Source organism: Pseudomonas syringae CC1557 (assembly GCF_000452705.1).
Taxonomy (GTDB): Bacteria; Pseudomonadota; Gammaproteobacteria; order Pseudomonadales; family Pseudomonadaceae; genus Aquipseudomonas; species Aquipseudomonas syringae_F.
Map to the genome: position 1 here is coordinate 4520244 of NZ_CP007014.1, position 57671 is coordinate 4577914.

A 57671-nucleotide genomic window follows, 5' to 3' on the forward strand; every position below is an offset into this window, starting at 1 on the left:
CCATGCTGCTGGGCGGCCTGTGGCACGGTGCCAACGTCACCTACATCATCTGGGGTGCCTGGCACGGCATGTGGCTGGCGATCGAAAAAGCGGTCGGCATCAATACCAAACCTTACAGCTTCAATGTGATTCGCTGGGCACTGACGTTCCTGCTGGTAGTCATAGGCTGGGTCATCTTCCGTTCCGAGAACCTGCACGTTGCCGGTCGTATGTACGGTGCCATGTTCAGCTTCGGCGAATGGCAATTGTCCGAACTCAACCGCGCCAGCCTGACCGGTCTGCAAGTCGCAACGCTGGTGGTGGCTTATCTGACGCTGGCGTTCTTCGGTCTGCGTGACTTCTACCAGAACCGTGAAAAAGACACTGGCAAGAGCGCCAAGGCTGACGGTCCTGCAACGGCTCAACCGGGGACCATCAAGGCGGTTCCTGGCGACGCGCCCGGCAGCCTGCACATGCCTGGCTACACCGTGGGCAGCGAAGCCCAGGTGCAACCGGCCTATTGGGAAGCCGACTGGCCACGCTACGCCATGCGCGCACTGATTCTGCTGTTGTTCGTGGCTTCGATTCTCAAACTCTCGGCGCAAAGCTTCTCGCCGTTCCTTTACTTCCAGTTCTGAGGGGCCTGACATGACACGTTCATTACGAATCCTCTATATAGCCATCTTTCTGGGCATTCTGGTGGCCCTCGGGATCTGGTCGCTGCGCAGTTTCAGCACCTTCTCGACGTCGGCAGAAACCACTGTGCTCAACGGCAAGTGGACCAAGGCAGCGGAAACTCATTACGACGACGAGTTCCCGATCAAACGTCTGGGCACCAACCTCTGGGCGGCGCTGGATTTCAAACTCTTCAACGAAGGCCGTCCCGGCGTGGTACTGGGCAAGGACCAGTGGTTGTACACCGACGAAGAGTTCGATGCCGTCGCCAATGGCGAACAGAACGAAGCCGACAACCTGGCACTGATTCAGGGTGTTCGCGACGCACTGGAAAAACAGGGCAGCAAGCTGGTTCTGGCCATCGTTCCAGCAAAAACCCGTCTGTACCCTGAACATGTCGGTGACACCAAGCCAGCCAGCCTGCACGTCGATCTGTATCAGCAGTTCCACGAGCAGGTAGCCAAGGCCGGTATCTTCGCCCCGGACCTGCTGGCGCCGCTGCAAGCCGCCAAGCAACAGGGCCAGGTGTTCCTGCGTACCGACACGCACTGGACCCCGATGGGTGCCGAAGTCGCCGCGCAGCAACTGAGCGCAGCGATTGCCCAGAAGACCCCGCTGCAAGGCGAACCTGAGCAGTTCGTCACACAAGCCAAGGGAACTGAACCGTACAAAGGTGACCTGACTACATTCCTGCCACTCGATCCGCTGTTCAGCAACTTGCTGCCCAAGCCGGACGATTTGCAAAAACGCAGCACTGATCCGGTAGAAGGCGCAGCCGCAGGCGATGACGCCCTGTTCGCCGACAGCGAAATCCCGGTGGGTCTGGTGGGCACCAGCTACAGCGCCAACCCTAACTGGAACTTCGTCGGCGCCTTGAAACAGGCACTGCGCAGTGACGTCGTCAATTACGCCGAAGACGGCCATGGCCCGATTCTGCCGATGCTCAAGTACTTGCAGACCGACGCGTTCAAGAACAATCCGCCGCAAGTGGTGATCTGGGAATTCCCGGAGCGTTATCTGCCGGCACACAACGACCTTGGCGAGTTTGATCCCAAGTGGATCGCCGAGCTGAAGAAATCGCGTGACACCCAAGAAAACGTGGCGCTCAACGCCAAACAATCCGAGTCGCCCAACCGGGCGCAAAACTGAGAGGACTGACTCATGACTTTTACCACTACTGCTAACCGTTCGGCCGCAAAACGCCTTTTCAAAACCTGCGCAATGGCCGCCGGTCTGGGCCTGATGTCCCTGCAAGCGTTCGCCGGTGACTCCGCCCTGTACGGCCCGGCTGCCCCGAAAGGCTCGACGTTCGTGCGTGTCTACAACGCCAGCAGCGCAGAAATCAGCGCCAGCGTCGGCAACACCAACCTCAACGAAGTGGCGCCACTGGGCAGCACCGCGTTCAGCTTCATGCCACAGGGCGACTACACCGCCAAGCTGGGCAGCCAGAGCCTGCCGGTGAAACTGGCCGGTGATCACTATTACACCCTGGTCAACAACGCCAGCGGCAAGCCACAACTGGTTGAAGAACCACCGTTCAAAAACAAGCAGAAATCCCTGGTTCGCGTTCAGAACCTGAGCGACAAGTCCCTGACTCTGAAAACCGCTGACGGCAAGACCGATGTGGTCAAGGCTGTAGCGGCCAAAGGCACCGGCGAGCGTGAAATCAACCCGGTCAAGGTCAGCCTGGCGCTGTACGACGGCGACAAGAAAGTCACCGATGTGAAACCCGTGGCGCTGGAGCGTGGCGAAGCCGCCGTGCTCTACATCACCGGCAGTGGCAGCAGCCTCTCGCCAGTGTGGGTCAAGCCACCGGTCGCAACCCGCTAATACGGATTATGTCGGCCGGTTCAGGGCATCAGCGTTGAACCGGCCCACGCGGAACAAGAACAAGACTGAAACGACAGACACCTCGTACGGCCCTAATTGAATGCTTTTGGAGAAACAAAATGATTCCAGTTATCTTGTCAGGCGGTAGTGGTTCACGACTCTGGCCGCTTTCGCGTAAACAATTCCCTAAACAGTTCCTGGCACTGACCGGCGAGCACACGCTGTTCCAGCAAACCCTGGAGCGTCTGCTGTTCGAAGGCATGCAGGAGCCTATCGTGGTCTGCAACAAGGACCACCGTTTCATCGTCAACGAGCAACTCGCTGCACTGAACCTGGAAACCCAGGCCATTCTGATGGAACCGTTTGGTCGCAACACCGCGCCAGCCGTTGCCCTGACCGCCATGAAGCTGGTCAACGAAGGCAACGATGGCCTGATGCTGGTGCTGCCTGCCGACCACGTCATCGAAGATCAGAAAGCCCTGCAACGCGCGCTGGCTCTGGCCACTGTCGCTGCAGAACGTGGCGAAATGGTGCTGTTCGGTGTGCCTGCCAACAAGCCGGAAACCGGCTATGGCTACATCAAGTCAACCGCCGACGCCCTGCTGCCGGAAGGCGTGAGCCGCGTGTCGCAATTCGTCGAGAAGCCTGACGAAAAACGCGCCAAGGAATTCGTCGAAGCCGGTGGCTACTACTGGAACAGCGGCATGTTCCTGTTCCGCGCCAGCCGCTTCCTGGAAGAACTGAAAAAGCACGATCCGGACATCTACGACACCTGCCTGCTGACCCTCGAGCGCAGCGTTCAGGACGGCGACGCCCTTGAAATCGACGCCTCCACATTCGCCTGCTGCCCGGACAACTCCATCGACTACGCGGTCATGGAAAAAACCCAGCGCGCCTGCGTTGTGCCGCTGTCGGCTGGCTGGAGCGATGTCGGCTGCTGGTCGTCGCTGTGGGAAGTCAACGCTAAAGATGCCAACGGCAATGTCACCAAAGGCGATGTCGTCATTCAGGACAGCCGCAACTGCATGATCCACGGCAACGGCAAACTGGTGTCGGTCATCGGTCTGGACAACATCGTCGTTGTCGAAACCAAAGACGCCATGATGATCGCCCACAAAGACAAGGTTCAGGGCGTCAAGCAGATGGTCGCCACCCTGAACGAGCGTGGCCGCAGCGAAACGCAGAACCACCTCGAAGTGTACCGTCCGTGGGGTTCTTACGATTCGGTCGACATGGGCGGCCGCTTCCAGGTCAAGCGCATCTCGGTCAAACCGGGCGCCTGCCTGTCGCTGCAAATGCACCACCACCGTGCCGAGCACTGGATCGTGGTATCCGGGACTGCGCAGGTGACCTGCGACGAAAACGTGTTCCTGCTCACCGAGAACCAGTCCACCTACATCCCGATCGCCTCGGTGCATCGCCTGAAAAACCCGGGCAAGATCCCGTTGGAAATCATCGAAGTGCAATCGGGTAGCTACCTGGGCGAAGACGATATCGAGCGTTTCGAAGATATCTACGGTCGTTCGAATGCGCTGGAAGCTGGCGTGAAGACGCAGACTATCGCTCGTTGATAGGGTTTTAGCTGCAAGCTGCAAGTGAAGCAGCCCTCAGCAACCCTTTGCGTATTTTTATACGCAGAGGGTTGCTGGGGGCTTTTCATTTGCGCGACTTATTCCTTCCCGGTTCTGTAGGATGTCCAGCACTGCCCCCGGCTGGAGACCCGCTGCATGTTTATCGGCATTTTGTTAATTCTGACCTGGCTGATCCTGTTGCTGCGCTATCCGGCCAAGGCCTTGCCGGTGTCGCTCGCAGCGGCTGCGGGGCTGGGGATCGTGGCGGCGATTGTGATCTGGCAGGACAGTCGGGAAACGCGCCAGCTGGAACGTCTGGACATCCAGCTTGGTTACGACCCGCAAGGCTGCCCGGCAGACCGGCCGCTGCGCGTTTCGATCACCAACGACAATCAGGCGGCGCTGCTGGAGCTGCACTGGCGAATCGCGGCCTACGCGCCGGGTGATACCGTGAATCTGGTGGACAACACCTACACCTCCGCACGCTATCGCGGCCCCGGCCAGCTTCAGGCAAAGGCGGCGTGGCAGGATTGTGTGCCATTACCTGCGCTGCGTAACGGTTATCGCCCGCAAACCCTGGAGTTTCGCGCAGAACATCTGCAAGGCAGTTTCTCGGACTGACCACAAGGATCGTCAATATGCCTATTGCTCTTATAACCGGCTGCTCCAGCGGAATAGGCCGTGCCCTGGCCGATGCATTCAAGGCCGCTGGGTATGAAGTCTGGGCTACCGCTCGCAAGGCGGAAGATGTCGCGGCACTCGGCGCTGCCGGTTTTATTGCCGTGCGACTGGACGTCAACGATGGCGTGGCCCTGGCGCAACTGGCTGTCAGGCTGGAACACAGCGGCCTGGATGTGTTGATCAACAACGCAGGTTACGGCGCAATGGGCCCGCTGCTGGACGGTGGCGTGGAGGCGTTGCAGCGGCAGTTTGAAACCAACGTCTTCTCGATTGTCGGTGTGACTCGGGCCCTGTTTCCGGCACTGCGGCGCAACAAAGGGCTGGTGGTGAACATTGGTAGCGTGTCGGGCGTTTTGGTCACCCCGTTCGCGGGCGCTTATTGCGCGTCCAAGGCAGCTGTTCATGCCCTGAGTGATGCCCTGCGTCTGGAGCTGGCACCGTTTGGCGTGCAGGTGATGGAAGTGCAACCGGGCGCAATTGCATCCAGCTTCGCGAAAAACGCCAGCCACGAAGCCGAACAGTCAATCAGCGAACAGTCGCCCTGGTGGCCGATCCGCGAAGGTATCCGTGCGCGGGCCAGAGCCTCGCTGGACAACCCGACACCCGCCACCGCTCTGGCCCGAGAACTGCTCAAGGCCGTGCAACAGGCCAAGCCACCACGCCTGCTGCGCATAGGCAACGGCTCGCGCATCCTGCCGCTGCTGGCGTGGCTGTTGCCCAAGGGATTGCTGGATAAAGGCTTGAGAAAGCGCTTTGGTCTGGATACTGATTTGTAGTGGTTGGCGTGACGCAGAGCGTCATGCCTCGCCCTTAGCGACTGCGCATAAAAGCGCTTTTTTATCGCGATGGCACTGGCATCGGGCTTACGTATAACGCTGAGCGCTGCAGCGTGAGGAGCGAGATTTCTGTAACTCTCGGGCCACGCCGTTCTGGACGCTATGCGTCCTTGATGATCAGCCCTCGACCGGCCTGACGATCACGGTGCAGGTCATCCCTGCGGCCAGCAACACGCCCTCTGGCACCTGATCCAGGTGAATGCGCACCGGAACACGCTGGGCCAGGCGTACCCAGTTGAAGGTCGGGTTCACGTCGGCGATCAGTTCGCGGCTTTGCGGGTTGTCGCGGTCGTAGATGCCTCGGGCGATGCTCTCGACGTGGCCCTTTAGCACTTCGCCGCTCATCAGTTGCAGGTCGGCCGGATCACCCACCTTGAGGTGCGGCAGTTTGGTTTCCTCGAAGAAGCCGTAGACCCAGAACGAGTTCATGTCGACCACTGCCATTTTTGCTTCGCCGATGCGCGCATAGTCTCCGCGATGCACGTTCAGATTGGTGACGTAACCGTCCACCGCGGCCAACACACGAGTACGTGCCAGGTTCAGCTCCGCCGCCTCCAGTTGCGCTTGCGCCAGTTGATAATCCGCCAGCGCCGAGGTGGCGACGTTGCTCGCGTCTTCACGATTTTCTGCCGAGATCACTAATTCATCCATGTCGGCGCGGCGCTTGGCGTTGAGCTTGCGCATCTCCCAGGTGGCCTTGCGCGACGCCAGCAGCGCCTGCGCCTGCCTGACGGCAATCCGGTAATGCTCGGGGTCGATCTGCATCAGCAAATCGCCGCGTTTGACCCACTGATTGTCGCGCACTGGCACCTCCACCACCGTGCCCGACACATCGGCGGCCACATTGATGATGTCTGCGCGCACCCGGCCGTCGCGGGTCCATGGCGTGTCCATGTAATCGACCCACAGCGCCCGGCCGATCCACAGCGCAAGGGCCAGCATCAGCAAGGTGGCGATCAGACTGAAAAACTTTTTCATCCAGATGATTCTCGAACAGATGTCAACGGTAAAGGGGCAGCGCCAGAGCGCCGAAGATGCAGACGAACAGGCTCAGGCGCAGCAACGCCGGGTGCCAGAAATGCCGATACAGGTCGAAATCGGCCAGCAGCCGATCCAGCGCCCAGGCCAGGGCCGCAGCTATAAGAAACATCAAGGTCAGGGTCGGCATGTATAGACCGTGGAAGGCTATTTCACGCGGCATGCGCTGATCCTGAAAATGCGTGCTCAAGGCCGTAGGCAGCCAGCGGTGACTGCGGGTCCAGCAGCGAGGTGCGGATGAAGTGCAGGTAGCTTTTCACCCGCCGCAGTACTGAAGTGTCGAAGTGCGAGGCAAACGGTTCATCGGCTTCCTGCACCCGCTGGATCGCCTGATCGACGGCCAACAGGCAACGTTGCAGGTTGACGGTATCGGGCTGGATGAACAGTCGGACCAACGCTCGGCCCATGATCCTCAACGTGATACGCCAGGGCTGGTATTCAGCGTAAGCGGGATGGATCGGTAGCACAGACTGCTCGCGGCGCAGTTCGATAATCGCGTGGCCGATTTCCAGTACCACGAACATCCAGCTCAGCAGCGCGCGTTGCACCAGTGGCTTGCTGACGGCCAGGCCGTAGGCCTGGTGCATCAGGTCGCGGGTCTGGCTTTCGAAGCTGGAACCGAGGCGATGCAGCGGCGCACTGATCGCGAACACCACCTGATTGCGCAGCGCCTGCTCCAACTGCTGCCACATCCAGCGGCTGTTGGGCGGCAGAATGATCGCGCCCGCCGCCGCACAGATCAGCATGCCGATGATCATCGCGATGTAATCGTTGATGAAGGTGTAAGGGTTGTAGACCGTCAGGTTGTCCGGCACCGATCCAAGGCTGAAAAAGATCAACAGCCCCAGGCCGTATCCCGTCCATTGCGGGCGCGAGCCGAGAAACGCGCCGAACATGAAGATCGGAGCGAGCAGCATGCACAACAGCGCAAAGCCGTCGATATGCGGGAACAGAAAGAAGGTTTCGATAAAGCCGAGCAGCGCCCCGAACAACGTGCCGCAGGCCATCTGAAAGGACATGCGTCTGGGGTTGTGGGTGGTCGATGACAGCGCAACCGTGGCGGCCGACGCCAGAATCATGCTGGCGCCGCTGGGCCAGGCAGTCAGCACCCACCAGGCACTCATCAGCCCGACCACACTGGTTGCGCGAACACCCGACGCCAGCGCGGTCAACCAATGAGTCCGCGATACGAACGATTCTTTCCACTGCTCTCGCACATGGGTGTGATCAGCCAGTGATGCGTGAGTCCGGGCGTAATCGAGCAGCTCACTGATCAGCCGGTACAACAGCTCGAACGCGGTGTGAAAGTCCAACCGCTCAGCTTCGCTCGGCGAGGTATTTTCAAGCGCGCTGCGCAAGCGTCTGACCCGGTCTGGCAACTGCGCCTTGCAGGTCTCCAGTCGACTGACCAACACGGCGGCGTCGTCGTTGGTCAGGGCGCGATCAGCAAACGCGTCGAGCAGGTCGGCCAGGGTTTCCAGGCCGGGATCGATATGCGTCAACACGGTCTCCGCGTGCTGTTTACGAAGTCGTTCGAGCAATTGGTGCAGCGCATTGAAGCGCGTGGTGACGGCCATGAACTCGCTGTTCAGGCGATTGAGCCGGCCGTTGCGGCGCCGCATGTGCGGGTCTTCGAAGACCGTGACGCTGCGCATACCCTCAAGGCCGATGGCCTCTGCAACAAAACGTACGTTGCCGGTTTCAAACGCCGCGCGTGAAATATCGCCGCGCAGGCCTTCGGCCACGAAGCGAGCGAATACCCCGAAGCGCAGGTACAGCGCGTTGCGCATGGCGGCGCTGGAGCTCTGCGGCAGAATCGCAGCACTGACGGCCGTTGAGCAGAGAATGCCCAGCGTGATTTCCAGCACGCGCCACACGGCGGCCATGAACGCACCTTGCGGATGAGCCAGTGCTGGCAGGCCGACCATCGCGGCGGTGTAACCGGCGAGCACAAACCCGTAAGCACGAAAGTTGCGATAACGCGCCGCGCCTGCCGAGCAGATTCCGACCCACAGCGCCAGACAGCCGAGGAAAGGCACCGGGTCTTGCGCAAACAGCGCCATCAGCACCACCATCAGCGCCGATCCGGCCAATGTGCCCAGCAGTCGATAAAAACTCTTGGCAAACACCTGCCCGCTCTGCGGCTGCATCACGATGAAGACCGTGATCAGCGCCGTGCGCGGCTGTGGCAACTCCAGGCGCAGGGCCAGCCAGTAAGTCAGAAAAGCGGCGGTCAACACCTTGAAGATGTAGATCCACGTCACCCCGTCACTGCGCGCCCAACTGTTGAACTCGCGCCGCCAGGGCAAGGCTGAGAGACGTTGCAGGCTGTTGGTCATCACCATGATCCGAGGTCGCTGCCTGCCGACAACCCTCCACCCAACGCCACTACCAACCCGGCATAGGCATTCAATCGTGCCGCCTCGACCTGCTGCTGGATTTGCTGTTGATGGAAGAGCTGCGTCCGGGCATTGAGTACGTTCAGGTAATTCGTCAGGCCGCGTTGCCAGGCAATCAGGGCGATGTCATAGGTTTTCTGCGCCGACGCCACCGACCGGGCGGCGAACACCTGCTGCTTGTCCATTGATGCGCGACGGATCAACTGATCGGAAATGCTCCGCAGCGCCATTAGCAGCGTCTGGTTGTAATGCGCCACCGCCAGGTCATAACCGGCCGACGCCTGCCCCAGTTGCGCACGTAATCGTCCACCGTCGAAGATCGGCAGGCTGATGGCCGGACCCACTTTGTAACCCAGCTTGCTGCCGCTCAGAAATTCCAGCATGCCACCGCCCGTGGCCATGTAGCTCAGGCTGCCGACCAGATCGATGTCCGGATAGAAGCCTGCACGGGCCACGTCGATACCGCGCGCCTGCGCCTCGACCTGCCAGCGAGCAGCCACCACATCAGGCCTCTGACCAAGCAGCTCGGCAGGCAGTGCCGAAGGCAGTTTCAATTCGCTGTGCAACGACAAGGCAGGCCGCTGCAAGTCAGCGCCCTGCCCCGGTCCCTTGCCGGCCAGCGCCGCCAGTTGATTGCGACTCAGCGCGATGGCCTCCTCCAGCGCATCGATCTGTCGATGAGCTTCGGGCAAGGGGGTCTCGGCCTGGCTGACATCGAAATGCGTACCGATGCCGCCTTGCAGGCGACGTTGTGCCAGCTCAAGTATCTGTTGCTGCTGGTCCAGCGCCGCCTCGGCGATGTCCAGGCGGGCATAATTCAGGGCCAGTTGAATGTAGGCGCGGACGATATTTTCCTGTAATTCGAGTTGTGCCTGACGCAACTCGGCAGCGCTCACGTGTGCAAGGTCGAGCGCCTGCTCGCTGGCATTACGCTCGCGGCCCCATAGATCCAACGAGTAACTCAGCCCCAGCGACGCATTGTTGTCCCAGGTGCGAGTATCGGCCAGTGCGCCTGGCCCATAAAACTGATCGTTCGGCCAGTCATGGCGTTGCAGACTGGCGCTGCTCTGGATCTGCAGCGATTCGTTGGACTCGGCAATGCCCGCCATCGCTTTCGCTTGTCGCACCCGTGCCACAGCGATGGCCAGGCTCGGGCTACCCAGCGTTGTAAGTTCGATCCAGCGATCCAGTTGCGCGTCACCATAAGCATGCCACCACTGCGCTTTCGGCCAACGGGCATCGTGCGCAGCGCTCTGGATGGCCTGATCGGTTGCCAGGCTGTCAGCGGGCAACAGGCTGCCGTTCGGTTGGATGCCATGGGTTCCGATACAACCGCTGATGACCAGCGTCAAAGCCAGAATACCGAGGGGCTTGAGCCCTCTGATGATGCGACGCGGCACAGCGGCGAGTTCCCGAACGGAGGTGATACACAGGCGATGGCGGCGATTCTAGGCGGCGCGTTGCACGGCGATAAGCGGGGCGTTGTGTGAATCTTTGTTACCGAAACGGCGATAATGCTTTGGTCTGGCTGACATGTGCCCGTTACTTCATGTCACAATTTGCCATCATCTCAGAGAAGTACTCATGGACACCCTGCAAAACATGCGTGCCTTCAGCTGTGTGGCGCAAGCGGGCAGCTTCACCGCTGCCGCTGCCGTGCTCGACACCACCACGGCCAACGTCTCGCGCGCTGTCTCCAACCTCGAGGCGCACCTGCAGACCCGCCTGCTCAACCGTACCACCCGGCGCATCGCGCTCACTGAGGCAGGCAAACGCTATTTACTGCGCTGCGAGCAGATTCTCGCCTCGGTGGAAGAAGCCGAGGCCGAAGCCAGCGACGCCCACGCGCGCCCGGCCGGGCAACTCAAGGTGCATTCGATGCCGGGTGTCGGCCAGCACTACGTGATCGATGCCATTGCCCGCTATCGCCGCAATCACCCTGACGTCGCATTCGACCTGACCATGACGCACCGCGTCCCGGACTTGCTCGAAGAAGGCTTTGACGTGTCGATCGTGCTGGCCAGCGAACTGGCAGACTCGGGCTTTGTGTCACAACGCCTGGGCATCACCTATAGCATCGTTTGCGCCTCACCCGAGTACGTCAGGACGTTCGGCATGGCACACAAACCCGCCGACCTGCTGAACCATGCATGCCTGCGTTTGGTGAGCCCGGTGTTCCCGCTGGAAAAGTGGCTGTTCGACGGCCCGGATGGTCAGGAAATGGTCACCATCAACAGCTCGCCCTTGCTGGTCAATTCGGCGGACGCGATGAAAACGGCTATCTCCAGCGGCATGGGCATCGGCATTCTGCCGATCTATTCGGCCATCGACGGTCTGCGCAACGGCACCCTGGTACGTGTGCTGTCCGATTACCGCTCGCAGGAGCTGAACCTGTACGCCATCTACCCGTCGCGTCAGTATCTGGATGCAAAGATCAGAACCTGGGTCGAATACCTGCGTGGCTCACTGCCGGAAATCCTCGCGGCCGACGAAGCCGATCTGCACGTGCAGGCACTCAAGGCCTCTTCCTGACATCGTACAACTGCAAAAAGCGGCTGCCAAAGGGCGGGCAGGAATGTTAGCGTGCTACTCATTCAACCGCTCAAGAGTGACTGCCCAATGAAAAAAACCGTACTCGCCTTCAGCCGTGTTTCTCCTGAAATGGCTGAGCGTCTGTCGCAAGACTTCAACGTGATCGTGCCCAACTCCAAAAAGGGTGACATCAATGCCCAGTTCGACGAAGCCCTGCCCGAGTCCCACGGGCTGATCGGCGCGGGTCGCAAGCTGGGTCGCGAACAGTTGGAACACGCTGCGAAACTGGAGGTGGTGTCGAGCATTTCGGTGGGCTACGACAACTACGATGTCGGTTACCTCAGCGAGCGCGGCATTCTGCTCACCAATACCCCGGACGTGTTGACCGAAACCACCGCGGACCTGGGTTTCACCCTGATCATGAGCAGCGCCCGCCGCGTCGCGGAACTGGACGCCTTCACCAAGGCCGGACAGTGGACCCGCAGCATCGAAGCGCCGCAGTTCGGCACCGACGTTTACGGCAAGACGCTGGGTATCGTCGGCATGGGCAATATCGGCGCGGCGATTGCGCGACGTGGTCGTCTGGGCTTCAACATGCCGATCCTGTACAGCGGCAACAGCCGCAAGACCGAACTTGAACAGGAACTGGGCGCGCAATTTCGCAGCCTGGATCAACTGCTCGCCGAGGCGGATTTCGTTTGCCTGGTCGTGCCGTTGAGCGAGAAGACCAAACACCTGATAGGCCGTCGCGAGTTGGGCCTGATGAAGCCCGGCGCGATTCTGATCAACATCGCCCGCGGCCCGATTGTCGACGAGCCGGCACTGATTGAAGCCTTGCAGAACGGCACCCTTCGCGGCGCCGGCCTGGACGTATACGAAAAAGAGCCGCTGAGCGAGTCGCCGCTGTTCCAGCTCAAGAACGCCGTCACCCTGCCCCACGTCGGCTCGGCAACCACCGAAACCCGCCAGGCTATGGCCGATCGCGCCTACCACAACCTGCGCAGTGCGCTACTGGGCGAGCGACCGCAGGATCTGGTCAACCCTCAAGTGTGGAAAGGCTGAGTGTCATACCGCTGTCGATCGTTCCTTGGGTAAAGAACGATCGACATTGACTCAGGCCAGCTTGCCGACGACTAAAACAGCGACTGGCCTGGCTTTTCTGAACACCAGCACGTTGCCGACCATCACCAGCACAAGCCCTAGCAAGGCAGGCAAGGTCCATTGATAACCTTCGACCCAGGTCGAGATGTTCAGCGCCACTATCGGGAACAACACCGTGCAGTACGCTGCGCGCTCCGGCCCCATTCGCCCGACCAGAGTCAGGTAAGCGGTGAAGGCAATCACCGAGCCGGGGATGACCAGATACAGCAGCGACCCGATATAGCGGGTGTTCCACTCGAACGTGAACGGCGTGCCGCTCAGCACGCAGTAGACAGCGAGGATGCTCGCTCCGTAGAACATCCCCCACGCGTTGGTGGTCAGCGGACGCAGACCGGCTTTCTGTTGCAGGCTCGACAGCATATTGCCCGCCGAGAAACACAACGTACCCAGCAACGCCAGGCCCAGACCGAGCAGGGTTTCGCGGCTGGCACTGTGCCCGGACAGCTCAGGCCAGAACAGACAGGCCAGCCCCAGCAGGCCCATCGCCCCACCGGCCAGTACATTGCCAGCGATTTTCTGACGAAAGAACACCCGTGCGTTCAGCGCATTCCATAAGGTCGACGTAGAGAACACCACGGCAATCAGGCCGCTGGGTATCCATTGACTGGCGGTGTAGAAGCACATGAAGTTGACGCAAAACAGGCACACGCCTTGCGCCAGACAGATCAACTGGCCGCGACGATTGACCGGTTGCAGGCGCTTGGTCAGCAGTAGAAACGCGAACAGCACCAAGGCCGCCAAGGCAAAGCGGTAGACGATGGAGACCGGGATGGCGACGTCGCCGAGTTGCAGTTTCAGGGCGATCCAGGTCGTACCCCAGATCAGCACGGTCAGCAGATAAAGCGAGAGGTTCATGGTGCAGGCTCCTTGATGAGCCATCAGTCTGCTGCGTGCCGGCCTGTCACCGCTTGCACAATCTTGCGCATTTGATTCAGGCGCTACTGGCAGCGGCGTCGCCAGCGAGTAGGATACAAATCCTAGAGGAATCGTCATGCCCGCCATTGAATCCATCCAGGTCTTTCAGGCCTTGAACAGTTCACCCAATGCCAATCTGGAGCAGAGCGCGCCGCTGGGCGACGGACTGGTGGCCGCGCAGTGGAACAACCGGCATGACTCACAGGAATATCACGCACCGACTCACCATACGCTGTCGTGCTACATCGCCGACGGCACCGGTACTTTTCGGCGCGGCCAGCCTGACCGGAAAGGCGCGCCGGGCAAGCTCTGCATATTGCCCGCAGGCCATGAGTCGGCCTGGGTGGTGAATGGCGAGATTCGTCTGGCGCACCTGTATTTCAGCCCGGAACACTTTGCGCTGGGCTGCGTCACGCTGCTGGATCGCGAGCCGCGCGAGATGCAGTTGCGTGAAAACACCTTTCTGGAAGACCCTGAACAAGCAACGCGCTTCCAGCAGTTGATCCGCCTGAACTGGGCCGAGCCCGGCGAACGTCTGCTGACCAGCAGTCTGGCCCACGAAATGGTCAGCCATGCGTTGCTCAGCCAGGCAGGAATGCGCGAAGGCTTGCGCCTGAAAGGCGGGTTGGCGCCGCATTTACGGCGTCAGTTGGTCGAGTTCATCGAAATGCACCTGGCTGACCCGCTGAGCCTCGGGCAACTGGCGGGACTGTGTGCGCTTTCGGAATACCACTTCGCCCGCATGTTCCGTGAAAGCTTCGGCTTGCCGCCCCATCAGTACCTGCTGGCCCGACGGATCGAGCAGGCTCGCCGGTTGCTGCGCCAGACCGCCACGCCCCTCGGTGAGATCGCGCTGGCCTGCGGTTTTGCCAGCGCCAGCCACTTCAGCAACCGGTTCCGTCAGGCCGTGGGCGCAACGCCCGGTGAATATAGACTGGCGTTGGGGTCAGTTCGGCCCTGACCGGAAAAATGCGACGCAATATGAATGATAAATATTCTCATACGCAAAAGAGTCTGCCAGAATCCACGCCATCATTGAATCCCGTGGATTGTTCTCCGAGATGCACACCGCCCATTCCGCTCTCAATCACACTGTCGAAGGCCTTTATGAGGCACACAACGCCTGGCTGACGACCTGGTTGCGGCGCAGGCTCGGCTGCCCTCACAACGCGGCGGATCTGGCGCAGGACACGTTCATAAAGGTGCTGGGCGCACGTGATACTGCGCAGATCATCGAACCCCGTGCATTCCTGACCACTATTGCCAAGCGCGTGTTGAGCAATCATTACCGGCGTCAGGATCTGGAACGCGCCTATTACCAGGCGCTGTCTGAACTGCCGGAAAGCGTGGCGCCCTCGGAAGAAGAACGGGCGATCATCCTCGAAACCCTGGTAGAGCTGGATCAGTTGCTGGACGGCCTGCCGGCGCTGGTCAAACGCGCCTTCCTGATGTCGCAGGTTGACGGCCTCAGCCACGGCCAGATAGCCGCCGAGCTGGGGATCTCCATCGCGACAGTCAAACGCCACCTGAGCAAGGCCGCGCTGCGCTGCTACTTCGCGTTATGAACCCGACCGGCGATTCTCTGAACAGATCCGATATCTCGCCTGCCGTGGCGCAGCAAGCGGTCAACTGGCTGCTGGAAATGCAGGAAGGCACGCTCGACTCTCGCCGACAGCACGCCTGGCAGCTGTGGCTCAACGGCAATTCCGAACATCAGCGGGCCTGGGCGCATATGCAGCGGGTCAATCAGCGCCTGAGCGGGCTGTCCTCGCCGTTGGCACACGCGGCCCTCAATGCGCCGAAATCCAACAGCCGTCGGCATGTCCTGAAACTGCTGTTGCTGCTGGGCGCGGGCTCGGCGGCAGGCTGGAGCCTGCGCGAGCAAATCGCCCTGCAACCGTTACTGGCCGACTACAACAGCGGCGTGGGCGAACAGCGCAAGGTGGCGCTGAGCGATGGCAGCCAGGTGCAATTGAATACAGCCAGCGCCGTGGATGTAGGCTTCGATACGCAGCAGCGTCCTATCCGGCTGCTGCAAGGCGAAATCCTCATGACCGCTTCGGCGGATCAGCGCCCGTTAAACCTGCTGAGCGCTGAAGGTACGGTGAGAGCCTCGACGGGAACCAGCCGCTTCAACCTGCGCCAGTTGCAGGGGCGCACGCAACTGGCGGTGTTCGCCGGGGCTATCGAAATAGCGCCCGCCAACAGAACCGGGCCGGGCCTGATGCTGCGGGCGAGCCAGCAAGTGACGTTCAGTCGTGATGCCTGGGACACCGTGCGCCCGCTGGATGCAGGCAGTGGTGCGTGGGCCGAAGGGATGCTGGTGGCATCGCGCATGAAGCTCTCGGACTTTCTGACCGAGCTGGGTCGCTACCGACGCGGCCGTTTGAACTGTGACGCAAAAGTGGCCAGCCTGTTGATCTCTGGCAGCTATCCATTGGCCGACAGCGAACGCATCCTCGACATGCTCGAACTCGCCCTCCCAGTACGCGTGCAGCGCTTTACCCGCTATTGGGTAAACGTGCAGGCGCGGGTCTGACAGTGATTGCTCATCCCCACGCCCAGCTTTTGATTTATCGTTCCCACTACGTGGTAATGCATTTCGTGACGCTCCGCGTCACACCGCGGGGCCTTGATGCGCACTTCAGGCCGAACGAGATGCAGGCTCCGTTGAAGCCATAACGTCGGTTCCGCTTGCTGTCTCACAAGAACTTAAGACTTGTGACGCAGAGCGTCACGAACTGCATGCCGACGCGGAGCATCGGCACGATAGTCAGTTGGACTTGCGTAGGTCGGCCAACATTTTTCAAAAACCGTGAGCCGTTTTTCAATCCTCGCGTGACAGACAGGGAAAGCATCTCTCAACCTTCCGGTCAAAGGACTCCTGCATGTCAGCCCGCCCTACTCAACTTTCGCCATTGGTGCGCACATTGCGTCACGTCATTTTCGGCGCCAGCCTCTCGGTCGGCAGCCTGTCGATGGCTTACGCTGCAGAGGTGACACCCAAGGTGTACCACATCGCACCCAGCGAGCTTGAAGCGGCACTGAGCCAGTTCGGGCGCGAGTCGGGGGTGCTGATTTCCTATGGCTCACAGATCACCAGCGGTTTGAAAAGCCGTGGGCTGGAAGGTCAATACACGCCTGAGCAAGGCCTGAATGCCTTGCTCGAAGGCACCGGTTTGCAAGCCATGGCTGACGGCAACAACGGCTTCACCCTGCAATCGGCCAGTGCGGCTGGTGCGCCCATCGAACTGGGCGTTTCAACAGTGGTCGGCGACTGGCTGGGCGAAGCGCAGCAGACCAACGTGTTCGAACACCCAGGCGCGCGCGACGTGATCCGTCGCGAGGAATTCGAGCGCGTGGGGGCGACGTCGGCGCGCGAGGTGCTCAATCGCATCCCCGGCGTCAATGCGCCGGACAACAACGGCACCGGCAGCCATGACATGGCGCTGAACTTCGGCATTCGCGGCCTCAACCCGCGTCTGGCGTCACGCTCCACCGTATTGATGGACGGCATCCCGGTGCCGTTTGCACCTTATGGTCAGCCACAACTGTCCTTCGCGCCGATCAGCATGGGCAACATGGACGCTGTGGACGTGGTACGCGGCGGCGGCGCAGTGCGTTACGGGCCGCAGAACGTGGGTGGCATCGTAAACTTCGTGACCCGCGCCATCCCCGATGCGCCGACGCTCAAAGGCGGCATACAGACCGAAACCAGTCCCTCGTCCAGCCAGGACGGCTTCAAGACCACCGGCAATCTGCTGGCCGGCGGCACCGCTGACAACGGCCTGGGCGGCGCGATTCTGTATTCCGGCGTGCGCGGCGGTGACTGGCGCGAGCACAGCGACACTGAAATCGATGACCTGATTCTCAAAGGCAAATACCAGATCGACGAGGCCAACAGCCTCAACGCCATGGCGCAGTACTACGATGGCGAAGCACAAATGCCCGGTGGGCTGAGCGTCAAGGATTACGATGCCGATCCGTATCAGTCGACACGGCTGAAGGACAAGTTCTGGGGCCGTCGCACGATGTTCAACTTCGGCTATCGCTACGAACAGGATGCGCGGGTATTCACGGCCAACACGTTCTTCACCAAGACCTTGCGCAGCGGTTATCTCGATCAGGGCAGCTTTGTCTCCTTGTCGCCTCGTGAGTACTGGGTGCGCGGACTGGAAACACGCTTCTCGCAAGGCTTCGCACTGGGTGAAACCTGGCACGAAGTCGGCGTCGGTTATCGCTACGTCAATGAAGCCGGTCATGAGCTGCGCTATCGTGAACCAGTGACCGGCGAACTGCCAACCACTGGCAGCCGCAACGACCGCGACACGCGCGGCGCGACAGAAGCGCATGCGTTTTACATCGATGACCGGATCGATATCGGCAAGTGGACCATCACGCCCGGCGTTCGCTACGAGATGATCGACACCGCGCAGAACAACAACCTGACCAATGCCCGCTATCAGGGCGACTACAGCACCGCACTGCCCGCGTTGAACGTTCTTTATCACCTGACCGACACCTGGAACCTGTACGCAAACACCGAGGGCTCGTTCGGCAGCGTGCAGTACAGCCAGATGCCCAATCGCGTGACCGGAGATGAAGTCAAACCGGAAAAGGCGCGCACCTGGGAACTGGGCACACGTTACGACAACGGCAACCTGCGGGCCGAGATCGGCGCGTTCCTGATCAACTTCGATAATCAGTACGACAGCAACCAGACCAACGACACGGTGATCGCTCGCGGCGAAACGCGCCATCAGGGTATCGAAACCAGCATCAATTACGCGCTGGAAGGTTTGAACCCGGCACTGGCTGGCTACGATGTCTACGCAACCTATGCGTTCGTTGACGCAACTATTCGTGAAGACGGCCCGAACAAGGGCAATCGCGTACCGTTCTCGTCAAAGCATAAAGGCACGCTGGGCGTCAGCTACACCGAAGGGCCGTGGAAGCTCAATGTCGACAGCTCTTTCCAGAGCGATCAGTTCGCCGACAACGCCAACACGGCAGCCGAAAGCGCCGATGGCAGCACGGGCAAGATCCCTGGGTACATGCTGTTCAGCAGCCGCGCCAACTACGACTTCGGCCCGCAATTGTCGGACCTCAATGTTGCCGTCGGGGTGAAGAATATTTTCAACCGCCAGTACTACACCCGCTCGTTCGACGACAACAACCGCGGCAAATACGTCGGCGAACCGCGCACGGTGTATGTGCAGACGTCGGTTGCGTTCTAGTTTCAGGAAAAAAGACGACCCTTGTGCCAACGCATGGGCATGGGCATGCATTTCGGCACAACCTGCACCATGCGTCACGGCTGCCATGTGGCGCAGAGCGTCACGAAATGCATTCCCACGCCGGAGCGTCAGGAACGAGAGGTGTCAAGGAGAAGGATTTCCATTCAAATAATCGTCAGTGCTTTTTTGCTGCGAAATATTTCTTACATATTGGGGTTGAATTGTCAGGCCATTGCCGCCAACACTGTGAGTGAGCGCAAACGAAACCGATTCCACAGGGAATCGCACAGTCCAGCCTCGCACGAGCAAGCCCTAATAAGGATTAACTATGCAAATCCAGGTCAATAGCGATAATCACATCGAAAGCAGTATCCGACTGGAGGAGTGGGTTCGTACCACCGTTGAAAGCACGCTCGAACACTACGACGAAAACCTGACTCGCGTTGAAGTCCATATCCGCGATGAGAACGGCGACAAGCCCGGCCCGCATGACATCAAATGCCAGATGGAAGCGCGCCCCAAAGGACACCAACCTATTTCTGTTTCCCACAAAGCCGATACGGTAGATCAGGCTGTGGATGGTGCTGCGGTAAAACTCGATCACGCTCTCGAGCATCTGTTTGGCAAGCTGCGCGGCAGCAAACGCGGCGCTGCACCGGCCCTTGCCGAGCAGGATGATGACCCGATCAGCCCGGACGCGCTGCTCGAAGAAGAATTTCTGGAAAAAGAGCAGGAGAAAGAAGCCGCTCGTCTGACCTGATTATTTGACACGTTTGATAAACAGATACGTTTTGTAAACACCAAGGGGCGAACCGGAAACGGTTCGCCCTTTTTGCCATGGGCGCAGCTATCGCCGCGTCCGTATCATCCAGCCGGAACACGCCAGACACCCGCATCCCCCGCAACGCCTGCGCATCGAAACGCAGAAGGCCATGGCGATAAAATGGCTGACTCCAGCACGCTGCTGACCGTGGTGCCCTCATCGCCGCGCCTCACCACAAAGCGTGTGCCCAGCGCGGTGACCGTGCCCTGATCCGTGCGCACCACAAACGGTCGCTGCACATCTTTGGCCACCTCGACCCCCAGTTCGCCTTCGAGCAACTCGACGGTCCGTTGCCGTCCATCGAATTTAACATTCAGCGCAGAGCCACTGTTCAGTGGCACCTGGCTGCCATCGGCGAGGGAAAAATCGCGTCGTTCGCCGACTGCCGTGTGTTGGTCGGCCATCCATACAGGCAAGCGCTCGGCACTCATCCAGCCGCACACCAGCACACCGATCAGGGCCCGCACCTGCACTGCACGCGAGAGGGGTTTTGCCCCCGCCGCTGCGAATGTTTGTCGGAGTGCGACTCGCGCAGAACTGTCGGACAATTCGTCAAGACTGCCCCACATGGACTGCATGCGCGCCAGTGCAACTTCCTGTCCGGGATCTGCCTGCCGCCAACGCTCGAAGGCCTCTCTGTTCGCGGGGGTGACCGAGTCATCGTGCAGCAAAGCCAGCCACGACGCGGCCTCGCCAATCATCCGTTCGGAGGGTTCGTGCCTGTCGCTCATGCAAAATGGCCCGAACTGTGCAGTGTCTTGTAGCAATGCACCATGACACTGGCCATGTAGTGTTTGAGCATGCTGGAGGACGCACCCAAATGAGTGGCGATTTCGCTGTACGTCAGACCATCGAGACCATGGAGCAGGCAAAAGATGACAGCACAACCTCTCAGCAGCAAGCGCCGGAGCCACGCGACCGCTGATCCGTCATCAAGAACCAAAAGGACTACTACCCGGTCAACTTATGCAGAACCATTGAGCAGGTGAATGATATGGACAATCCTTTTCAGATGATCACAGACACATTCCACCCCGACTATCGGGTGAATCTGAGCATTCAAGGACTGGACGGCAGCATCATGCTGACCCTCTCGAATGAACGCGGAGTTGTTGCCAAGCGCCTGATCAGCGCCGCGCAACGCAATGATCCCCAGCGCCTGCGCAAGCTTATCGAAAGCGTGCAGTTCGGCATCGCCATCGAGCGTGGCGAGAGTGCGATCAAGATTCTGGCCGCGATGACGGATGGTGTGACGCTGCAGAAGGCACCGGTGCCCGCGAATGGCCTGTGGTCACGGGATCAGGCGGTCGTCAACGCCGGAGCGTGACGAAACCCCGACCATCACGACTGTCCATACACATCCCCTCCTTCGGTCGTCCTCCGTGACGACCTTGAACTGCAGCCCTCCCGCAGGTTCAGCAAAAGTACAGTTACAAGCTGCTACAACACTCCTTGCGCAGAAACATTCGAGCGACTGGGCATTACGCTCAGCGCCACTGCACCTGCGGTGAACGCCGAGGAGGCACCATGTTCTTACGTTACGGAGTATTGATCGCATCACTTGCGATCGCATCAGGCTGTGTCGAAGAGCGGGTCGTGCATGAACGACCGCACGCACATCATGAATACGTCGAAGAGGTCATCGCGCCGCAAGCGCCGCCCGAGCGAATAGTCGAAGTGGAACCCGCGCCGCGTCCCGGCTATGTATGGGCACGTGGTTACTGGCACTGGAACGGCCAGCGCTTTGTGCCCGTTCACGGTCACTGGGAAGCAGAACGACCCGGTTATCGCTATGTGCATCCACACTGGGAAAGCGCGGGTGACGGCTGGCACTGGCATGCCGGGGCCTGGCTCAACTAAACCTTCCTTGCAGCAAGCACCTGGCGGCGTCTTTCATGGATGCCGCTGGCGCTTCGATCAGATTTCGCCCTTCTCTTCCGTCACCGCGCCTTTGACCGCGCTGGATGAATCGGGGATTTTCGCCGACGGGTATTTGTACGACGCGTAGCGCACGACCAGAATCGCAAACGCCAGCAACAGAATGCCGCCACACAAATAGATGATGCCGATGTCGGGCGGGTTGTGGTGCGACACGTCGGAAATCAGCAGGCGGGTCAATGCGGTGATCGCAACATAGATCAGGAAGCGCACAGGCATGTGGTTGGTCTTGAAGTAAATCCCGGTCATCGCCCCCAGTTCGAGATAGATGAACAGCAACAGGATGTCATCAACGGTGACGTTGCCTTTCTCGACCATCCCCAGAAACGCGACCACTGACGCCCAGGCAGTGATTGCACCAATCGCGAACAACGCAAGAAAGTGGAAGCTCTCGACACAGAGGTTACCCAGCGATTCGGCTTGCCCATGCACCCGATGCCTGATCTTTACTGCCCATTTGTTTCCCATGACGCTTACCTCTGAACCTTCGTTTATGCCGACCGGACACTGCCAGATACTCGTGACGCCTGTTTGTGGCCTGCTATATAAAGCAGGAACAGGGCCATAGGCTATGGTTGAGAGCGCGACGGGATGTCGCAAGGCACATTTGCCGGGTAAAAAAGATGCTCAAACGCCACTATTCAGACAGCACTTGATTGCCGCAACCGTTTTACTGTATAAAAACACAGTAATCGAGAAGTCACCCTAAGGCGCACATGCGTGGGTGAACGGCTTCAATGTGGCGCACCGCTCTCCCTGACCGGCACGCTGGTCATGCACGATCACTGCTTTTGCATTACCCGCTGGTCAGAGCGTGAAGCACTGAACGTCCGGGTCTAGCCCTATCAACACTGGATAAGACGACGAGGCCAAAATGGCTGTTGAAACCCTTTACCGCAGTACCCGCGATCTGGAGACTACTTTCGTGGACCGTAAACTCGCCGATGCGCACGATCAAATGCTCGAGCTGGCCGAGCTTCTCACTGACGTCCTGGTCAAGAACGTACCGGGGATCTCCGAGAAGCACGCGGAAGACGCGAGCATTTACATGGCGAAGAACCGGGCCGTTTTTGCGGCAGCGTTCAAAAATAACGCTACAGCGCTGAACGAACTGTCGGAGACAGCCAGTACAGAAAGCTGACCTACATCCGAATGAATACCGACCCTCTCGTTTGAGGGTCGTTAACCATTCTCACTTATGGCTTGCCCAGATGACTGCAGTCCTGTTACAACTCTTGGCTGTTGGGGTTCACATGTATAGTTTCAGTTGAACGCCATGTAACGCGACTCCCGGCAACCCCTCGTTTTACCTCCGCTTCAAACTCGTTACATAGTAAAGTTCCACACCGTCATAATATCAGCGTCATTTTTGTGAACCTCTTTTCTTTTAATGTCATTAATCAGGCGTCAGGATTTTGCTGTAGTGGATGACTTCACCGCCCCTCGATTTTTGTTTGAACTTTTTGCCATCACTGAAAATTAGAGTATTCATCTCTGCCTTGACAACAGCAGACAAGAAGCCATCACCCGCCCTGAAACCGCAGCATTCATTGGCCCATGCACACCTTTGGGCGAGCAGAACCGACCGCCTGACCGTCTCTAAAAATGAAAGTTCCAACTAATCCTTACATTGGAAAATACTTAATAAAAAGTTTGGCTTTATTAAAGTGTTCTGCTAATAATCCCGACCAATCCGGGTAACAAGGCACTTTGCTACATCACATTGAAGTGAACATCGAGTATTAACTCCGATCTTTCCCGCCCGAGAAAATCATCAACTCGCAAGCTGTCCGAGCCCATTGCCCGGTTCAGTTGCTGTGCGGCGCGCTCAACAGCGCGGGAGGAAATAAATGGCTGGTCAGCAACCCAGAATGAAGATCCTTTCAATTTTCGGCACTCGCCCGGAGGCTATCAAGATGGCGCCTCTGGTCAGAGCACTGGCCGCAGAGCCGGGTATCGACTCAAGAATATGTATCACTGGTCAGCATCAGAGCATGCTGCAACAGGTGCTGGACATGTTCGAACTCAAGGCGGACTACAGCCTTGACGTGATGCGTCCAGGGCAGACACTGAATTCTCTGACGGCAGCGCTTTACGCAGCCATTGATCCGATCCTGGACGAAATGCAGCCCGACAAGGTTCTGGTGCACGGCGATACCACGTCGGCCATGGTGGCAGCGATGTCGGCGTTTCATCGCCGTATCCCCATCGGCCATGTCGAGGCTGGCTTGCGCACCGGCGATATCCGTCAGCCTTGGCCTGAGGAAATGAACCGTCGCTGCATCGACCTGATCTCCGATCATCTGTTTGCGCCAACCGCCGAGTCGCGGCGCAACGTGCTGGGCGAGCGCCTGCAGGGTATTTCCTTCGTGACGGGCAACACCGTCATTGACGCCTTGCATCTGACCGCCCAGCGAATCGATTCCAACCGTCAGCTATGCCATGCGCTGGACCGTCAATTTTCGTTCCTGGTGCCAGACCGCAGAGTGCTGGTCGTGACAGGGCATCGCCGCGAGAACTTCGGCGACGGCTTCCTGAACATCTGCAAGGCGCTGTGTGAACTCGCGCAGCGTGACGACATACAGATCGTCTATCCGGTACACCTGAACCCCAACGTGCTGGGGCCGGTGACCGAACACCTGGGCGATCTGCCCAATGTGCATTTGATCAAACCGCTGGATTACATGTCGTTCGTGCGCCTGATGCAACGCTCCCACGTGATCCTTACCGACTCCGGCGGCGTGCAGGAAGAAGCACCGTCGCTGGGCAAACCGGTGCTGGTCATGCGCGACGTCACCGAGCGGCCTGAAGCCGTGGCGGCTGGCACTGTGCGCCTGGTGGGCACCGAGCCGGACGCCATCATTCGTGGCGTGAACGCCTTGTTTGACAACGACGCGCTCTGGCAGAACGCGGCCCGCGCCGCCAACCCCTATGGTGACGGCAAGGCCAGTGCGCGTATCGTCGATGCGCTGATGGGGCGCCCGGTAGACGAATTTGTCGCTGAAATGCCGCGTCGTCGCCCGGATACGGTCGATGCCAGGCCAGGCGCCATGCCCGGGCACCTGCACCAACATGCCCAAGTGCGCTCAATGGCCAGTTAACGCGGCGAGATGTTCACACCACAAACCATAATCGAATCCGCAGCGGACAGTCCGTAGACATTACGGGCACACGGCTCACGCCGTGTGCCCGTCAGGCCTTTCTCGCGGACCTGCTGCCTGCTTCAAAGCCCAATGGCCTTGAGCCCTTACCGAGACATACCCGATGAAATCTTCCGTTACCGTAAACATGGGCGCGCTGAGCGCCCTTGCCTGCGGGATGAGCCTGCTGGCTCTGATGCCCACCTTTGCTCTGGCCGCCGACAGTCCCTTGACCCTGGCAATCAATCGGATCACTGCCGACAACCGTCAGGAGCGAGTGGTCGAGCTGCGGGAACTGGGTATCGATCGTCCGATCCTTCTCAGCGCCAGTGATGCGCGCCGGGAGCTGTACCTGCCAGTGCCAGCCAATGTGCCACTGACTGACGCGACGCTGAATTTTGACGCCAGTTACCTGAACGGCGAAGCAGGCCGCAACACGCTGCTGCTGTCGCTGGACGGTTATCCGGTACGCGCCCTTGGTCTTAACGAAGAGCAAGGCAACGCCAGCACGGTACTGGGTGTTGACAAAGCGGCGCGGGAAAGCGGCTCGGTGCGTCTTGGCGTCGCCTGGTCCTCGGTGATCTCGAAAGTACTCTGCGAAGATGAACGCGCCATCGGCAACGTACTGCGCATCGATCCGCACACCCGACTGACTTACAGCTATGACGCCAGCCAGGTGCAGGATATCGGCGCGGCATGGGCCGCACTGCCCGGCAAACCCGGTCTGCTGGTCGCACCGGGCACCTTGTCCGCTGCCAGCTACGATGCTGCCTGGCGCCTGGGCGTCGCTCTGGAAAGGATCGGCAAGCAGGCCCGTATCCTGCCGTTTCCTGCTGTACAGGACAGCCTTGATCTGAGCAATCTGCGCATTCCGGCAGAACTCATGCAGATCCCGGCATTTGCAGGCCTCAATGGCAAAGGCATGTACACCCTGCGCGATCAGGCTGAAATCGGTGCCCTGCTGATGCTCGGCCAGACACCTGCGCTGCAAGCAGACCTGGCCATCAGCGACCCGCAACTACTCAAGGCCATCGATGACTCGCTCGACGCGCTTCAGGCGCAGGTCCAGAGCGTCGATGCGTCGGCCGTCGGCGCACTGAGTCAATGGCGTGAGCGTCATATCAAAAAGCCGCTTGCCAACAGTGCTGGCGACGACGTCAGTCTGGCGTTGCTGGGCAATCGTGCGTTGCTGATGATCAAACCAGAATCGGCAGACAAGGCCATTGGCCTGTTCAGCTCGGCCTGGAACAAACTGGCACGCAGCCGCCAGCTGACCATCGGCGAAGAAAGCGCTATGCCGCTCAGCGAAGACGGCCGTGTGGCACTGACGCGCCTGGGCGGCAAGCCAGGGACGGTCGACGTGCTGGCTAAAACCGACTGGACCGCTTCGTTCCCGCTGGGCAGCGTGGCCTATGACGGTCGCGTACCGGTCACCGCCATGATCGATGTGGCCGCTGCACCCGGTGCATCAGGCACGCCTCCGGTTGCCACCGTATTTATCAATGATTACCTGATCGGTGCGTTGCAGTTGACGGCCGACGGCAAGAAAGAACGCATCGAAGCACGGATTCCGCAGTACGCTCTGGCGGCACAGAACACCTTGCGTGTGTCCTTCCAGCGTCAGCCGGTCAGTAACATGTGCCTGGAAACACCGCAGGCGTTCCCGATCTCGGTACTGCCGACCAGCCATGTGGTACTGGACAAGATCACCCCGGACAGCAACTTCTCCGGGATGGCCGCGCGCTTCGCGACCGACACTCAACTGATGGTGCCGAAGGGCTACCTCGAGCGTCCGGCCAGCAGCCTGCCGCAGGTTATCCGTGTTGCCAGCGCTGCCGGTGTTTCGCCATTGCGCGCACAACTCAGCGTCAGTGATGACGCCAGTGTTGCGGTAACACCGGCCAAGGCGTTTCTGGCTTTCGAATTGCCGGTCAAGGACGCTGCCGAGTCGGTCAAGGCCGATAACGAAGGCCATCTGCTGATCAACCACAAAGAGCAGACGTTGCTGGATCTCAAGACTCTCAATCACCTGGCGTCCCTGCAAGTGATCGAAGCCGGCAGCCAGCACGGTATGGTCTATCGCACACTGGGCGGTCAGGCCCCGGTCTTCGAGCGTCCGTTGCTGCTGGAACGCGGCAATGCAACCCTGCTCGCCGACAGCGGCCCGGTGGCAACCTTCGACGCCAATGATCCAACCGGCAGCAAGATGATCGAAGAAGAAGAAACCACTGGCATCGAAGCCTGGCGCAAACCGTCGCTGCTGTGGCTGATTCCGGCCGGTATCGTGCTCTTTCTCATCCTGTTGCTGGCTGGCCGTAGCGCCCGTCGCAATCGCTCGTAACGGATCGCCGCAATGACGTCGCTTTATTGGCCTTACTGGCTGGCCCATTACTACAGCGTGCTGGAAGTCGCGACGATCATTGTCGGGCTGATCATTCTCGTGTCGAGTATCGATGACCTGTTCATCGACATCTGGTACTGGTCCAGGCGGCTGTACCGCAAGTTCACCGCCGAACGCCGCTATCGGCCGTTGACTGCCGAGCAGTTGATGGCACGTGATCAGCAGCCACTGGCGATCATGGTCCCGGCCTGGCTGGAATACGACGTCATCGCGCCGATGATCGAAAACATGGTGTCGACCCTCGACTACCAGAATTACGTGGTCTTTGTCGGCACCTACATCAATGACCAGCGCACCATCGACGAAGTGGAGCGCATGCGCCGTCGCTACAAGCAGTTACACCGTGTAGAGGTGCCGCACAACGGCCCGACCTGCAAGGCCGACTGCCTGAACTGGGTGATCCAGGCGATCTTTCTGTATGAGCAAACTCATGCCGTACAGTTCGCCGGGACCATTCTGCACGACAGCGAGGACGTACTGCATCCGCTTGAGCTGCGCCTGTTCAACTACCTGCTGCCACGCAAGGACATGATCCAGCTACCGGTGGTGTCGCTGGAGCGCAACTGGTACGAATGGGTTGCGGGCACCTACATGGATGAGTTCGCCGAATGGCACGGCAAGGACCTGGTCGTGCGTGAAAGCATGACCGACACCGTGCCATCGGCGGGTGTCGGCACCTGTTTTTCGCGCCGCGCCTTGATGGTGCTGGCAGAAGAAAACCAGAACCAGCCGTTCAATACCGAAAGCCTGACCGAGGACTACGACGTCGGCGCACGTCTGGCGAAGTACGGCATGCAGGCGATTTTCGTGCGCTTTCCGGTGCAATTTCGCGTATTGCGTAAATCCTGGTTCCGCAAGCAGTACGAATCCACCCTGGAAATGCCGCTGTGTGTCCGTGAGTTTTTCCCGGACACCTTCCGCACCGCGTTTCGCCAGAAAGCTCGCTGGACGCTGGGTATCGGCCTGCAAGGCTGGGAACAGATGGGCTGGACCGGCTCGCTGGCAAACCGTTACCTGCTGTTTCGCGACCGCAAAGGTGTGGTGACCTCGTTTATCAGCATCATTGCTTACCTGATCCTCATCCAGTTGCTAGCGTTGATCGTTCTGCGTTCCAGCGGGCTGTGGAATACCAGCTTCCCGACACCGTTCGAAACTACCGGGCTGATTCAGTACCTGCTGGTGGCCAACGGCATTGCCCTGCTGTGGCGGATTGCCCACCGTTGTTACTTCACCACCGTGCTGTATGGCTGGCAGCATGGCTTGCTGTCCATACCGCGCATGGTGGTCGGCAACTTCGTCAACTTCATGGCTGCAGCGCGGGCCTGGCGGATGTTTCTGGTAGGCAAGCTACTCAACCGCAAGCTGGTCTGGGACAAGACCATGCACGACTTCCCGTCCACCGATCTGGTCGCTGCCGCACCTCGTCGTCTGGGCAGCGTGCTGTTGTCATGGCAGGCCATCAATGACGAAAAACTGCAAACCGCACTGGCTGAACAGCAAACCCGTCAGGTGCCACTGGGCAGGATTTTGCTGAGCCATGGCTGGCTCGACGATGAAACCCTCGCTGAGGCCATCGCCTTCCAGAATGATCTGCCGCGGGTCTTCGACATCGCCAGCAAACGCGCCGACAGCAGTGTGCTGGCGGATGAGTTCTGCCTGCGCTGGCGCGTGGTGCCACTGACGATCAATGTTCAGGGGCGCACGGAAATCGCAGTGGCCAGTCCGCTTCCGGAGGAAGGCTTGCAGCAGATTACCGAACAGCTTGGCTCGGAGCCGGTGCAACTGGTGGCGCGTGAAAGCGAGATCGTTGCGCAGTTGCGTCAGCTGCAAGCCGTCGGCGGTCAGCCGCTGCCGGCCGCTGCGCCACTGCTGGGCGATCTGCTGGTCGAACAGGGCCTGCTGGACCGCGAGGTGTTCCGCAAGGCCATGCTGGGTTATCGCCCGCATGTGCATGGCCGTATCGGCGATTATCTGGTCGACATCGGCGTGCTGCCCAGAGAAACCATCGAAGAGGCTGTGGCCCGTCAGCACAACCACTACCGACCTGCCGATCAAACGGAGCAGCCATTATGAAGCGCCCCTTCATCCTGTCGCTGTTGGTGACCGGCCTGAGTCTCTCTTCGCCGTTCAGCCAGGCAGAAACCCTTCCTTTGCCGTTGACCGGTCCGGCGTATGCTATCGCCAACGAAGCCTACATGGCCTACAACCGCAAGGACTACGACCTCGCGATCGCCAAGGCGAACGAGGCGTTGCGTCAGCGCGCCGATGCCAGCCAGTTGCGCGACCTGATTGCCCTGGCCGAACGCGACAAGTACCGCCGCGATCACCCGCAGCGCGCTTACAAGACGCGTCCGAAACCCGGCTATCTGGAAGGCAATCAGGCGCTGCGGGCATACGCCCGGCATGACTACAACGGCTCGGCCAGCCACGCCCGCAAAGCCATCGCGCAGGCACCAAAAAGTCTGGATTACCGCATGATGCTGATCGAGGCACTGCAACGTCAGCAGCGTCTGGACGAAGCACAGACAGCGATCAGCGAAGCAGAGCAGGCACTCGGCCCACAGCCGGTCCTGACGCGCCGTCGGCAGGCGATCCAGGAGCAGGTGGCGGTCGAAAAGGCGGCCAATGGCTACAAGGCACTGGCGCGCGGCGACAATGAAACCGCGGTCAGCGAGGCGCGTGACGCCGTGCGTAGTTTCCCGAAACAAGTGGCGTACCGAAAATTACTGGTCAGCGCTTTGATTGCCCAAGGGCAATATGCCGAAGCACGCTCTGCGGCCACCGAAGCGCTCGCGCTCAATGGCAACGACGCCACCCTGCTCGTCCAGCGGGGGCAAATGCGTCAACGCCTGGGCGACCAGAGTGGTGCCCGTCAGGACTTTGCCCAGGCTATGGCCGTCGGCAATCTGCCGCTGCGTGAACAGGCTTCTCTGTATGCCGCCATGGGCCAGCCGAGCGAGGCGTTGCAACGCTTGCAGAAAGCCCGCGACGCTGGCGAACTGCAACCGGGTGATGAAGTGCAGATCGCGTACTTCCTGAGCCAGGCGGGCGATGATCAAGGCGCGCTGGACACGTTCAAGCGTGTTGATCGTCAGTCCGGTCTCAGGCCCCGCGAAGTGCAGGATGCTGCTTACAGCGCCATGCGCACCCCGGATGATGCGCAGGCCATCGCGTACTTCAAACGCGTGCTGGATTACCAGCAGACCGGCGATTTGCAGATGCCTGCACAGCAAGTGTTCGACACCCGCCGCGCGGTCTCCGACCTGTCCCGCGTCTGGGGCCTGACCAACACCACGACTTATCGCGGCGCAAGTACCAGCAGCGGCCTGAGCGGCGCACCTGGCGGCAGCAATGACAGCGTGCAGAACAGCACCGAAGTATTCTGGCGGCCGTTCGGTTATCGCAATGCACGCTTCGTCGAGCTGTACGGACGGGTGACCGACACGCTGTGGAGCAAGAGCGGTGAATCCGACACAGGCGCGGACGCCCTGCAAGGCGCGCTCGGCATACGTGCCAAGCCGTTCAGCGAAGTCAACATCATCGGCGCTTTCGAACGCACGTTCCCGCTGGGCAATTCCAACGCCGATGGCGACTGGCTGGTGCGTCTGGGCTATGGCTCCAGCATCGGCACTGACTTGCGGGTCGACGTACCTAGCTGGTGGACCTCGCAGCTGTACGCTGAAGGCGGCCGTTATCTGCAGGACAAACGTAACTACTTCAACAGCGAATGGCAGGTCGGGCGCAGTTTTCGCCTGGACAGCATCAGCCCGCGGCTGGTGGTGTTCCCGCATGTGGTCGCCGCAGTGGACTATGATTCGAAGATGCGCAGCGAGGTCGACAGCCTCGGCCGCAGCAGCACGTCTTCAGGCAACGCAGGCGGTCTGGGCGTCGGCACGGGTGTGCGCTACTGGTTCCGCGAGGACACGTACAAGGCGCCGCAGTCATATGTCGATTTCTCTGTGCAGTACCGGGAAAAAGTGTTCGGCGATGACCGGGCAGAAGGCGTATTCGCCCGTATGACGTTCTCGTGGTAATCACCGCGCCTCATCTATCCGGGAGTAGTGTTTGAAGGCTTTGCTCGCACTGTTGCGACGCGCGACGTTGATCAAGACGTCGCTGGCTGCCCTTATGATCGGCGTGCTGGGCATCGGCTCCAGCGAGTTGTATCGGATATTGCTGCCCAAAGGGCCGGGTATCGTCGGCATTGTCTGGCAGCCGGATAATGCAACAGTCGGCATCAAGGGGAACTGGGACAAACTCGGCGCACGGCAACTGCTGGTGCAGTGGACGGCTGTCGACGGGCAGTCCTTCGTCCCGGGCACCAACCTGCCGAACGTACCTGCCCTGCCGGACTGGGCACGGATCGGCAAAGAGCCATGGGCCAAGGAAGTGATTCTCGGCCTGGCCGGGCACTTCAGCGAAAACCAGTCGCGGGACAACATCGAGCAACTGGCAACGCTGTCTGCGCAACTGGCCAACGTGAAAACGCCGCTGAACGTCACTGGCTGGTATTTTCCAGCCGAGGTAGACCCCAGCTGGAGCCGCGCCAAAGAGCTGCCTGCGCTGCTGGCTAAACTGCCAAGGCCGCTGTGGATAAGTATCTACGACGGCGCCAACATCGGCCCGGCCGCCACAGCAGACTGGTTGAAGACCTGGCTGCCAGATGACATCGGGGTATTCTTTCAGGACGGCGTCGGCGTCTATGCCCGTACCGCACCGGTCGCCCGGACCTACGCTGATGCGCTGCGCAAGCGACTGGGCAAAAACCGGGTAAGAATAATCGTCGAAGCCTTTCGCCCGCAGGTCGGCGGCGGCTTTCGCTCGGCAACCGCCGATGAGTTGCAACCCCAACTCGACGCTTATGACGGTTACCCGCTGTACCTGTTCGACGGTCCGCACTATGTGACGCCAGAACTGATAGAAGCACTAAACAAGTAGCAACAGGCTGCGCTGGACGAAAGCCCTGCGCAGGGTTACAAAGAGTCTTCGTATTGGATGCCCGGAACTGTAAGGCCCACGGAGCTTGTCGATGACGCCACGTCAGCATTGCCTGGCCTGCCTGCAACATACGCCGCCCTCGGTGTTTGAAGCCGCGTTATGGGTTTCGGCAGAGCATGATCCACAGTTTTCCCGCCAGGACGTGATGGCCGGGATGCACCAGTTGCAACGCCAGATCGATGCTGCCCTGCCTGTCCTGCCCGCCTCCGAACTTGCCCAACCAATGTTGCGCCAGCTCAGCGCGCTGGGTTTTCAGCAGGATGACTGGAACCCTCCCAAACCTGACGCGGCACTGCTGCACCAGATCATCCAGCGCCGCAGGGGCCAGCCGTTGGGGCTGGCACTTGTCGCACTGGAAATCGCCAGGCGGCTGAACATTGCGCTGGAGGGCGTCAACTTCCCGGGCCACTTTCTGCTGCGCGTGCCAGGCGCCGACCATCTGCTCGACCCCTGCGGTGGTCGCAGGCTATACCCCAGAGACTGTCGCGAGCTGCTGGTCCGCCAGTTTGGACCGAGCATGCAATTGCGCGCCGAGCACATGAAGTCGGCGACACCTGCGAACATATTGCAAAGGTTGTCACGCAACCTCAGGCACCTGCATCAGATCAATGACAACTTTATCGCTGCGCTCAAGGACGCCGACCGGATCGTCGAGCTGGGCCAAGCCATCAGCAGCGATTACCTGGCCCGCGCTACGCTGTACCAGATGCTTGAATGCCCGCAGGCCGAACGCTTCGACCTGGAACACGCGCTGTTGCTCAGTGAAGACCCTATACAGCGAATCAGGCTCACTGAACGCCTGAGCCAATTGCCTTCACATCGCACCGTTCATTGAGTTGCTGGCGGTTGAGCTGCCAGCCATTGTTGCTGGCTGCGTAACGCTGCATCTCCAGAGCGGAGATTTTTCAATGCACGGAAGGCAGGTAACCTGCTCAGGTTGAAATTCAACGTGGATTTGCAAGCTCCCTTGATCCCGCGTTTTGTTTGGCCGCTGCGTGTACATGTACAGGCAGCGGCCTTTTTTATTTCCGATCTTTTGTGAAGCCAGCAGTGTTCAGGCCTTGGCATCCGGTGTTCGTTTGACCAGCCCTTTACTCTCCATATCCTTGATCTTGCGCATGTCGTAGCTGTCGCCCGACTCGGCAAACGCCTGCAGGTTCTGCATGATATGAATGGTCTTAATGTAATCAGGTAACAGAATCTGGGCGTACGGATCGCCGCTCAATGCTTTCTGCTTCATATCGATAATCCGGTTGGCAAAGAACTCCAGTGCGTTGATTTTTTTATTCGGATCGACAAGTTTGCCTTTACTGTCGAACTCATCACCGGCTCGGCTCATGAGTTCCGCAGTGTGATTGTCGATCATGCCGAACTTGTAGAGGATCATCCCTGCCCTGTTGAGGTCCTTGGGAGTTATCTGCTCAGGATTGAAACCCTTGAAAAGCGGCTTCATCTTGCGCTTTTCCATCGCCAAGGAATTGAGTGCAAGCGCATTCTCGCCAACCTCCTGCAACACCTGCCCCACCTGCTCTGCAGCCTTCTTGACGCTGACTCTCGCAGGCGGCATGGCGACCGTTACCGGTGGAAGGTCACCCCAGATTGATCGTGCCATGTGCTACTCCTTATATGAATGAATGCAACAGTCATATCGGAGCAGAACGTGCTTAGCTTATAGCACTGAAAAAATCCATACCTAACTTACAAGTTGATCGGAAAGTTCTTACATTGTGTGGTAAGCGCTCTTACGTCTGACTAGTTTTTCTTAAAAAATTTTCTAAAACCCATTATTTATCACTCAGCGCAAAGCCAGCAGTCAGGCGTTCAATATAATCGTACAGCAGCCCTTTCAACCCGATGCTTTTGAGATCAATATCTTCTTTAGCCAGACGCTCTAAAAAGGCGCGCATGTCATCCCGAATACGTTCTGGTAGCTCGATTACGTCATCGGTCAATTGGCCACTTAGATTCAAAATGTCATTTCGATGCTTTCTGATGTTTTTGCTATCCACCTGTTCACCTGCCTGCTTCCGTTTAGACAGGTCGAGCCAAGCATGCGCTTTAAGCGGAATAAGGCGGTCAGCACCAATGAAGGTAAGCTCGTCATTGTCGTGCCGACCGTCAAGTAGAAAGTGATAGTAAGTAACATCCAGCAGGATGGCGGAAAGGCTGGATACTGCCTCTTCTGCAGGAATAGGTGTCAACGTTGCATTATCAGGATGCTCAATTCCTTCAGGTGACCGAGAAAACAATTCAATCTGCGCTGGATAGCTTTCATTTTCAGGATTCTGAAACCGATAAAAAACCGGCTTATCGCCGTCAATACCGCCCACTTGCCTGATCACATATCCACCACTCCTTATAAACGACCAAAAAGCTTCTATAAACCGAGCATTGAGCGCTTCAACAACAAGGACCACATCAAGATCTTTAGTCGCACGAAACGGTTGACCCGCCTCATCCATTGTTAACCAAGCCGCAACGCCCCCAATGAGAACATACTGTTCGCGGTATTCTTTGAACTGTTTCCCAAATATGTCTAAGCCCCGAATTTTAGCCATGTCACATTCTCCTTTAATTCATCTAAAGCCAGCTGGATACGCTCGTCCGGGCTGCCTTCCATACTCAGAAACAAAGAAGCTTCGTCTGCGATTTTTTTCTGTTCTCCGAGGCTTCTATAAGTCCAGATTTCTACCCATGCTCGAACTTCATCAACTGAGTTGACCACCCTAATATCTTTATCTTCCAGCAAGGTATCGAATTGCTTTTTGGTCATGCCGAATATTGGCATAGCTGGATCTGCCAACATTGTGAGTCTGGCAAGCGCGGATTCGCCCGCGAGAAATATGCCGTTTCCGGTTCGGAGCACTTTATTGATCGCTACTTTTCGCCTGACAGGAGAGCGCATGACATGACGGTATTTTTTGAAGATGTCGGTGGGTGGCCCGGCAAACGAGTAGAGATTTTTGAATCCGTGGCGCTGGGCTTGATGAACGATACCCAGCTTCAGTAACTGATCAATGACTTTGGCCAGCGTGACGCGGCTATAGTTGAACTCGCCCATAATAGCGTTGGAAGCGAAAACGGTAGCGCTGTCCCACCCTTCGTACAGACACCCCAAGACCATCGCTTGGGCGGCAGGTAGAAGTGCAGGCACATCTCCCTCCAGGCGTCGGGTGCGAACGCTTTCACGCAGGTCCATCGCCAGCTCGGGAATGAACATCTGATAGCCGGGCTGGATGAAGTTGATGTGACGGGTGATCAAGCTACGCCGCTCGGAGGCCGATAACGACTGGCAGGCATATACCACTGTCTTGTCTGTGTTTTTTTGCACTTGAAAAATGTGCTTTCCAAGCGTCACTGAGCCAGGATATTCGTCATCCAAGGGCAGTAGCAGGACCATATCAAGCTTCGACTGCCTATGCTCGCCGTGCCCCAGAAGGGTCAGATTAACAAGGTTGTAGGTGTCCTTGATGTAATGGGGCACCTTGATCTCGTTGGCAGGCTTCAACTCTGGGTCCATGCCCAATGTCGCTTCAAGGTAAAGTCGGATGTCATCAGGAGAGACCGGCATTTACGCCACCTTGTAAATCTATTTTTAACACTGTAACCCTCTACAGCTAACAAATCAAAAATATGATTAACAAAAAGACTTTAGCCGGTGCAGGGTGCGCAGCGCCTTCAAAATCACCTATTGCCTGCCTCTGTGCTGCGACGTCTTCGGGCGGTAACCGGCCAGAGGTTTGAAGCACGCCCAGACTGCGCAAGGGTTCGGGTCAGCCCGTACAGGCCAAGCTTGGCAGTGGCGTAAGTGGAATGCCTGAAATTGCAGGTGCAGATCCCCAACAATCAACAACAGGTGCGCTGAATCATGCCCGATAACAGATCGGGATGACCTCAGCCCAACTGCGCAATGAAGATTGCAAGCCAGGGCTCGGCATCGGTTTCCGGGGTGACAGTTTCGCTGCCGTCGAGACGCAGCATGTCTTGGGTTTCAGCGATGCCCAGCTCGGCAAACAGCTCACGCATCAGCTCGCCACCGCCACAGAAGGTATCGCCATAACTGGCATCGCCGAGAGCGATCACGCCGCCCGGCAATCCGCGCAGGGCAGCAGGCAACGCATCGCGCAGCTGCGAATAAAGAGGTACCAGGTTATCCGGCAACTCACCCATGCCAGTGGTCGATGTCACCGCCAGCAAAGCCTGAGGCTCGAAGGCCAGCAGTTCAGGCAGCGTCAGCCTGGAATTGATGAGTGTTTCATGGCCCGCAGCGCGCAACAGCGTGGCTGCGTGCCTGGCCACTTCTTCGGCCGATCCATAGACCGTTCCGCACACGATGGCGACTTTCATGAGTATTCCTGCGACAACTAAAAAAGTGAAACATTATGCCTTAGAATAGCGTCTGACTTTTACCTCGACCGTTCGGCACGCGTCAGAGAAAGCAGGTTGATAGCGCCTGAACGAAAAAAACACGATGAATGGCCAGAACACTTCGCGGAATTTATGGTCTTTGTTCTCAATAACCGGTCGGCCCGAGTCCCATCATGCAATCTGATTCTCTCCTAACACAGGCTGAACTGGACTTTATCCAGAGCATGCAGCGCAATCCACAGCTCAACGTGCGTGACAGCACGCGTAGCCTGCTGGTCAATGGCGGGATTCAGATTCAGGATTTGCTGACTCGGCTGGCGGCGCACGAACAAGTCACCATTCAGGCGCAATTCGAAAACCAGCAGATGAATTTCCCGCTGCATCTGGTTGAAGACGAATTCCATGCCCTGCACCTCGAATTGGGCGCGCCCAGCATTTTCGAAGAGGGCCCGCAGATACGTCCCTGGCGGCTTGCGCTGGCAGAGCCCCTTCCTCTGGAAACCGAGAAAGGCACATTGAGCTCGCTGTGGATTCATGAGCTGTCATTCAAGGGCGTTTTGCTCGAATCCCGCAAGGAAGGCAAGCTGCCCAGAAGCTTCTCTGCCTGGTTCACTCCGGCAGGCCAGGCGCCGATCGCAATGAAAGGCAAACTGGAGCGGCAGACCAAACCGGCATTCGGCGCTTATCGCCTCAATCAGCACAGCAAGGAAGATGCAGAACGTCTGCGCCAGTTCATCCTTGAAGAGCATCGGCGCGTACACCCGGCGCTGCATAAATAGGCGCGTTGATCAGTAGTAGCGGAACATCGAGTGCAAATTTCTACCGGTCTGGTCTGGATTCAGGAATAATCCTTGCTTGCTTCCTGCCGAAGCTGACACGCGCCATCACCCCGGCCCGCGTCATGTGACGTCCCTACCCGGGAATCTCACGCCTCTACCGGAGATACACAATGTCTACCTCACCCGTCACCTTGATGGTTGCCCGCCGTGTTGCGCATGGTCGCTACCAGGAAATGATGGCCTGGCTGCATGAAGGCGAACAATTGGCCACCGACTTCACGGGTTATCTCGGCTCGGGCGTGCTGGCTCCCCCGCCTGGAGATGATGAATTCCAGATCATTTTTCGTTTTACCGATGAGCACACCATGCACGCCTGGGAGCATTCCGCCTCCCGACGCTCCTGGTTGGTGCGCGGCAGCGGTCTTTTTGCCCAACCCTCCGAGCACCGTGTCAGCGGCATCGACGGCTGGTTTGGCGCAATCGATCAACGCCCGCCTCGCTGGAAGCAGGCAGTTGCCATCTGGCTCGCGTTCTTTCCTGTGTCACTGATCTTCAACTTTCTGCTCGGCCCGCTGCTCAACCCTCTGGACCTGCTGCCGCGCATCCTGATCAGCACGGCGGTGCTTACGCCCCTGATGGTTTATCTGTTCATTCCATTGTCCACTCGCCTTCTGGCATCCTGGCTGAACACCCCCCAGACACCGCCTGCACGCGCAACCCAGTCACCTTCCCCGCGATAGTTTTTCGAAGACCTGTACACACCCGATCAACCGGTACAGGTCTTTACCTCCTCCCCCCGCCTTTCTGTTGCTGCATTCCACTGAAAAGTCGCGTGACGACCTTTTTTCACGCCTGAAAAGATGAGTTTCATGCGGATCAGGGTTGTACAAAAAAAATCACTGGTATAAGTTTGCGTGTAAACCGGTAGAGGCAATTGATCGTAAGATCCCTTTGAATTCCGGACACTGATCGCGAGCTGTCGATGACCTTATCTTCTGCACCTGTTCTGATCACCGGCGCCAGTCAGCGAGTGGGCCTGCATTGTGCCCTGCGTCTGCTGGAACACGGGCATCAGGTCATCATCAGTTATCGAACCGAGCATGCCAGCGTCACGCAATTGCGCGACGCCGGTGCGGTAGCGATTCATGGCGATTTTTCGAGCGAAGCCGGCATCATGGCCTTCATCGACTGCTTGAAAACGCAGACCGACGGCCTGCGTGCCATTGTCCACAACGCTTCCGAATGGCTGGCCGAGACGCCAGGTGACGAGGCAGAGAATTTTACCCGGATGTTCGGCGTACACATGCTGGCGCCCTACCTGATCAACCTGCACTGCGAGTCTCTGCTGCACGCCAGTGAAGTCGCCGACATCGTGCATATCAGCGACGACGTAACTCGCAAGGGCAGCAGCAAGCACATTGCCTATTGCGCAACCAAGGCTGGCCTGGAAAGCCTGACACTCTCCTTCGCCGCCCGGTTCGCCCCGCGTGTCAAAGTCAACGGCATTGCCCCGGCGCTGTTGATGTTTCAACCCAAGGATGATGCGGCCTACCGCGCCAACGCCCTGGCCAAGTCGGCCATGGGCATAGAGCCTGGTGCAGAGGTGATCTACCAGAGCCTGCGTTACCTTCTGGACAACACCTATGTGACCGGCACAACACTGACCGTAAACGGCGGACGGCACGTTAAGTAAGCCGCCCCGAGGACCCTCTGATGAGTTCATCCCTGCCACAGCACTATCGAGACATTCTGCTCGGACTTGGTGAGAATCCGGACCGCGAAGGTCTTCTTGACACTCCAAAACGCGCCGCCAAGGCGATGCAGTATTTGTGTCACGGCTACGCCCAGAGTGTCGACGAGATCGTCAACGGCGCTCTGTTCGCTTCCGACAACGATGAAATGGTCATCGTGCAGAACATCGAACTGTACTCGCTCTGCGAGCACCATCTGCTGCCGTTCATTGGCCAGGCGCATGTAGCGTACATCCCGACCGGCAAAGTACTGGGCCTGTCGAAGATCGCGCGCATTGTGGACATGTTTGCCCGGCGCTTGCAGATCCAGGAAAACCTCACCAAACAGATCGCCGATGCGATTCAGGCAGTGACCGGCGCTGCTGGCGTAGCGGTGGTCATCGAGGCGAAGCACATGTGCATGATGATGCGCGGCGTCGAAAAGCAGAACTCGACCATGAACACGTCGGTGATGCTGGGGGCTTTCCGCGAGTCGAGCACCACGCGCATGGAGTTTCTGCAACTGATCGGACGGAGCAAACAGTAATGGCCAGACTCGAACCGGGCACCGCGCGCATCCGCATCAAGGATCTGCGCTTGCGCACCTATATAGGCATCAACGAGGATGAAATCGTCAACAAGCAGGACGTGTTGATCAACGTGACGATCCTCTATGCCGCACAGGAAGCCGTTCGCGACAACGACATCGAGCACGCGCTCAACTATCGCACGATCACCAAGGCGATCATTCAGCACGTCGAAGGCAACCGCTTTGCACTGCTTGAACGATTGACGCAGGAAGTGCTGGATCTGGTGATGACTCAACAGGCAGTGAGTTACGCCGAAGTGGAAGTCGACAAGCCGCATGCGCTGCGCTTCGCCGAATCGGTGTCGATCACACTCGCCGGTCAGCGTTGAAACTCTTATCATGGTGCAACTTTCTGACTGAATAGAGCCCATCATGACCGAGCAAGAACGCCTCGAACTTGAAGCCGCAGCCTTTCGACGACTGGTTGCGCACCTGGACAGCCGCAAGGATGTCCAGAACATTGACCTGATGAACCTGTCCGGCTTCTGCCGCAACTGCCTGTCCAAGTGGTACAAGGCCGCCGCCGACGAAAAACACATCGACATCAGCCTCGATGATGCGCGTGAAGCGGTCTATGGCATGCCATACAGCGAGTGGAAAGCCAACTACCAGAAAGAAGCCAGCGCCGAGCAACAGGCTGCGTTCGCCAAGGAACCCAAGCATGACTGACCTGAACGCACTGCGCACCAGCCTGCGCAGCGGCGAACATGCGTTCGCCGACACGCTGAGCTTTATAGCAGAAGGTTACGACTATCAGCCTCAGGCGTTCAAAAACGGCGACGTCGACAACGCAGCCGGGCAGAACGAAGGCTCATGCAAGACACTGGGTCTGGCACTGCTGGAAGGTCTGAGCGATGAAGAAGCGCTGCTGGCATTCGGCGAGCATTACCGCTCTGTACAAGCCACGCCCGAAGGCAGCGATCACGGCAACATTCGTGCGCTGATCGCGAAGGGTCTGGCGGGCGTTCATTTCGAAGGCGAGCCACTCAAGCGCAAGGCTTGAATGGTCGGGTTGAAATCACGTCGATCCGCGTGCCCACGCCTGGGCACGCGAATCAGGCAGATACACGCAAATCAGAACGAAACGTTTGCCAGCCCGTCCAGGTAACGCTCGACGTCCAGCGCGGCCATGCAGCCCGCACCTGCCGAGGTGATGGCCTGACGGTAAACGTGGTCAGCCACATCGCCGGCAGCAAATACGCCTTCAACACTGGTCGCTGTCGCGTTGCCTTCACGGCCACCCTGGACAACCATATAGCCGTCTTTCAGGGCCAACTGACCGTCAAACAACGAAGTGTTCGGGGTGTGGCCAATCGCGATGAACACACCGTCGACTTTCAGCTCGCTGCTGCTGCCGTCGTTGTTCTTCAGACGTGCACCGGTGACGCCCATGTTGTCACCCAGCACCTCGTCCAGCGTGGCATTGAGCTTGAGCTCGATCTTGCCTTCCGCAACGCGGGCATGCAGTTTGTCGATCAGGATCTTCTCGGCACGGAAGGTTTCGCGGCGGTGAACAAGAGTCACTTTGCTGGCGATGTTGGCCAGATAGAGCGCCTCTTCCACAGCGGTGTTACCACCCCCTACCACCGCAACTTCGCGGTTGCGATAAAAGAAACCGTCGCACGTCGCGCAGGCCGAAACGCCCTTGCCCATGAACGCTTCTTCCGAAGGCAGGCCCAGGTAGCGGGCACTTGCACCGGTGGCGATGATCAGTGCGTCACAGGTGTAGGTCGCACTGTCACCCTGAAGGCTGAACGGCTTGCCGGCCAGATCGACCGAGTTGATGTGATCGAAAACGATCTCAGTCTCGAAACGCTCGGCGTGCTCACGCATACGGTCCATCAACGCCGGGCCGGTCAGACCGTGTGGGTCGCCCGGCCAGTTATCAACTTCTGTCGTCGTGGTCAATTGGCCGCCAGCCTGCATGCCGGTGATCAGCAGTGGCTTGAGGTTGGCGCGTGCGGCGTAGACCGCAGCGCTGTAACCGGCAGGGCCGGAACCGAGAATGATCACTCGGGAATGACGTACGTCTGACATGACACACTCCTATCGACCAACCGTTTTTACGCCGCGGTCGGGACGGCTGGATAAAAAGGACCACCGAAACGCTTGGGGAAGCGCCGTTTGGTTCGGCAGGTCCTGAAAATTCTGACCCGAGAGACAGGTCTTCGCAATGCAGACAAGCCTATCGGGGTGGCAGAGGTTAAGGAAATATCGTTTCACAATCCACCCTATAGGTCACTTCTATAGAGCGTGCGTCCGAAAGCGGCATCATTCGCTGCCAGCCATCGTGGTATTCACCCACGATCAAGAATACGCCACAAGTCTGGCGTCCTCAAAAGCTGTCATCGCTCTGCTCTTTCATGGCCATCGCAAAGCCGGTAATGTCACGCCTTTCCAGCACTCGGAGGCTGCCATGCCCGCTCCCGCCCTCACCGGCCCGCAATACCTCGGCGAAGGTCTCAAACTGATCCTCAGCCCCGGCCTGCGCCTTTTTGTCCTGCTGCCGCTGAGCATCAACCTGATACTGTTCTGCGGCCTCATCTACCTGGCGATCCACCAGTTCGAACTGTGGGTCGACACCTTCATGCCGACGCTTCCCCACTGGCTGAGCTTCCTCAGCTACATCCTGTGGCCACTGTTCGTGGCACTGGTGCTGTTGATGGTGTTCTTCACCTTCACCGTGGTCGCCAATATCATCGCCGCGCCATTCAACGGGTTTCTTGCGGAAAAAGTCGAAGCGGTGATTCGTGGCGTAGACGATTCGCCCGATTTCAGCTGGGCCGAACTGGTCGCCATGGTACCGCGTACCCTGGCCCGCGAAGCACGCAAGCTGGGCTACATGCTGCCGCGTATGCTCGGGCTGTTTATTTTGTCCTTCATTCCGGTAGCCAATATCATCGCCGCACCGCTGTGGCTGCTGTTCGGTGTGTGGATGATGGCGATCCAGTACATCGATTACCCGGCCGACAACCACAAACTGGGCTGGAACGAGATGCTCGGCTGGCTGAAAAGCAAACGCTGGCAGAGCCTGAGCTTCGGCGGGATCGTTTATATCGCCTTGTTGATCCCCGTGGTGAACTTGCTGATGATGCCGGCCGCGGTCGCCGGCGCAACATTGTTCTGGGTACGGGAGCGTGGTGCTGACGCATTACCGGTCGCGCAGGCCAGAGGCTGATTGTCATACCGGGCCGCCCCATGCGACCCGGTATACCTGACGGGCGAAAAGAATTTAGCGAAGTATGTGCAGTATATATAGTTACCGCACTTAACTGCTTCTGCTGAGGCTCAATGAGACCTCAATCAACCCGTTCATGTGAAGCCCACTGAAATCAAACATGACAACACATGAACTTAACAAGGAAGTTAAATCATGAGCATCCCAGTAAACCCGGCTGCATTTGCCGCCAAAACCACATCTGTCGAAGAAAAGATCCGCGCATTCCTGATCCGTGAACTGGCCGAATGGTCGATTGACCCGGACGCTGTTTACATCAATGGCGTCAACGATCCTGAAGAACGCGTGGTCATCAGCTCTGTATCGCTGACTGCCGAAGCATCGACCCGTGTCTTCGAGAAAGACGTTCCCTCTTATTCCGCTCGCACCGCTGGCCTGTTCACTGTGGCCTATTCGTATGCGGATGAGCATCGCCTGGCTGCACCGGATCTGGCAAAGATCGGTGAAGTGATCGGCCAACTGGTTCGTGATCTGGGTTAATCGCTTTATTTGAAAGAGTGCCGGACAGGTGATGGTTATCGGTTCGGCATTTGAGTCACAATAGAATTTATTTAATTACACATAAAAATAAGTTTCCCACGAGAAAAAAACATCAACCCCTACAATACAAAAAAACATACCCTGACGTCGACTGGCAAGTCATTACCGCTCAAGACCAAAACTTGCCGAAGGCTTGGCAACGATCTTGTAAAATACTTCCGTAGTCCTTATATACAGCCACGCCATGTTTGCTATCGAGTACCTGTAGGACTCTATTAACTTCCCCTATTGGCATTACCCTTGCTCTGTTGCTCTTAAACAACAGGAGCTGCATAACAATGGAAAACATCGCAAAACCCGCACTCATCGAAACAATCACAACCCACCGGCCTGCGTCACTGGAAAAAATACCACAATCCCGATCAGGTCGTTTCGGCCAGATCCTCAGCAATGTCGTGACCAAGATGGCCGACAAGCCTACAGAGGCCAAGCCCGCAACACTTAGCAACGGAGCCCAGCCGCGCTCGACCTTCTTCATGAATAACATGAGCCTTGAACAGCGCAGATCAGCAATCGAGGACACGGGGTTTCTGCGCAAACTGCAGCGATGGAGCGAATCGCTGCACCTCGTAATCGTCTACTCGAATGAACCAAGGCGGTTGAGGGGATGCCCAGCGAAATTCACACAACCGCCACATAACCGAAATCTATCCGGCAGACACTGCTCTCATGAGCCAGATTCTGCATGTCACCCTTATCACTGAAACGTTCACCCCCGAGATCAACGGCGTTGCCAACACCCTGGGGCGGCTTTGTGACGGGTTGCGGTTGCGCGGGCATCGGGTCGAGCTGGTCCGGCCGCGCCAGAATGATGAAACCCATTCGGGAGCAGTCGACGATCTGTTGCTGTGCCGGGGCTGGCCGATACCGGGCTATCCAGGGTTGCAGTGGGGTCAGTCTTCAATGCACAAGCTGCTGCGTCGTTGGCAGCGGCAGCGGCCAGATGTGCTGTATATCGCCACCGAGGGCCCACTGGGGCTGTCGGCGTTACGTGCCGCCAGACGGCTGGGCATTGCGGTGATCAGCGGTTTCCACACCAACTTCCCGCAGTACACCCAGCAATACGGCATGGGCTTCATCACCCGCCTGCTCACTCATTACCTGCGCTGGTTTCATAACCGTTCGCGCATCACGCTGGTGCCGAGTATCAGCCAGAAAATGGAGCTGGAGCGGCGCGGCTTCGAACGGATCGAGCTGCTGTCTCGCGGGGTCGACAGCCAGCTGTTCACGCCCGCCAGACGCTCACAGGCGCTGCGCGAGAGCTGGGGCCTGCAAACGGCGGATACCGGCGTCATTCATGTTGGCAGGCTGGCGCCGGAAAAGAATCTGGGGTTGCTCAAGACGAGCTTCGAGGCCCTTAAAGAGCGTTACCCTCAGCGCACGCTAAAGCTGATCGTGGTCGGCGACGGACCGCAACGCGACGAACTGGAACGACAAATTCCGGATGCGATTTTTTGCGGGACGCAAAGGGGCGAGGACTTGGCAACGCATTACGCTTCGTCGGATGTGTTTCTTTTCCCGAGTCTGACTGAAACCTTTGGCAATGTAGTGCTGGAGGCGCTGGCGTCGGGCCTCGGCGTCGTGGCCTACGACGAAGCGGCGGCCGGGCAGCATATCCGCCACGGCCACAACGGTGCGCTGGCCATGCCGGGTGATGAAGAGGCCTTCATCGACGCGGCCCGCTGGCTGCTGGAAGACAGCGAGACGTTGCGCCGGGTGCGGCTCAACGCCAGACAGCATGCCAGCCGCCAGGGCTGGAATGCGATCATCGATCAGTTCGAGCGACAGCTGCGGGAAGCCAGTCCCAGTGGCAACATCAATCCCAGCAGCCAGATCAAAGAGATCAGGCCAGCCCGCGACAAGAAGATCAGACCAGTGTCGTCAGTGCATCTCGACTGAACGGCAGAATCTCCTGCTCGCGACCGTCGCGCACTTTCAACGCCCAGTCCGGATCGACCAGCAAGGCACGGCCTACTGCGACCAGATCAAACTCCTCGTTGCCCAGCCGTTCCAGCAAATGCTCCAGGCTTGCCGGCTGCGCGATCTTGTCGGTGTTGACCATGAATTGCAAAAACTCACCGTCCAGCCCGACACTGCCCACGGTAATGGTCGGCTTGCCGGTCAGCTTGCGTGTCCATCCCGCCAGGTTGAGGTCAGAGCCTTCGAATTCAGGCTCCCAAAAACGCCGGGTAGAGCAGTGAAAGATATCCACACCTGCGTCGGACAGGGGTTGCAGGAATTCGCCCAAAGCCTCGGGTGTCTGTACCAGACGTGCGCTGTAATCCTGCTGTTTCCATTGTGAGAAACGGAAGATGATCGGGTAGTCCGGGCCGACTGCGGCGCGCACCGCTTTGATCAGCTCGATGGCGAACCGGGAACGATTGGCGAGGCTGCCGCCGTATTCGTCATCACGCTGATTGCTGCCTTCCCAGAAAAACTGATCGACCAGATAACCGTGGGCGCCATGGATCTCGACGCCGTCCATGCCAATCGCCTTGGCATCGACCGCCGCTTGAGCGAAAGCCTGTACGACGTCGTAGATATCCTGCTTGTTCATCCCCTGCACCAGCACCTGATCGTCCTTGGTCTTTTCCATCGGCCCATACGCCGGCACGCTGCCGTCCGGCTCGGTGCCAAGGCGACGTACAGCCCCCACATGCCAAAGCTGCGGGACGATCTTGCCGCCCTCGGCATGCACCGCATCGACCACGTTCTTCCAGCCGGCCAGCGGCGCCTCGCCGAAGAACTGCGGCACATTCGGGTAGCCGTTGGAAGCCTTGTGGTTGACCGTCGTACCTTCGGTCACGATCAGCCCGACACCTGCGGCAGCGCGACGCCGGTAGTACTCGACGACGTTGGCATTGGGCACGTGCCCCGGCGAGAAAGACCGGGTCATGGGCGCCATGACCACCCGCGACGACAACTCCAGGCTGCCCAGACGAAAGGGTTTGAACAAGGCTTCTGCCGACATGCGGAACTCCGGGGGGGTCAATAGTCAAGGGCACCAGATCAGGGCGCAGAATATCGCTGGGCGCCAGCAGTGGCCCAGTACTATTGATTTAACTGATTTAACTCGAGAAGCCGCAAATGCGGCAGTCAGCCGGGCGAGCAATTGCTGTCCCGGCAAAGCGATCAGCTTTGCGCCAATGCCTTTTCAATCGCCAGGATGACTGCCGGGTCGTCGGGTGTGGTGCGCGGCGAGAAACGGGCGCTCACGCCACCGTTCTTGCCCACCAGAAACTTTTCGAAATTCCAGGTGATGTCACCCGGATACTCGGCCCCTTCGCCAGCCAGCAGGCGATACAGTGAATGCCGGTTCGGACCGTTGACGTCGAGCTTTTCACCCAGCGGAAAGGTCACTCCGTAATTGAGTTCGCAAAATTCTGCGATCTCTTTTTCGGTGCCTGGCTCTTGCCCGGCAAACTGGTTGCAAGGCAGACCCAACACGACCAGACCTTTGTCCTTGTACTGCTGATACAGGTTTTCAAGCGCTGCATATTGCGGCGTCAGCCCGCATTTGGAGGCAACGTTGACCACCAGAACGACTTTGGCTTTATAGGCCGCCAGCGGCAGCTCCTGACCATCCAGCGCTTTCAGTGTGATGGTGTGAAAAGCACTCATGAAACCCCCAATTTGTTGCAAATTGCCCTGATTCATAACCTGAAAAGGCACCCTGACCGAACGCGTAACGAGGATCGTTATCGCGAAACGGTCAGGGCGCCTTTATCAGCGACCTGAGCCTGTCAGCACTGATCAGTGTTGATGACCGCCTTCACCGTGAACGTGGCCGTGAGCCAATTCTTCTTCACTGGCGTCACGGATGGCAACGACCTTTACATCGAAGTTCAGGCGCTGACCCGCGAGCGGGTGGTTACCGTCAACGGTGACGTCATCGCCATCCAGATCGCGGATGGTAACGATCTGCATGCCGCCATCAGGACCCGAGGCGTGGAACTGCATGCCGACTTCGAGTTTGTCGACACCTTCGAACATGCTGGCGCTCAAGGTGCTGACCAGCTCGGCGGAGTATTCGCCGTAGGCATCTTCCGGCTCGACAGCGACTTTCAGCTCGTCACCGACGTCCTTGCCTTCCAGTGCCTTTTCCAGGCCCGGGATGATGTTGCCTGCACCTTGCAGGTAAACCAGCGGCGCACCACCGGCAGAACTGTCGATGACCTCACCAGCGTCGTTGGTCAGGGTATAGTCAATGGAGACAGCCTTATTGGCGGCGATCGGCATGGGGACAAGACCTTTGCTTAAGATTGAAGAACGAACAAGTCTAACCAAGCCATCGCCCGAAAGCGAACGCAACTCTGACGGACGGCCCGGATTGAAAGGTTCAACTGTTATCGATTTGAGACAGGACGAGCAGGGACACTGGTTTGCGCGACTGTCCTGCGGCCACACCCAACACCTGCGCCACCAGCCGCCATGGCAGTCGCGTGCCTGGGTACTGGACCCTGTAAAGCGTCAACAGATGACAGGTCAGCCGTTTTGTTGCGGCTGGTGTGCGAATGGCGCAGATAACGATAATCTTGCCGGTGAGAAGTCGCGCTAGACGATTTCCGGACTTTTTTGGTCAACCGCTGTTCCCTATGCGCTGCGACCCTTGCACTGCTCAATCGAGAAGCCCGTATGCAGACGTTTTTTATTGCCCCCACGGATTTTGGTGTGGGGTTGACCTCCATCAGCCTGGGCCTGGTGCGCACCCTGGAGCGCGCGGGCTTGAAGGTGGGCTTTTTCAAGCCGATCGCCCAGCCGCATCCCGGCGATCTCGGCCCTGAGCGTTCGACCGAACTGATGGCCCGTACCCACGGCCTCAAACCTCCCAAACCGCTAGGACTGGCGCACGTCGAGCGCATGCTGGGCGACGGTCAGCTGGACGAGCTGCTCGAAGAAATCATCAGCCTTTATCAGCAGGCTGCCGTCGGCAAGGATGTGCTGGTGGTCGAAGGCATGGTGCCGACCCGTACCGCGAGTTATGCCGCACGGGTCAATCTGCATCTGGCCAAGAGCCTGGATGCCGAGGTCATTCTGGTCTCGGCGCCGGAAAACGAAGTGCTGACCGAGCTGTCGGGAAGGGTCGAGTTGCAGGCTCAACTGTTCGGCGGGCCGAAAGACCCGAAGGTGCTGGGCGTGATTCTCAACAAGGTGCGTACCGACGAGAGCATGGAAGTCTTTGCTGCGCGCCTTAAAGAGCATTCGCCGCTGCTGCGCAATGGTGATTTTCGATTGCTGGGCTGTATTCCCTATCGCGCCGAACTCAACGCGCCGCGCACCCGCGATGTGGCTGAACTGCTGGGCGCACAGGTACTGAATGCGGGCGACTACGATCAGCGCCGCATGTCCAGAATCATCATCTGTGCGCGCACCGTGCTGAATACCGTTCCGCTGCTCAAGCCCGGTGTGCTGGTCGTCACGCCAGGCGACCGTGACGACATCATCCTCGCGGTGAGCCTGGCGGCGATCAACGGCGTGCCATTGGCGGGCTTGCTGCTGACCAGCGACAGCGTGCCTGATCCGCGCATCATGGAACTGTGCCGAGGCGCATTGCAGGCTGGCCTGCCCGTGCTGTCGGTCAGCACTGGTTCCTACGACACGGCAAACCGCCTCAATCAGTTGAACAAGGAAATCCCCATTGATGACCGCGAGCGTGCGGAAATCATTACCGATTTCGTTGCCAGCCATCTGGACGCCAACTGGCTGCACCAACGCTGCGGCACACCGCGCGAACTGCGCCTGTCGCCTGCGGTGTTCCGTTACCAGTTGATCCAGCGCGCACAGGCGGCCAATAAACGCATCGTCCTGCCAGAGGGCAACGAACCGTTGACCATTCAGGCGGCGGCGATCTGTCAGGCACGTGGCATTGCTCGTTGCGTATTGCTGGCGCGGCCCGAAGAAGTGCAGGCCGTTGCTCAGGCACATGGCATCGAGCTGCCGCCGGGGCTGGAGATTCTCGACCCTGAAGTGATTCGCGAGCGTTACGTCACGCCCATGGTCGAACTGCGCAAGAACAAGAGCCTGAATGCGCCAATGGCCGAGCAGCAGCTCGAAGACCCGGTGGTGATCGGCACGATGATGCTGGCACTGGACGAGGTGGACGGGCTGGTGTCGGGCGTCGTTCACTCGACGGCCAATACCATTCGCCCGGCCCTGCAACTGATCAAGACCGCGCCGGGCTGCACGCTGGTGTCTTCGGTGTTCTTCATGCTGTTTCCCGAGCAGGTGCTGATGTACGGCGACTGCATCATGAACCCGCACCCGAGCGCCAGCGAGCTGTCCGAAATTGCCTTGCAAAGTGCCGATTCGGCGACCGCGTTCGGCATCTCGCCCCGGGTGGCGATGATCAGCTATTCCAGTGGCAATTCGGCCAGTGGCGAAGAAGTCGAGAAAGTCCGAGAAGCCACGCAACTGGCTCAGGAAGCGCGGCGCGATCTACTGATCGACGGACCGCTGCAGTATGATGCCGCCGCCAACGAGCAGGTTGCCCGGCAACTTGCTCCGGACAGCCCGGTGGCGGGACGCGCTAACGTGTTTGTGTTCCCGGACCTGAACACTGGCAACACCACCTACAAAGCGGTGCAACGCAGTGCCGACTGCGTGAGCCTGGGCCCTATGCTGCAAGGCCTGCGCAAGCCGGTGAATGATTTGCCGCGTGGTGCTCAGGTCGATGACATCGTCTACACGATTGCGCTGACGGCCATTCAGGCAGACACGTTGCCATGATCCCTGTGTCTTCCTGACCCAAACTTACCGTGCCGCAGGTCAGCCTGCGGCATCCGATCACTTCCGGAGCCATCTCTTTCATGGATTTCCTGCCTGCCCCACTGCGTGGCGTCATCGCTTCACTGCTGTTGGCGCTGAACACCATCGTCTGTTGCACGGTGCTGTTCGCGGTCACGATCCTCAAGATCTGCCTGCCCTTCTCCGCTGCGCAGCGCTTCACCGACTGGCTGATGAGCCACATCCATGAAACCTGGATCGGTAACAACAATGCCTGGATAAGGCTGCTCTGCAATACTCGCTGGCACCTGAGCGGTCTTGAAGGGCTGGACTACAAACACTCGTATCTGGTGACCAGCAATCACCAGAGCTGGGTCGACATCATGGTGTTGCAGTACGTGCTCAACCGGCGCATTCGTCCGCTGAAGTTCTTCCTCAAACAGGAACTGATCTGGGTCCCGGTGATTGGTCTGGCATGGTGGGCGTTGGGCTTCCCGTTCATGAAGCGCTACTCCAAGGCCTATCTGGCGAAACACCCGGAGAAGAAAGGCAAAGACCTGGAAACCACCCGACGTACCTGCGCAAAGTTTCGCCACAACCCGGTAGGGATTTTCAACTTTGCCGAGGGCACTCGATTTACAGCCGGCAAACACGCCCAACAGCAGTCGCCCTTCCGCCACTTGCTGAAGCCGAAGGCTGGCGGCATCGCCTTTGTTCTCGACGCGATGGGTGAACAGCTGGAGTCGATCATCAACGTGACCATTCATTACCCTGGCGGGCAACCCGGCTACTGGGACCTGCTGTGTGGCAACGTGAAGGAAGTGGTTGCCCACTTCGAAGAGATCAAAATCCCGCAGCAGTTTCTCGGCAAAAATTACGACCAGGACGGCGAGTACCGTCTGGAATTCCAGCAGTGGATCAACACACTATGGGAAGAGAAAGACCGGCTGCTGGACAGCCTGCATGAGCAGTATCCGGGACGGCGAGACGAGCGTGAGGCACGGTAAAATATCAACCGTCGTGCGACGCTACGCGTCGGCATGCCGTTCTGGACGCTCCGCGTCCTGTTTGCGACGCAGAGCGTCGCGAACTGCATTCCCACGCTGGAGTGAGGAACGAGAATCCCGACTATCGTGCGACGCTCCGCGTCGACATGCCATTCCGGACGCTCTGCGTCCGACATTAGCCGAGCGGAGCGGCGCTGTTTAGTACTGCTGACCCGGAATAGGCTTGAGATTGACTTCTACGCGGCGGTTCTGGGCGCGGCCGTTGACGTCGGCGTTGCTGGCGATAGGCTGGTCGGGACCTGCGCCACGGACTGACAGGTGTGATTGATCGACGCCTTGCGAGGTCAGGTAAGTCGCGACACTCTGGGCGCGCTGCTGCGACAGGTCCATGTTGTGCTGGCGGCTGCCGGTGCTGTCGGTGTAACCGACGATTTCAATGTTGTTCTGGTTGAACTGCTTGAGCGAGCTGGCGAGGTTGTTGAGCGGCGAATAGAAGCTGCTGGCAATCGCCGAAGAGTCCGTCGCGAAGGTGATGTTGCCCGGCATGATCAGTTTGATCTGGTCGCCCTGACGCTGCACCTCGACACCCGTGTTGGCCATGCTCGCACGCAACGCAGCTTCCTGCTTGTCCGCGTAGTAGCCGTAACCCGCCGACGCAGCACCGGCAACAGCAGCACCAATCAAGGCGCCCTTGCCACGGTGATTGTGATCGATGGCTGCGCCTGCTACGGCACCGGCCAGTGCGCCGAGCCCGCCGTACTTGGCCGTTTTGCTCATGCCTCCGGAGCTTTGCGCCTGGCCTTGATTGTCATAAGGGTTGGGTGTCGCGCAGCCCGACAGCACGGCTACGGCAGCGGCGACAATGATCAAACGACGCGAGGTAAACATTCAGGAGCTCCTGGTTTTGACGGACGAACGCTAATAACCGGATTAGAGCATGCCCCTCGTCAAAAATTCCTTAACCCCGGCTGAACCGCCCGTATTACGGCGTTCTGGGTTATCACGACACTCCCTGAAACCCGCTCAACGGCGCTCCTCGCGAACATAAGGCTCACCCAGAGCACCCGGCTGGCTAGTGGACTGACGCTTGCCGCGGGCCACCCAGACCATCACCAGCAGGGTGACGGCGTACGGCGTCATCAACACGAAGTACTGAGGCAAACGCACGCCGGTCGCCGCCAGTTGCGGGATCAGCGCTTCTATACTGCCGAACAGCAAGGCACCGGCCAATGCACGCCAAGGCGACCAGCGCGCGAAAATCACCAGCGACACCGCGATCCAGCCGCGTCCGCCGGTCATCTCGGCAATCCACATCTTGGTGCTCAGCACGGCAATGAAACCACCCGCCAGCCCCATCAGTGCCGAACCCGCGACAATCGCTGCCAGGCGGTAGCCCAACACGGAAATACCCGCAGCGTCCGCAGCCTGCGGGTTTTCGCCCACCGCACGCAGGCGCAACCCGCTGCGTGTGCGCTCAAGCAACCAGACCACCGCGATGAAGATCACCACCGTCAGGTACACCAGTGGATTCTGCACAAACACCTTGCCAACCACCGGCAGTTCGGACAACGGCCACAACTCGACCGCCTGCAAGCCACTGACCGGGCGATTGGTCCAGCCAAGCAAGGTGCCGAGCAGCCCGGTCAGTCCCTGACAAAAGAACACCAGCGCCAGCCCGGCAATAACCTGATTGATCCGCAACACCAGCACCATCAGCGCGAACAGCAACGACACCACACCCGCCGCCGCCATAGACGCCAGCAAGGAAAGCCCCGGCGAGCCCACGCTCAATTGCATGCCGATGCCCGCCAGCGCACCGACCAGCATCAGCCCTTCCACGCCCAACGCCAGCACGCCGCTACGTTCTATCAGGATCAAGCCCAGCGCAGCCAGCGCAAACGGCACGGCAAAATCCGGCGCACTGCCCAGCCAGTGGGAAATCAGCTCCATCAACGTTCTCCTGCCTGAATGCGTCGCAGGCGATGGCGGATGAAAAAGTCGGATGACGCCACACAGATCACCAGAATCGCCTGGATCAGTTGCACCATCGAAAACGGAATCTGATAGAAGACCTGCAAGTTGCGCCCGGCCACGAACAACATGGCGATCAACAGGGCAACGATGGTCGCGGCAACCGGATTGTTACGGGCCAGAAACGCAATGAGAATCCCGGAGAAACCGTAGCCCTGATAAAACGACTGGGTCAGCCGTCCTTCCTGCCCCGACGTCACGACGAACCCCGCCAACCCGGCCAGCGCGCCTGACAGCAGCACCGTGCCGATGATCATCTTGCGCACTGGCACGCCCACGGCTTCAGCCACCCGAGGGTTGGCATCGACGAAACGAAGGTACAGGCCCGCGCGGGAAATCCCGACGAACCACAAGGTCAGTGCCGTGACCAGCAGCGCCAGCAGAATCGCCGCGTTGTAACCAGCGAACAGGTCCGGCAAGCGCTCAAAAGTCTGAAACGCAGGTGAATAGGGAAAGTTGTCGCGCGGGTCTTTCCAACTGCCGTAGACCAGGTGCAGCAGGAAGTTGGCGGCGATGTAGTTGAGCATCAGGGTCGAGATGATTTCGTTGACCTGCCACTTGAGCTTCAAGAGGACCGGCCCCAGGCTCCACAGCAATCCACAGACAATCGCCGCGACCATCATCAGCGGCAGGCGCAGAAACTCCGGCCCGACCTGGAACAGCGAGATGGCCGTGGCGCCAATCGCGCCCCAGATCATCTGGCCCTCCAGCCCCAGATTCCAGAAACGTGCGCGAAACGCCATGCAGCCCGCCAGGCCGACCATGATCATCGGCGAGGCCTGAAACAGCACAGCCTTGAAGTTTTGCGCATCGAAGACCGTCTGTACGACGAATTCGTTGAGCAGTTCATCCGCAGGCACACCTGCGGCGATCAGGATCGCGGTGCAGACAGCCAGACCGATCAGCAGCGCCAGCGCAATGATCATCGCCTGCAAAGGCCAGCCGGTCTGCTGGCGAAGTTCCAGCGTATAGCGCCGCGTCAGCAATGGCTGGCGTGCAGCAACGGAATGTTGCAGTAATTCAGTCATGGCTCACCATCGCTTTGCCGATCGCCTGACGGTCAGCGGGATGATCGAACTCGGCAACGATGCGCCCACCGTTCATCACGCCGATCCGGTCAGCCAGGGCCAATACTTCATCCAGGTCTTCGCTGATCACCAGCACCGCAGCGCCAGCGTCCCGTGCAGCCCGAAGACGACCATGCACCGCTTGGGTGGCGCGCACGTCCAGGCCGCGACTCGGGCTGTGCACCAGCACCAGTTGCGGATCACGGCTGAACTCCCGGGCAATCACCAGCTTCTGCGCATTGCCGCCAGACAGCAGTGCAGCTTTTTGATCAAGAGAACGAACGCCCTGCACATCGAACGCTTGCACTGCACGCTGCGCGTCCTGCCTCAAACGCTGGTAACCGAGCCGCCAGAACGAGCCGTACTGGCCGCTGTGGATATTGCCGATGGCAAAGTTTTCCGCCACCGACAGCGATCCGGCCAGTGCTGCGCCGTAGCGATCTGCCGGGATCGAAGCAATGCGTAACTGCCGACGTTGCTCGGCCGACGCAGTGCGCAGATCGCCGAACGGGGTCAGGTGAATCTCGCCCTCGGTCGGTTGCGGCAAGCCCATCAGCGCATTGGCCAGTTCCGCCTGACCATTGCCACCGACCCCGGCGATGCCGTAAATCTGTCCGGCGCGCAATGTCATGTTCACACCGTTGAGCATGCCGCTGCCGGCAACACTGCGCAAATCACGCACTTGCAAACGCACGTCACCCGGCGTTGCGGGCTGATGCTCAGCAGCAGACACCGACTCGCCCACGGTCAACTGCACCAGTTGTTCGACGCTGACGCTGATCGGGTCTAGGGTCTGCACGGTGCGCCCGCCACGCATGACCGTCACCCGGTCGGCATAGCGTTTGACGTCAGCCATCTTGTGCGTCACCAGAATCACCGCTGCGCCCTGCCGGGCAAAGGCTTGCACGGTGAGTAGCAGCCGCTCGGCCTCCTGATCGGTGAGCACTGCCGTCGGTTCATCGAGAATCAGAATCCGCGCACCGGCCAGCAGCACCTTTAGAATCTCGACACGTTGCTGTTCAGCGACCGACAGGCTGTCGACGATGCGCGTCGGTTCAAGCACAAAACCCAGCTCAGCGGCCTTGCTGATGATCTCTTGTTCAAGCGCCCGCAGACGCTTGCGGTAACTGCCTTCACCGGGCTGCTCGGGCAGTGCCAACAGAATGTTCTGCGCCACCGTGAAAGGCTTCACCAGCTTGAAATGCTGGTGAACCATGCCAATCCGGTAACGGCTGGCGTCCTTTGGGCCGCTGAGCTGCACGGGGTTGTCATCGACCAGCAACGTGCCGGTTTCCGGCGCGTAAAGCCCGGCAGCGATGTTCATCAGCGAAGACTTGCCCGCACCGTTCTCGCCCAGCAGCGCATGCACTTCACCCCAGTGCGCGGTGAAGTCGGCCTCGATCAGCGCCTTGAAGCCATCGAACGATTTGCTGATGCCGGTGAGTTGCAGCGCGTTGACCTGACTCATTGCTGAGTCTTCACGCCTTCGACGAACCAGTCCATTTTCCACAAGTCGGGATCGGACAATTGCTGACCCGCCGCGACGCGTTCCTTGCCATCGCGATCTGCCAGCGGGCCGCTGTAAATGATCTTCTTGCCGGCCAGCAACTCGGTACGCTCAGCCTCGATTTTCTTGCGATCTTCGGCGGAGATGATCGGGTCGCTGGTCAGCTTGATATCGGTGCCGCCCTGCTGCATCGACAGCAACGCGCCGTTGGCAGGAGGCGTCCAGTTACCAGCAATCACTTTCTTCAGTTCCGGTCCCAGGAAACGGTCCCAGACCCACAAGGAAGAACACACGGTCGCTTTTGGTGCGAATTCGCTCAGGTCGCGGTGATGGCCTGTGCCGTGAATGCCGCGCTCCTGGGCGACGATCTGCGGTGTCGGGCTGTCGACGTGCTGACCGACCACGTCTACGCCGTTGTCGATCAGCGCCATGGTCGCGGCGCGTTCCTTGACCGGGTCATTCCACGCGCCGGTATAGATCACGTTGACCGTGGCTTTGGGGTTGATCTGCCTGGCTCCGAGCTCGTAGGCATTGATGGTCCAGTTGACCTGACCGAAGGGGTTGGCCGCGACGAAGCCCAGTTTGCCGGTCTTCGATGCCGCGCCTGCCGCCATGCCGCACAGGTACTGGCTTTCATAGGTGCGGCCGTAAAACGATTCGAGATTGGCTGTGTTGGTGGTGCCCGAACCGTTGAGGAACGCGACATCCGGGTATTTCTTCGCCAGCGTGAGGAAGGTATCGGAATAGCCGAAGGCGGTGCCGACGATGATATTCGCGCCGCGTGCGATGAGTCGGTCGACCACTGGCGTGATGGCCGCTGCGTTCTCGGGCACGCTCTCCACGAACTGGATTTTTGTGTCCAGATCCTTTTCCAGCTTAAGTCGTGCCTCATCGAACGCCTGAGTCCAGCCGCCGTCATTGCGCGGGCTGATGTACACCATGGCGATTTTCGCCGGGCCCTTGAGGGTCAGTCCTTCAGCCTGAGCGAGGCTGACGGTCCCGAACGCGACGGCCGCACACAATGTCCCGGGCAACAGTTTCTTGTACATAGACGTTTTCCTGAGGGTAATGGCCGATGAGGACAGCACGTGGCCGACCCATAGGGCTTTAGCAGCATCCATGCCATTACCGGAAAAACGCTATGCAACAACGACCTGGCTCAACCCTTTGAGTAAAAACAGATCAAATGGTCTGAACCAGAGCACTTGGTTTGTGCATCTCTCTGTTGCGCTGCGCCTACTGAGTGCGCAGTTCAGGGAGACCCACAAGGACTTCAGGCACTACGCGGCAGGATGCCGTCCAGCATCATGCTGCGCAGGCTGGCCAGCACCTCTTCGAAAAACGCTGGGTCATCCAGTGTCTTGCCAGTGACGGCTTCGACCTGGGTGCGAAAATCCGCGTAGTGCTGGGTAGTCGCCCACAGCGAGAAAATCAGGTGGTGCGGATTGATCGGCGCCAGTTGGCCGCTGTCGATCCAGTGCTGGATGACGGCCACCTTGGCCTCCACGGTATCGCGCAACGGGTGTTGCAATTCGCCCTGAATCAAAGGCGCGCCCTGCATAACTTCCATGCAGAACAGACGCGACTCGGCCGGATGATCACGGGACATTTCCAGCTTGGCCCTGATATAGGCACCGATGGCCTGAACCGGCTCCTTGTCAGCAGTGAAATGCGTCAGCGGGCTGAGCCAGACTTCAAGCAACTGACGCAGCACATTCAGATACAGATCGTCCTTGCTGCTGAAGTAATAGAGCAGGTTGGTCTTGGAAACGTCCGCCAGGCTCGCCACCTGATCAAGACTGCTGCCATGCACGCCGTAGCGGGAAAATATCTCCAGCGCCGCATCGAGAATCAGCGTGCGCTTGCCTTCCATCAGACGCATGCGCCGCTTCAGCGAAGTGGCGCTGGGCTCGCGCGGGGTCTTGACCACGGTTTCCG

At 59.0% G+C, this 57671-nt stretch carries 56 protein-coding genes and 3 pseudogenes (2 of these 59 cut by a window edge); 36 read left to right on the forward strand and 23 right to left on the reverse strand.

What is annotated here, in order from left to right:
• The 6 genes from N018_RS19955 to N018_RS19980 all read left to right on the forward strand — a co-directional run.
• Positions 1-617, forward strand: partial view of an MBOAT family O-acyltransferase gene (locus tag N018_RS19955; RefSeq protein ID WP_024645657.1) — the 3' end only. 940 nt of this gene lie to the left of the window's left edge; only the last 617 of its 1557 coding nucleotides appear in the window; the start codon falls outside the window, past its left edge; its stop codon occupies positions 615-617.
• 10 nt (positions 618-627) lie between these two features.
• A complete protein-coding gene (locus N018_RS19960; protein WP_025390560.1) occupies positions 628-1803 on the forward strand; it encodes an alginate O-acetyltransferase in 1176 nt (391 codons plus the stop codon).
• A 12-nt stretch (positions 1804-1815) separates the two neighbouring features.
• Positions 1816-2484, forward strand: a complete 669-nt coding sequence (locus tag N018_RS19965; RefSeq protein WP_025390561.1) for an alginate O-acetyltransferase AlgF — start codon at positions 1816-1818, stop codon at positions 2482-2484.
• 119 nt (positions 2485-2603) lie between these two features.
• Complete coding sequence (locus N018_RS19970) at positions 2604-4055, forward strand: mannose-1-phosphate guanylyltransferase/mannose-6-phosphate isomerase (protein ID WP_024645660.1); 1452 nt, start codon at positions 2604-2606, stop codon at positions 4053-4055.
• 156 nt (positions 4056-4211) lie between these two features.
• Positions 4212-4676 carry a hypothetical protein gene (locus tag N018_RS19975; RefSeq protein ID WP_024673745.1) on the forward strand — a complete coding sequence of 155 codons (465 nt, stop codon included), beginning with the start codon at positions 4212-4214 and terminating at the stop codon, positions 4674-4676.
• A 17-nt stretch (positions 4677-4693) separates the two neighbouring features.
• Positions 4694-5512, forward strand: coding sequence for an SDR family oxidoreductase (locus tag N018_RS19980; protein ID WP_024645662.1), 819 nt, complete (start codon positions 4694-4696; stop codon positions 5510-5512).
• A 177-nt stretch (positions 5513-5689) separates the two neighbouring features.
• On the opposite strand, the gene N018_RS19985 is transcribed toward N018_RS19980, so the two are convergent.
• From N018_RS19985 to N018_RS20000, 4 genes are read right to left on the reverse strand one after another with little or no spacing between them, the layout of a single operon-like run.
• Positions 5690-6550 (reverse strand): efflux RND transporter periplasmic adaptor subunit, encoded by an 861-nt coding sequence (locus N018_RS19985; protein WP_025390562.1) that lies wholly within the window; start codon positions 6548-6550, stop codon positions 5690-5692.
• 22 nt (positions 6551-6572) lie between these two features.
• Complete coding sequence (locus tag N018_RS19990) at positions 6573-6773, reverse strand: DUF1656 domain-containing protein (RefSeq protein ID WP_024645664.1); 201 nt, start codon at positions 6771-6773, stop codon at positions 6573-6575.
• The gene (locus N018_RS19995) at positions 6763-8949 is read right to left on the reverse strand and encodes an FUSC family protein (RefSeq protein WP_038401890.1); all 2187 of its coding nucleotides are present in this window, start codon (positions 8947-8949) and stop codon (positions 6763-6765) included. Before N018_RS19995 ends, N018_RS19990 begins: the two co-directional genes overlap by 11 nt.
• Complete coding sequence (locus tag N018_RS20000) at positions 8949-10409, reverse strand: efflux transporter outer membrane subunit (protein WP_025390564.1); 1461 nt, start codon at positions 10407-10409, stop codon at positions 8949-8951. Before N018_RS20000 ends, N018_RS19995 begins: the two co-directional genes overlap by 1 nt.
• A gap of 184 nt (positions 10410-10593) precedes the next feature.
• On the opposite strand from N018_RS20000, the gene N018_RS20005 reads away from it, so the two are divergent.
• Both N018_RS20005 and N018_RS20010 read left to right on the forward strand, forming a co-directional pair.
• Positions 10594-11541: a LysR family transcriptional regulator gene (locus tag N018_RS20005; RefSeq protein ID WP_024673752.1), complete on the forward strand. Its 948-nt coding sequence runs from the start codon at positions 10594-10596 to the stop codon at positions 11539-11541.
• An 87-nt stretch (positions 11542-11628) separates the two neighbouring features.
• Positions 11629-12603 (forward strand): 2-hydroxyacid dehydrogenase, encoded by a 975-nt coding sequence (locus N018_RS20010; protein ID WP_024645668.1) that lies wholly within the window; start codon positions 11629-11631, stop codon positions 12601-12603.
• 51 nt (positions 12604-12654) lie between these two features.
• Here the strand turns inward: N018_RS20010 and N018_RS20015 are convergent, their stop codons facing one another.
• Entirely contained in the window at positions 12655-13557 is a 903-nt protein-coding gene (locus tag N018_RS20015; protein WP_025390565.1) for a DMT family transporter, read from the reverse strand.
• 136 nt (positions 13558-13693) lie between these two features.
• Between N018_RS20015 and N018_RS20020 the strand changes: the two genes are divergently transcribed.
• The 5 genes from N018_RS20020 (at position 13694) to N018_RS20040 (ending at position 19614) form a co-directional block, all read left to right on the forward strand.
• Positions 13694-14578 carry an AraC family transcriptional regulator gene (locus N018_RS20020; RefSeq protein ID WP_024645670.1) on the forward strand — a complete coding sequence of 295 codons (885 nt, stop codon included), beginning with the start codon at positions 13694-13696 and terminating at the stop codon, positions 14576-14578.
• A gap of 100 nt (positions 14579-14678) precedes the next feature.
• Entirely contained in the window at positions 14679-15182 is a 504-nt protein-coding gene (locus N018_RS20025) for a sigma-70 family RNA polymerase sigma factor (protein ID WP_025390566.1), read from the forward strand.
• Positions 15179-16156: a FecR domain-containing protein gene (locus N018_RS20030; RefSeq protein WP_025390567.1), complete on the forward strand. Its 978-nt coding sequence runs from the start codon at positions 15179-15181 to the stop codon at positions 16154-16156. The genes N018_RS20025 and N018_RS20030 overlap by 4 nt, the downstream gene beginning before the upstream one ends.
• Positions 16157-16505: 349 nt before the next feature.
• The gene (gene fecA, locus N018_RS20035; protein ID WP_025390568.1) at positions 16506-18854 is read left to right on the forward strand and encodes a TonB-dependent Fe(3+) dicitrate receptor FecA; all 2349 of its coding nucleotides are present in this window, start codon (positions 16506-16508) and stop codon (positions 18852-18854) included.
• Between the two features lie 328 nt (positions 18855-19182).
• Complete coding sequence (locus N018_RS20040) at positions 19183-19614, forward strand: HPF/RaiA family ribosome-associated protein (protein ID WP_024646781.1); 432 nt, start codon at positions 19183-19185, stop codon at positions 19612-19614.
• Positions 19615-19699: 85 nt separating this feature from the next.
• Here N018_RS20040 and N018_RS20045 read toward each other — a convergent pair.
• Positions 19700-20408 (reverse strand): annotated as a pseudogene (locus N018_RS20045) (FecR domain-containing protein); the annotation flags it as partial.
• Positions 20405-20545, reverse strand: a pseudogene (locus tag N018_RS28170) (sigma-70 family RNA polymerase sigma factor); the annotation flags it as partial. The pseudogenes N018_RS28170 and N018_RS20045, both read right to left, overlap by 4 nt.
• Before the next feature lie 126 nt (positions 20546-20671).
• Here N018_RS28170 and N018_RS20050 point away from each other — a divergent pair.
• Together N018_RS20050 and N018_RS20055 are read left to right on the forward strand one after the other, a co-directional pair.
• Positions 20672-21004 carry a DUF3509 domain-containing protein gene (locus N018_RS20050; RefSeq protein WP_024646780.1) on the forward strand — a complete coding sequence of 111 codons (333 nt, stop codon included), beginning with the start codon at positions 20672-20674 and terminating at the stop codon, positions 21002-21004.
• 200 nt (positions 21005-21204) lie between these two features.
• Positions 21205-21537: a YXWGXW repeat-containing protein gene (locus tag N018_RS20055; RefSeq protein ID WP_024646779.1), complete on the forward strand. Its 333-nt coding sequence runs from the start codon at positions 21205-21207 to the stop codon at positions 21535-21537.
• Between the two features lie 57 nt (positions 21538-21594).
• On the opposite strand, the gene N018_RS20060 is transcribed toward N018_RS20055, so the two are convergent.
• Entirely contained in the window at positions 21595-22083 is a 489-nt protein-coding gene (locus N018_RS20060) for a phosphate-starvation-inducible protein PsiE (protein ID WP_002552228.1), read from the reverse strand.
• A gap of 406 nt (positions 22084-22489) precedes the next feature.
• Between N018_RS20060 and N018_RS20065 the strand changes: the two genes are divergently transcribed.
• From N018_RS20065 to N018_RS20100, 7 genes are all read left to right on the forward strand, one after another.
• Entirely contained in the window at positions 22490-22756 is a 267-nt protein-coding gene (locus tag N018_RS20065) for a YebG family protein (protein ID WP_024646778.1), read from the forward strand.
• Positions 22757-23465: 709 nt separating this feature from the next.
• Positions 23466-24716 (forward strand): non-hydrolyzing UDP-N-acetylglucosamine 2-epimerase, encoded by a 1251-nt coding sequence (gene wecB / locus N018_RS20075; protein WP_025390569.1) that lies wholly within the window; start codon positions 23466-23468, stop codon positions 24714-24716.
• Between the two features lie 163 nt (positions 24717-24879).
• Positions 24880-27096, forward strand: coding sequence for a cellulose biosynthesis cyclic di-GMP-binding regulatory protein BcsB (locus tag N018_RS20080; RefSeq protein ID WP_025390570.1), 2217 nt, complete (start codon positions 24880-24882; stop codon positions 27094-27096).
• 12 nt (positions 27097-27108) lie between these two features.
• Positions 27109-29229, forward strand: a complete 2121-nt coding sequence (locus N018_RS20085) for a glycosyl transferase family protein (RefSeq protein WP_024646774.1) — start codon at positions 27109-27111, stop codon at positions 29227-29229.
• Complete coding sequence (locus N018_RS20090; protein ID WP_024646773.1) at positions 29226-31190, forward strand: bacteriophage N4 adsorption protein A; 1965 nt, start codon at positions 29226-29228, stop codon at positions 31188-31190. Before N018_RS20085 ends, N018_RS20090 begins: the two co-directional genes overlap by 4 nt.
• Before the next feature lie 31 nt (positions 31191-31221).
• Positions 31222-32094 carry a hypothetical protein gene (locus N018_RS20095; protein ID WP_025390571.1) on the forward strand — a complete coding sequence of 291 codons (873 nt, stop codon included), beginning with the start codon at positions 31222-31224 and terminating at the stop codon, positions 32092-32094.
• A 91-nt stretch (positions 32095-32185) separates the two neighbouring features.
• A complete protein-coding gene (locus N018_RS20100) occupies positions 32186-32989 on the forward strand; it encodes a SirB1 family protein (RefSeq protein WP_025390572.1) in 804 nt (267 codons plus the stop codon).
• Positions 32990-33208: 219 nt separating this feature from the next.
• On the opposite strand, the gene N018_RS20105 is transcribed toward N018_RS20100, so the two are convergent.
• From N018_RS20105 to N018_RS20120, 5 genes and pseudogenes are all read right to left on the reverse strand, one after another.
• The gene (locus tag N018_RS20105; RefSeq protein WP_024646770.1) at positions 33209-33766 is read right to left on the reverse strand and encodes a hypothetical protein; all 558 of its coding nucleotides are present in this window, start codon (positions 33764-33766) and stop codon (positions 33209-33211) included.
• 172 nt (positions 33767-33938) lie between these two features.
• A complete protein-coding gene (locus N018_RS20110; protein ID WP_025390573.1) occupies positions 33939-34712 on the reverse strand; it encodes a hypothetical protein in 774 nt (257 codons plus the stop codon).
• On the reverse strand, positions 34691-35725 hold the full coding sequence (locus N018_RS20115) for a hypothetical protein (protein WP_024646768.1): 1035 nt from the start codon (positions 35723-35725) through the stop codon (positions 34691-34693). Before N018_RS20115 ends, N018_RS20110 begins: the two co-directional genes overlap by 22 nt.
• 164 nt (positions 35726-35889) lie before the next feature.
• Positions 35890-35979, reverse strand: a pseudogene (locus N018_RS28695) (hypothetical protein); the annotation flags it as partial.
• Between the two features lie 69 nt (positions 35980-36048).
• Positions 36049-36501, reverse strand: a complete 453-nt coding sequence (locus N018_RS20120) for a flavodoxin (protein ID WP_025390574.1) — start codon at positions 36499-36501, stop codon at positions 36049-36051.
• Between the two features lie 194 nt (positions 36502-36695).
• On the opposite strand from N018_RS20120, the gene N018_RS20125 reads away from it, so the two are divergent.
• The 7 genes from N018_RS20125 (at position 36696) to N018_RS20155 (ending at position 40623) form a co-directional block, all read left to right on the forward strand.
• A complete protein-coding gene (locus tag N018_RS20125; RefSeq protein ID WP_024646766.1) occupies positions 36696-37301 on the forward strand; it encodes a hypothetical protein in 606 nt (201 codons plus the stop codon).
• A 170-nt stretch (positions 37302-37471) separates the two neighbouring features.
• Positions 37472-38041, forward strand: a complete 570-nt coding sequence (locus N018_RS20130; RefSeq protein WP_024646765.1) for an antibiotic biosynthesis monooxygenase — start codon at positions 37472-37474, stop codon at positions 38039-38041.
• Positions 38042-38283: 242 nt separating this feature from the next.
• A complete protein-coding gene (gene folM, locus N018_RS20135; protein WP_024646764.1) occupies positions 38284-38994 on the forward strand; it encodes a dihydromonapterin reductase in 711 nt (236 codons plus the stop codon).
• A 20-nt stretch (positions 38995-39014) separates the two neighbouring features.
• A complete protein-coding gene (folE, locus tag N018_RS20140; RefSeq protein WP_024646763.1) occupies positions 39015-39578 on the forward strand; it encodes a GTP cyclohydrolase I FolE in 564 nt (187 codons plus the stop codon).
• Entirely contained in the window at positions 39578-39949 is a 372-nt protein-coding gene (gene folX, locus N018_RS20145; RefSeq protein ID WP_024646762.1) for a dihydroneopterin triphosphate 2'-epimerase, read from the forward strand. Before folE ends, folX begins: the two co-directional genes overlap by 1 nt.
• A gap of 43 nt (positions 39950-39992) precedes the next feature.
• The gene (locus tag N018_RS20150) at positions 39993-40289 is read left to right on the forward strand and encodes a DUF1244 domain-containing protein (RefSeq protein ID WP_024646761.1); all 297 of its coding nucleotides are present in this window, start codon (positions 39993-39995) and stop codon (positions 40287-40289) included.
• Positions 40282-40623 (forward strand): HopJ type III effector protein, encoded by a 342-nt coding sequence (locus N018_RS20155; protein WP_025390575.1) that lies wholly within the window; start codon positions 40282-40284, stop codon positions 40621-40623. The genes N018_RS20150 and N018_RS20155 overlap by 8 nt, the downstream gene beginning before the upstream one ends.
• Before the next feature lie 71 nt (positions 40624-40694).
• Here the strand turns inward: N018_RS20155 and trxB are convergent, their stop codons facing one another.
• Positions 40695-41657, reverse strand: coding sequence for a thioredoxin-disulfide reductase (gene trxB / locus N018_RS20160; RefSeq protein ID WP_024646759.1), 963 nt, complete (start codon positions 41655-41657; stop codon positions 40695-40697).
• A 379-nt stretch (positions 41658-42036) separates the two neighbouring features.
• Here trxB and cysZ point away from each other — a divergent pair, with 379 nt between their 5' ends.
• From cysZ to N018_RS20180, 4 genes are all read left to right on the forward strand, one after another.
• Positions 42037-42798: a sulfate transporter CysZ gene (gene cysZ / locus N018_RS20165; RefSeq protein WP_025390576.1), complete on the forward strand. Its 762-nt coding sequence runs from the start codon at positions 42037-42039 to the stop codon at positions 42796-42798.
• A 195-nt stretch (positions 42799-42993) separates the two neighbouring features.
• Positions 42994-43338: a hypothetical protein gene (locus N018_RS20170; RefSeq protein WP_024646757.1), complete on the forward strand. Its 345-nt coding sequence runs from the start codon at positions 42994-42996 to the stop codon at positions 43336-43338.
• Between the two features lie 338 nt (positions 43339-43676).
• Complete coding sequence (locus tag N018_RS20175) at positions 43677-44102, forward strand: hypothetical protein (protein WP_229631150.1); 426 nt, start codon at positions 43677-43679, stop codon at positions 44100-44102.
• A complete protein-coding gene (locus tag N018_RS20180; RefSeq protein WP_024646755.1) occupies positions 44068-45297 on the forward strand; it encodes a glycosyltransferase family 4 protein in 1230 nt (409 codons plus the stop codon). Before N018_RS20175 ends, N018_RS20180 begins: the two co-directional genes overlap by 35 nt.
• Here the strand turns inward: N018_RS20180 and N018_RS20185 are convergent.
• From N018_RS20185 to N018_RS20195, 3 genes are all read right to left on the reverse strand, one after another.
• Positions 45266-46369 (reverse strand): NADH:flavin oxidoreductase, encoded by a 1104-nt coding sequence (locus N018_RS20185; RefSeq protein WP_025390577.1) that lies wholly within the window; start codon positions 46367-46369, stop codon positions 45266-45268. The two genes, N018_RS20180 and N018_RS20185, sit on opposite strands and share 32 nt — an antisense overlap.
• 161 nt (positions 46370-46530) lie before the next feature.
• Positions 46531-47019, reverse strand: coding sequence for a glutathione peroxidase (locus N018_RS20190; protein ID WP_024646753.1), 489 nt, complete (start codon positions 47017-47019; stop codon positions 46531-46533).
• Positions 47020-47151: 132 nt separating this feature from the next.
• A complete protein-coding gene (locus N018_RS20195; protein WP_024646752.1) occupies positions 47152-47637 on the reverse strand; it encodes an FKBP-type peptidyl-prolyl cis-trans isomerase in 486 nt (161 codons plus the stop codon).
• A gap of 13 nt (positions 47638-47650) precedes the next feature.
• Here N018_RS20195 and N018_RS26810 point away from each other — a divergent pair, with 13 nt between their 5' ends.
• From N018_RS26810 to N018_RS20205, 3 genes are all read left to right on the forward strand, one after another.
• On the forward strand, positions 47651-47956 hold the full coding sequence (locus N018_RS26810) for a DUF3565 domain-containing protein (RefSeq protein ID WP_195757151.1): 306 nt from the start codon (positions 47651-47653) through the stop codon (positions 47954-47956).
• 77 nt (positions 47957-48033) lie between these two features.
• Positions 48034-50124, forward strand: coding sequence for a phosphate acetyltransferase (gene pta / locus N018_RS20200; protein WP_024646751.1), 2091 nt, complete (start codon positions 48034-48036; stop codon positions 50122-50124).
• 80 nt (positions 50125-50204) lie between these two features.
• Entirely contained in the window at positions 50205-51128 is a 924-nt protein-coding gene (locus N018_RS20205; protein WP_024646750.1) for an acyltransferase, read from the forward strand.
• A gap of 198 nt (positions 51129-51326) precedes the next feature.
• On the opposite strand, the gene N018_RS20210 is transcribed toward N018_RS20205, so the two are convergent.
• The 6 genes from N018_RS20210 to rutR form a co-directional block, all read right to left on the reverse strand.
• Complete coding sequence (locus N018_RS20210; RefSeq protein WP_024647345.1) at positions 51327-52016, reverse strand: OmpA family protein; 690 nt, start codon at positions 52014-52016, stop codon at positions 51327-51329.
• Positions 52017-52151: 135 nt separating this feature from the next.
• Positions 52152-53078 carry an ABC transporter permease gene (locus N018_RS20215; RefSeq protein WP_025390578.1) on the reverse strand — a complete coding sequence of 309 codons (927 nt, stop codon included), beginning with the start codon at positions 53076-53078 and terminating at the stop codon, positions 52152-52154.
• The gene (locus N018_RS20220; RefSeq protein ID WP_024647347.1) at positions 53078-54187 is read right to left on the reverse strand and encodes an ABC transporter permease; all 1110 of its coding nucleotides are present in this window, start codon (positions 54185-54187) and stop codon (positions 53078-53080) included. Before N018_RS20220 ends, N018_RS20215 begins: the two co-directional genes overlap by 1 nt.
• Entirely contained in the window at positions 54180-55694 is a 1515-nt protein-coding gene (locus tag N018_RS20225; protein ID WP_024647348.1) for an ABC transporter ATP-binding protein, read from the reverse strand. Before N018_RS20225 ends, N018_RS20220 begins: the two co-directional genes overlap by 8 nt.
• Positions 55691-56782 (reverse strand): BMP family ABC transporter substrate-binding protein, encoded by a 1092-nt coding sequence (locus tag N018_RS20230; RefSeq protein WP_025390579.1) that lies wholly within the window; start codon positions 56780-56782, stop codon positions 55691-55693. The genes N018_RS20225 and N018_RS20230 overlap by 4 nt, the downstream gene beginning before the upstream one ends.
• Positions 56783-57006: 224 nt before the next feature.
• Positions 57007-57671 carry the 3' portion of a pyrimidine utilization regulatory protein R gene (gene rutR, locus N018_RS20235; RefSeq protein ID WP_024647350.1) on the reverse strand. It continues 64 nt past the right edge of the window, so 665 of the gene's 729 nt are visible here — the last part of the coding sequence; the start codon falls outside the window, past its right edge; it ends in the stop codon at positions 57007-57009.

Coding starts and splice junctions, on each gene's coding strand:
- N018_RS19970 (WP_024645660.1), top strand. CDS start 2,604: ATGATTCCAGTTATCTTGTCAGGCGGTAGTGGTTCACGACTCTGGCCG.
- N018_RS20150 (WP_024646761.1), top strand. CDS start 39,993: ATGACCGAGCAAGAACGCCTCGAACTTGAAGCCGCAGCCTTTCGACGA.
- N018_RS20195 (WP_024646752.1), bottom strand. CDS start 47,637: ATGCCGATCGCCGCCAATAAGGCTGTCTCCATTGACTATACCCTGACC.
- folM (WP_024646764.1), top strand. CDS start 38,284: ATGACCTTATCTTCTGCACCTGTTCTGATCACCGGCGCCAGTCAGCGA.
- trxB (WP_024646759.1), bottom strand. CDS start 41,657: ATGTCAGACGTACGTCATTCCCGAGTGATCATTCTCGGTTCCGGCCCT.
- N018_RS20060 (WP_002552228.1), bottom strand. CDS start 22,083: ATGGGAAACAAATGGGCAGTAAAGATCAGGCATCGGGTGCATGGGCAA.
- N018_RS20220 (WP_024647347.1), bottom strand. CDS start 54,187: ATGACTGAATTACTGCAACATTCCGTTGCTGCACGCCAGCCATTGCTG.
- N018_RS19990 (WP_024645664.1), bottom strand. CDS start 6,773: ATGCCGCGTGAAATAGCCTTCCACGGTCTATACATGCCGACCCTGACC.
- N018_RS20100 (WP_025390572.1), top strand. CDS start 32,186: ATGACGCCACGTCAGCATTGCCTGGCCTGCCTGCAACATACGCCGCCC.
- N018_RS20205 (WP_024646750.1), top strand. CDS start 50,205: ATGGATTTCCTGCCTGCCCCACTGCGTGGCGTCATCGCTTCACTGCTG.
- N018_RS20055 (WP_024646779.1), top strand. CDS start 21,205: ATGTTCTTACGTTACGGAGTATTGATCGCATCACTTGCGATCGCATCA.
- N018_RS20090 (WP_024646773.1), top strand. CDS start 29,226: ATGAAGCGCCCCTTCATCCTGTCGCTGTTGGTGACCGGCCTGAGTCTC.
- N018_RS20065 (WP_024646778.1), top strand. CDS start 22,490: ATGGCTGTTGAAACCCTTTACCGCAGTACCCGCGATCTGGAGACTACT.
- N018_RS19965 (WP_025390561.1), top strand. CDS start 1,816: ATGACTTTTACCACTACTGCTAACCGTTCGGCCGCAAAACGCCTTTTC.
- N018_RS20005 (WP_024673752.1), top strand. CDS start 10,594: ATGGACACCCTGCAAAACATGCGTGCCTTCAGCTGTGTGGCGCAAGCG.
- N018_RS20210 (WP_024647345.1), bottom strand. CDS start 52,016: ATGTTTACCTCGCGTCGTTTGATCATTGTCGCCGCTGCCGTAGCCGTG.
- N018_RS20020 (WP_024645670.1), top strand. CDS start 13,694: ATGCCCGCCATTGAATCCATCCAGGTCTTTCAGGCCTTGAACAGTTCA.
- N018_RS20185 (WP_025390577.1), bottom strand. CDS start 46,369: ATGTCGGCAGAAGCCTTGTTCAAACCCTTTCGTCTGGGCAGCCTGGAG.
- N018_RS19985 (WP_025390562.1), bottom strand. CDS start 6,550: ATGAAAAAGTTTTTCAGTCTGATCGCCACCTTGCTGATGCTGGCCCTT.
- N018_RS20155 (WP_025390575.1), top strand. CDS start 40,282: ATGACTGACCTGAACGCACTGCGCACCAGCCTGCGCAGCGGCGAACAT.
- N018_RS20040 (WP_024646781.1), top strand. CDS start 19,183: ATGCAAATCCAGGTCAATAGCGATAATCACATCGAAAGCAGTATCCGA.
- N018_RS20115 (WP_024646768.1), bottom strand. CDS start 35,725: ATGCCGGTCTCTCCTGATGACATCCGACTTTACCTTGAAGCGACATTG.
- folE (WP_024646763.1), top strand. CDS start 39,015: ATGAGTTCATCCCTGCCACAGCACTATCGAGACATTCTGCTCGGACTT.
- N018_RS20190 (WP_024646753.1), bottom strand. CDS start 47,019: ATGAGTGCTTTTCACACCATCACACTGAAAGCGCTGGATGGTCAGGAG.
- N018_RS20230 (WP_025390579.1), bottom strand. CDS start 56,782: ATGTACAAGAAACTGTTGCCCGGGACATTGTGTGCGGCCGTCGCGTTC.
- N018_RS20120 (WP_025390574.1), bottom strand. CDS start 36,501: ATGAAAGTCGCCATCGTGTGCGGAACGGTCTATGGATCGGCCGAAGAA.
- cysZ (WP_025390576.1), top strand. CDS start 42,037: ATGCCCGCTCCCGCCCTCACCGGCCCGCAATACCTCGGCGAAGGTCTC.
- wecB (WP_025390569.1), top strand. CDS start 23,466: ATGGCTGGTCAGCAACCCAGAATGAAGATCCTTTCAATTTTCGGCACT.
- N018_RS20025 (WP_025390566.1), top strand. CDS start 14,679: ATGCACACCGCCCATTCCGCTCTCAATCACACTGTCGAAGGCCTTTAT.
- N018_RS20085 (WP_024646774.1), top strand. CDS start 27,109: ATGACGTCGCTTTATTGGCCTTACTGGCTGGCCCATTACTACAGCGTG.
- N018_RS20015 (WP_025390565.1), bottom strand. CDS start 13,557: ATGAACCTCTCGCTTTATCTGCTGACCGTGCTGATCTGGGGTACGACC.
- N018_RS20105 (WP_024646770.1), bottom strand. CDS start 33,766: ATGGCACGATCAATCTGGGGTGACCTTCCACCGGTAACGGTCGCCATG.
- N018_RS20010 (WP_024645668.1), top strand. CDS start 11,629: ATGAAAAAAACCGTACTCGCCTTCAGCCGTGTTTCTCCTGAAATGGCT.
- N018_RS20175 (WP_229631150.1), top strand. CDS start 43,677: ATGGAAAACATCGCAAAACCCGCACTCATCGAAACAATCACAACCCAC.
- N018_RS20225 (WP_024647348.1), bottom strand. CDS start 55,694: ATGAGTCAGGTCAACGCGCTGCAACTCACCGGCATCAGCAAATCGTTC.
- N018_RS19980 (WP_024645662.1), top strand. CDS start 4,694: ATGCCTATTGCTCTTATAACCGGCTGCTCCAGCGGAATAGGCCGTGCC.
- fecA (WP_025390568.1), top strand. CDS start 16,506: ATGTCAGCCCGCCCTACTCAACTTTCGCCATTGGTGCGCACATTGCGT.
- N018_RS20180 (WP_024646755.1), top strand. CDS start 44,068: ATGAGCCAGATTCTGCATGTCACCCTTATCACTGAAACGTTCACCCCC.
- pta (WP_024646751.1), top strand. CDS start 48,034: ATGCAGACGTTTTTTATTGCCCCCACGGATTTTGGTGTGGGGTTGACC.
- folX (WP_024646762.1), top strand. CDS start 39,578: ATGGCCAGACTCGAACCGGGCACCGCGCGCATCCGCATCAAGGATCTG.
- N018_RS20110 (WP_025390573.1), bottom strand. CDS start 34,712: ATGGCTAAAATTCGGGGCTTAGACATATTTGGGAAACAGTTCAAAGAA.
- N018_RS20170 (WP_024646757.1), top strand. CDS start 42,994: ATGAGCATCCCAGTAAACCCGGCTGCATTTGCCGCCAAAACCACATCT.
- N018_RS20050 (WP_024646780.1), top strand. CDS start 20,672: ATGGACAATCCTTTTCAGATGATCACAGACACATTCCACCCCGACTAT.
- N018_RS20215 (WP_025390578.1), bottom strand. CDS start 53,078: ATGGAGCTGATTTCCCACTGGCTGGGCAGTGCGCCGGATTTTGCCGTG.
- N018_RS20080 (WP_025390570.1), top strand. CDS start 24,880: ATGAAATCTTCCGTTACCGTAAACATGGGCGCGCTGAGCGCCCTTGCC.
- N018_RS20130 (WP_024646765.1), top strand. CDS start 37,472: ATGTCTACCTCACCCGTCACCTTGATGGTTGCCCGCCGTGTTGCGCAT.
- N018_RS20125 (WP_024646766.1), top strand. CDS start 36,696: ATGCAATCTGATTCTCTCCTAACACAGGCTGAACTGGACTTTATCCAG.
- N018_RS19995 (WP_038401890.1), bottom strand. CDS start 8,949: ATGACCAACAGCCTGCAACGTCTCTCAGCCTTGCCCTGGCGGCGCGAG.
- N018_RS19960 (WP_025390560.1), top strand. CDS start 628: ATGACACGTTCATTACGAATCCTCTATATAGCCATCTTTCTGGGCATT.
- N018_RS19975 (WP_024673745.1), top strand. CDS start 4,212: ATGTTTATCGGCATTTTGTTAATTCTGACCTGGCTGATCCTGTTGCTG.
- N018_RS20030 (WP_025390567.1), top strand. CDS start 15,179: ATGAACCCGACCGGCGATTCTCTGAACAGATCCGATATCTCGCCTGCC.